Source organism: Streptomyces sp. NPDC025806, assembly GCF_055558275.1.
The window spans coordinates 1-53,724 of sequence record NZ_JBVHMU010000030.1 but is presented as its reverse complement, the minus strand read 5'-3'; the positions used below and the strand labels follow the sequence as shown (position 1 = coordinate 53,724).

52 protein-coding genes are annotated in these 53,724 nt (G+C 69.6%); 46 read left to right on the top strand and 6 right to left on the bottom strand.

What is annotated here, in order from left to right; genetic code table 11:
• Positions 1-604: 604 nt before the first annotated feature.
• The 5 genes from ACZ4E1_RS37750 to ACZ4E1_RS37730 all read left to right on the top strand — a co-directional run bounded on the left by ACZ4E1_RS37750 (position 605) and on the right by ACZ4E1_RS37730 (position 6,202).
• Positions 605-2,755 (top strand): hypothetical protein, encoded by a 2,151-nt coding sequence (locus ACZ4E1_RS37750; RefSeq protein WP_467548165.1) that lies wholly within the window; start codon positions 605-607, stop codon positions 2,753-2,755.
• A 43-nt stretch (positions 2,756-2,798) separates the two neighbouring features.
• Positions 2,799-3,674: a hypothetical protein gene (locus ACZ4E1_RS37745; protein ID WP_467548163.1), complete on the top strand. Its 876-nt coding sequence runs from the start codon at positions 2,799-2,801 to the stop codon at positions 3,672-3,674.
• A 268-nt stretch (positions 3,675-3,942) separates the two neighbouring features.
• Positions 3,943-4,290, top strand: coding sequence for a hypothetical protein (locus tag ACZ4E1_RS37740; protein ID WP_467548161.1), 348 nt, complete (start codon positions 3,943-3,945; stop codon positions 4,288-4,290).
• A gap of 56 nt (positions 4,291-4,346) precedes the next feature.
• A complete protein-coding gene (locus ACZ4E1_RS37735) occupies positions 4,347-4,934 on the top strand; it encodes a hypothetical protein (protein WP_467548159.1) in 588 nt (195 codons plus the stop codon).
• Between the two features lie 905 nt (positions 4,935-5,839).
• Positions 5,840-6,202, top strand: coding sequence for a hypothetical protein (locus ACZ4E1_RS37730; RefSeq protein ID WP_467548157.1), 363 nt, complete (start codon positions 5,840-5,842; stop codon positions 6,200-6,202).
• 419 nt (positions 6,203-6,621) lie between these two features.
• Here ACZ4E1_RS37730 and ACZ4E1_RS37725 read toward each other — a convergent pair whose 3' ends face one another.
• The 4 genes from ACZ4E1_RS37725 to ACZ4E1_RS37710 all read right to left on the bottom strand — a co-directional run bounded on the left by ACZ4E1_RS37725 (position 6,622) and on the right by ACZ4E1_RS37710 (position 9,722).
• Positions 6,622-6,792, bottom strand: coding sequence for a hypothetical protein (locus ACZ4E1_RS37725; RefSeq protein ID WP_467548155.1), 171 nt, complete (start codon positions 6,790-6,792; stop codon positions 6,622-6,624).
• 44 nt (positions 6,793-6,836) lie between these two features.
• Positions 6,837-7,508, bottom strand: coding sequence for a hypothetical protein (locus ACZ4E1_RS37720; protein WP_467548153.1), 672 nt, complete (start codon positions 7,506-7,508; stop codon positions 6,837-6,839).
• 21 nt (positions 7,509-7,529) lie between these two features.
• On the bottom strand, positions 7,530-8,564 hold the full coding sequence (locus tag ACZ4E1_RS37715) for a hypothetical protein (protein WP_467548151.1): 1,035 nt from the start codon (positions 8,562-8,564) through the stop codon (positions 7,530-7,532).
• A 378-nt stretch (positions 8,565-8,942) separates the two neighbouring features.
• Positions 8,943-9,722, bottom strand: a complete 780-nt coding sequence (locus ACZ4E1_RS37710; RefSeq protein ID WP_467548149.1) for a GntR family transcriptional regulator — start codon at positions 9,720-9,722, stop codon at positions 8,943-8,945.
• 590 nt (positions 9,723-10,312) lie between these two features.
• Here ACZ4E1_RS37710 and ACZ4E1_RS37705 point away from each other — a divergent pair.
• The 41 genes from ACZ4E1_RS37705 (at position 10,313) to ACZ4E1_RS37505 (ending at position 52,404) form a co-directional block, all read left to right on the top strand.
• Positions 10,313-10,744: a hypothetical protein gene (locus tag ACZ4E1_RS37705; protein ID WP_467548147.1), complete on the top strand. Its 432-nt coding sequence runs from the start codon at positions 10,313-10,315 to the stop codon at positions 10,742-10,744.
• A 42-nt stretch (positions 10,745-10,786) separates the two neighbouring features.
• Positions 10,787-10,957 carry a hypothetical protein gene (locus ACZ4E1_RS37700; protein ID WP_467548145.1) on the top strand — a complete coding sequence of 57 codons (171 nt, stop codon included), beginning with the start codon at positions 10,787-10,789 and terminating at the stop codon, positions 10,955-10,957.
• Positions 10,958-11,097: 140 nt separating this feature from the next.
• On the top strand, positions 11,098-11,544 hold the full coding sequence (locus ACZ4E1_RS37695; protein ID WP_467548143.1) for a hypothetical protein: 447 nt from the start codon (positions 11,098-11,100) through the stop codon (positions 11,542-11,544).
• Positions 11,544-11,735: a hypothetical protein gene (locus tag ACZ4E1_RS37690; RefSeq protein ID WP_467548141.1), complete on the top strand. Its 192-nt coding sequence runs from the start codon at positions 11,544-11,546 to the stop codon at positions 11,733-11,735. Before ACZ4E1_RS37695 ends, ACZ4E1_RS37690 begins: the two co-directional genes overlap by 1 nt.
• 242 nt (positions 11,736-11,977) lie before the next feature.
• On the top strand, positions 11,978-13,138 hold the full coding sequence (locus tag ACZ4E1_RS37685; protein ID WP_467548139.1) for a hypothetical protein: 1,161 nt from the start codon (positions 11,978-11,980) through the stop codon (positions 13,136-13,138).
• 238 nt (positions 13,139-13,376) lie between these two features.
• Entirely contained in the window at positions 13,377-13,565 is a 189-nt protein-coding gene (locus tag ACZ4E1_RS37680; RefSeq protein WP_467548137.1) for a hypothetical protein, read from the top strand.
• A gap of 118 nt (positions 13,566-13,683) precedes the next feature.
• Entirely contained in the window at positions 13,684-14,865 is a 1,182-nt protein-coding gene (locus ACZ4E1_RS37675; RefSeq protein WP_467548135.1) for a hypothetical protein, read from the top strand.
• Entirely contained in the window at positions 14,862-15,254 is a 393-nt protein-coding gene (locus tag ACZ4E1_RS37670; RefSeq protein ID WP_467548133.1) for a hypothetical protein, read from the top strand. The genes ACZ4E1_RS37675 and ACZ4E1_RS37670 overlap by 4 nt, the downstream gene beginning before the upstream one ends.
• 104 nt (positions 15,255-15,358) lie before the next feature.
• Positions 15,359-17,968, top strand: coding sequence for a hypothetical protein (locus ACZ4E1_RS37665; RefSeq protein WP_467548131.1), 2,610 nt, complete (start codon positions 15,359-15,361; stop codon positions 17,966-17,968).
• A gap of 31 nt (positions 17,969-17,999) precedes the next feature.
• On the top strand, positions 18,000-18,227 hold the full coding sequence (locus ACZ4E1_RS37660; RefSeq protein WP_467548129.1) for a hypothetical protein: 228 nt from the start codon (positions 18,000-18,002) through the stop codon (positions 18,225-18,227).
• Positions 18,228-18,315: 88 nt separating this feature from the next.
• Entirely contained in the window at positions 18,316-18,834 is a 519-nt protein-coding gene (locus ACZ4E1_RS37655; RefSeq protein WP_467548127.1) for a hypothetical protein, read from the top strand.
• Between the two features lie 120 nt (positions 18,835-18,954).
• The gene (locus ACZ4E1_RS37650; protein WP_467548125.1) at positions 18,955-19,422 is read left to right on the top strand and encodes a Pycsar system effector family protein; all 468 of its coding nucleotides are present in this window, start codon (positions 18,955-18,957) and stop codon (positions 19,420-19,422) included.
• Between the two features lie 98 nt (positions 19,423-19,520).
• A complete protein-coding gene (locus tag ACZ4E1_RS37645) occupies positions 19,521-20,075 on the top strand; it encodes a hypothetical protein (protein ID WP_467548123.1) in 555 nt (184 codons plus the stop codon).
• Between the two features lie 55 nt (positions 20,076-20,130).
• On the top strand, positions 20,131-20,490 hold the full coding sequence (locus ACZ4E1_RS37640) for a hypothetical protein (RefSeq protein ID WP_467548121.1): 360 nt from the start codon (positions 20,131-20,133) through the stop codon (positions 20,488-20,490).
• Between the two features lie 95 nt (positions 20,491-20,585).
• A complete protein-coding gene (locus tag ACZ4E1_RS37635; RefSeq protein ID WP_467548119.1) occupies positions 20,586-21,275 on the top strand; it encodes a hypothetical protein in 690 nt (229 codons plus the stop codon).
• 531 nt (positions 21,276-21,806) lie between these two features.
• Positions 21,807-22,952 (top strand): ParA family protein, encoded by a 1,146-nt coding sequence (locus ACZ4E1_RS37630; protein WP_467548117.1) that lies wholly within the window; start codon positions 21,807-21,809, stop codon positions 22,950-22,952.
• Between the two features lie 164 nt (positions 22,953-23,116).
• Positions 23,117-23,728 (top strand): hypothetical protein, encoded by a 612-nt coding sequence (locus ACZ4E1_RS37625; RefSeq protein ID WP_467548115.1) that lies wholly within the window; start codon positions 23,117-23,119, stop codon positions 23,726-23,728.
• Positions 23,729-23,970: 242 nt separating this feature from the next.
• Complete coding sequence (locus ACZ4E1_RS37620) at positions 23,971-25,380, top strand: ParB/RepB/Spo0J family partition protein (protein WP_467548113.1); 1,410 nt, start codon at positions 23,971-23,973, stop codon at positions 25,378-25,380.
• Positions 25,380-26,288: a ParA family protein gene (locus ACZ4E1_RS37615; protein ID WP_467548111.1), complete on the top strand. Its 909-nt coding sequence runs from the start codon at positions 25,380-25,382 to the stop codon at positions 26,286-26,288. The genes ACZ4E1_RS37620 and ACZ4E1_RS37615 overlap by 1 nt, the downstream gene beginning before the upstream one ends.
• 436 nt (positions 26,289-26,724) lie before the next feature.
• Complete coding sequence (locus ACZ4E1_RS37610; protein ID WP_467548109.1) at positions 26,725-28,875, top strand: P-loop NTPase family protein; 2,151 nt, start codon at positions 26,725-26,727, stop codon at positions 28,873-28,875.
• A gap of 168 nt (positions 28,876-29,043) precedes the next feature.
• On the top strand, positions 29,044-30,549 hold the full coding sequence (locus ACZ4E1_RS37605) for a DUF2637 domain-containing protein (protein WP_467548107.1): 1,506 nt from the start codon (positions 29,044-29,046) through the stop codon (positions 30,547-30,549).
• A gap of 572 nt (positions 30,550-31,121) precedes the next feature.
• A complete protein-coding gene (locus ACZ4E1_RS37600; RefSeq protein WP_467548105.1) occupies positions 31,122-32,225 on the top strand; it encodes a conjugal transfer protein in 1,104 nt (367 codons plus the stop codon).
• Positions 32,222-32,572 (top strand): hypothetical protein, encoded by a 351-nt coding sequence (locus tag ACZ4E1_RS37595; protein ID WP_467548103.1) that lies wholly within the window; start codon positions 32,222-32,224, stop codon positions 32,570-32,572. The genes ACZ4E1_RS37600 and ACZ4E1_RS37595 overlap by 4 nt, the downstream gene beginning before the upstream one ends.
• The gene (locus ACZ4E1_RS37590; protein ID WP_467548101.1) at positions 32,569-33,129 is read left to right on the top strand and encodes a hypothetical protein; all 561 of its coding nucleotides are present in this window, start codon (positions 32,569-32,571) and stop codon (positions 33,127-33,129) included. The genes ACZ4E1_RS37595 and ACZ4E1_RS37590 overlap by 4 nt, the downstream gene beginning before the upstream one ends.
• The gene (locus ACZ4E1_RS37585; RefSeq protein WP_467548099.1) at positions 33,129-35,774 is read left to right on the top strand and encodes an ATP-binding protein; all 2,646 of its coding nucleotides are present in this window, start codon (positions 33,129-33,131) and stop codon (positions 35,772-35,774) included. Before ACZ4E1_RS37590 ends, ACZ4E1_RS37585 begins: the two co-directional genes overlap by 1 nt.
• Before the next feature lie 260 nt (positions 35,775-36,034).
• Positions 36,035-36,454, top strand: a complete 420-nt coding sequence (locus ACZ4E1_RS37580) for a hypothetical protein (RefSeq protein WP_467548097.1) — start codon at positions 36,035-36,037, stop codon at positions 36,452-36,454.
• Positions 36,451-38,838 (top strand): hypothetical protein, encoded by a 2,388-nt coding sequence (locus ACZ4E1_RS37575; protein WP_467548095.1) that lies wholly within the window; start codon positions 36,451-36,453, stop codon positions 38,836-38,838. The genes ACZ4E1_RS37580 and ACZ4E1_RS37575 overlap by 4 nt, the downstream gene beginning before the upstream one ends.
• Positions 38,835-39,920 carry a C40 family peptidase gene (locus ACZ4E1_RS37570; protein WP_467548093.1) on the top strand — a complete coding sequence of 362 codons (1,086 nt, stop codon included), beginning with the start codon at positions 38,835-38,837 and terminating at the stop codon, positions 39,918-39,920. The genes ACZ4E1_RS37575 and ACZ4E1_RS37570 overlap by 4 nt, the downstream gene beginning before the upstream one ends.
• Positions 39,921-40,225: 305 nt before the next feature.
• Positions 40,226-40,543: a hypothetical protein gene (locus tag ACZ4E1_RS37565; protein WP_467548091.1), complete on the top strand. Its 318-nt coding sequence runs from the start codon at positions 40,226-40,228 to the stop codon at positions 40,541-40,543.
• A 561-nt stretch (positions 40,544-41,104) separates the two neighbouring features.
• Positions 41,105-41,500 carry a hypothetical protein gene (locus ACZ4E1_RS37560; protein ID WP_467548089.1) on the top strand — a complete coding sequence of 132 codons (396 nt, stop codon included), beginning with the start codon at positions 41,105-41,107 and terminating at the stop codon, positions 41,498-41,500.
• Positions 41,501-41,766: 266 nt separating this feature from the next.
• Positions 41,767-42,393, top strand: coding sequence for an ATP/GTP-binding protein (locus ACZ4E1_RS37555; protein WP_467548087.1), 627 nt, complete (start codon positions 41,767-41,769; stop codon positions 42,391-42,393).
• A 19-nt stretch (positions 42,394-42,412) separates the two neighbouring features.
• The gene (locus ACZ4E1_RS37550; protein ID WP_467548085.1) at positions 42,413-43,111 is read left to right on the top strand and encodes an SAF domain-containing protein; all 699 of its coding nucleotides are present in this window, start codon (positions 42,413-42,415) and stop codon (positions 43,109-43,111) included.
• 5 nt (positions 43,112-43,116) lie between these two features.
• Positions 43,117-44,022, top strand: coding sequence for a hypothetical protein (locus ACZ4E1_RS37545; protein ID WP_467548083.1), 906 nt, complete (start codon positions 43,117-43,119; stop codon positions 44,020-44,022).
• Between the two features lie 142 nt (positions 44,023-44,164).
• Complete coding sequence (locus tag ACZ4E1_RS37540; protein WP_467548082.1) at positions 44,165-45,583, top strand: CpaF family protein; 1,419 nt, start codon at positions 44,165-44,167, stop codon at positions 45,581-45,583.
• Positions 45,583-46,533 carry a type II secretion system F family protein gene (locus ACZ4E1_RS37535; protein WP_467548080.1) on the top strand — a complete coding sequence of 317 codons (951 nt, stop codon included), beginning with the start codon at positions 45,583-45,585 and terminating at the stop codon, positions 46,531-46,533. The genes ACZ4E1_RS37540 and ACZ4E1_RS37535 overlap by 1 nt, the downstream gene beginning before the upstream one ends.
• Entirely contained in the window at positions 46,530-47,435 is a 906-nt protein-coding gene (locus ACZ4E1_RS37530) for a hypothetical protein (RefSeq protein WP_467548078.1), read from the top strand. The genes ACZ4E1_RS37535 and ACZ4E1_RS37530 overlap by 4 nt, the downstream gene beginning before the upstream one ends.
• A 44-nt stretch (positions 47,436-47,479) precedes the next feature.
• Entirely contained in the window at positions 47,480-47,686 is a 207-nt protein-coding gene (locus ACZ4E1_RS37525; RefSeq protein WP_467548076.1) for a hypothetical protein, read from the top strand.
• A 2-nt stretch (positions 47,687-47,688) separates the two neighbouring features.
• Positions 47,689-48,081, top strand: coding sequence for a TadE/TadG family type IV pilus assembly protein (locus ACZ4E1_RS37520; protein ID WP_467548074.1), 393 nt, complete (start codon positions 47,689-47,691; stop codon positions 48,079-48,081).
• A complete protein-coding gene (locus ACZ4E1_RS37515; protein ID WP_467548072.1) occupies positions 48,078-48,578 on the top strand; it encodes a hypothetical protein in 501 nt (166 codons plus the stop codon). Before ACZ4E1_RS37520 ends, ACZ4E1_RS37515 begins: the two co-directional genes overlap by 4 nt.
• Positions 48,575-49,033: a TadE/TadG family type IV pilus assembly protein gene (locus tag ACZ4E1_RS37510; protein ID WP_467548070.1), complete on the top strand. Its 459-nt coding sequence runs from the start codon at positions 48,575-48,577 to the stop codon at positions 49,031-49,033. The genes ACZ4E1_RS37515 and ACZ4E1_RS37510 overlap by 4 nt, the downstream gene beginning before the upstream one ends.
• Before the next feature lie 2 nt (positions 49,034-49,035).
• Entirely contained in the window at positions 49,036-52,404 is a 3,369-nt protein-coding gene (locus ACZ4E1_RS37505; RefSeq protein WP_467548068.1) for a LysM peptidoglycan-binding domain-containing protein, read from the top strand.
• Position 52,405: 1 nt separating this feature from the next.
• Here ACZ4E1_RS37505 and ACZ4E1_RS37500 read toward each other — a convergent pair whose 3' ends face one another.
• Together ACZ4E1_RS37500 and ACZ4E1_RS37495 are read right to left on the bottom strand one after the other, a co-directional pair.
• Positions 52,406-53,224, bottom strand: coding sequence for a hypothetical protein (locus ACZ4E1_RS37500; protein WP_467548066.1), 819 nt, complete (start codon positions 53,222-53,224; stop codon positions 52,406-52,408).
• A 181-nt stretch (positions 53,225-53,405) separates the two neighbouring features.
• Positions 53,406-53,612 (bottom strand): DUF397 domain-containing protein, encoded by a 207-nt coding sequence (locus ACZ4E1_RS37495; protein WP_467548064.1) that lies wholly within the window; start codon positions 53,610-53,612, stop codon positions 53,406-53,408.
• Positions 53,613-53,724: the final 112 nt, after the last annotated feature.

Here is a 53,724-nt window from a genome sequence, read left to right as displayed (position 1 = left end):
GCGCGCGGTCTGCTCCGCAGACACGACGCGCCGCCGCTACGCGGCGGGGGCCCGCTCCGCGCGCCCCGTGAAGATCGCGGAGCGATCCTCACGGTCGGTCGCTCCGCGACCGATGCCGACCCCTCCGGGGTCGGGTCGACTCGGCCTGTGGAAGTCGGTGGTGACTGGAAGAGGAAAGCGTGGAAAATTCTGCGCCCCCGTGCGCACCCCTTCTGACCTGCGGAAACTATCAGCGTGTGAAGTGTGGAATTTGGTGCGCCCCTGCTCTGACCTGCGGAGATGGGCACGCGCGGAAAGCGTGGAAAATTCTGCGCCCCCTCTCCCGGGCCGCGCTGTCACGTCGAAAGCGTGGAGAATCCTGCGCCCCTTTTCCACAGGTTGAATTCGAACAGCTGTGGGGGCGCAGCGTTCTCCACGCTTTCGACGTGGGGCGGCTGAGTTGACGGGTCGTCAGGCGTGCGGCGTAGCGGCGTTGGTGACGGTTCGTGAGTTGGTGAGCCGGCTTGCGAGGCTACAGAAAAAACCTGTAGTCTTTGAGGTGTCGGGAGAACCTTCCCGCTGCGGCCGGCATCGCCGTGCGCCACGACTGAAAGGACCTCAGATCATGCGGACGTACACCCAGGGAGCCTTTGAGGTCATCGAGTCTGCGGACGGTCGCGCGCGCTTTACCCTGCTGTCGCTCGACCTTGAGGACGCTCCGAAGGGCGCGGCTAATGGGTACAAGAAGCGGCGCGCCGAGCTGGAATCCGCGATTGAGAAGCGGGACGCGCGAACCCCCAAGTGGCGTGCTGCGAAGCGGGTGTTGCCGACGATGCGGCTTCCCAAGAGCGCGGACGCACCCGGTTTCGAGGCGGACGGTTGCGGCATCGGCGACTGGGTGGAGTGGCAGGAGGGGGACACACGTGTCGTTGGGCAGGTGTGGTCCAGCGGGCCGCGCCCGGGAACCTTCTGGGTCACGACTGACCGCTCCGCCGAAACCGGGCGTGTGTTCTCCATGACCCGTCACCGGGTCTCCCGCCGGGGTGAGCCGCTGCGCTACGCGTACCACGTCGGAACGGCGACGGTGTCGAGTCTGGGGGCGGCGGGTGCCGACGTCGACATGTCGCAGCTTTCGGACACGCTCGGGGTCCGGCCCAAGTCTCCGGTGTCGTACGCCGATTACATCCCGCGCAAGGGCATGCAGCCGTACCGGCCGGTGTCGGTGCACGTCGGGAGCGTGGAGATCGGCGCATCGCGGACCTGGTTCCCCATGGTCATCGACGGCGTGTGCTTCGACGCGGAGGCCGCGGGCGACAACCGATGGACCGTCAAGCCGCTGGCCGGCGGCTGCGCCGCCTCGCACCCTGTGGACCGCGGCATGGTGACGTACACCGCGGTCGCCTCGCTCCGCGCGTTCGAGGAGCTCGCGGCGGGCACGGAGTACGGCGGCGTGCGCGGGTACACCGTGGCCCAGGTCGACGGGTACGGGCTGCGCTGCGCGGACTCTGGCGAGCACCGACTGCCGTGCAGCGAGCGGATGTTCCGCTACTCCAAGACCCAGGAGCGGGTCCTGTGCTCCATCCACCTTGCCCGGGTCCTGCGGAAGACGAGCGCTCTGGCCCAGGAGCGCGATGTCCAGGGTTCGACGGTGGAAGCGATCGGTAACGCTCAGACGGTGGTCGGCTCACGCAACAGCCTCGCCGCGCAGGCCCGGATTGCGGTCATCACGGGGGAGGTCGACGCCCTGGTGATCCAGGAGGCGGACGACGCCGGCCGGCAGGCAGACGATCAGGGTGCCGAGGGCGCCCGGACGGCGGAGCTTGCGGCGGAGCGCGCACAGGCCGCAGCCCAAGTCGCTGCGAACACCGGCGCGTTGGACGCAGACGAGGCATGGGCCGCGGTCGACATCGTCGAGCGCGCGGTAAAGGACATCGAGGACGTGCGCGCAGCGCTGCCGGTCACCAACAACGACTACCCGGAGCGCGTCGCGACGGCGCTCTCCCGTGCGCGGGAGGCTCTTGCAGGCGCCCGGCACGAGGCGGGCGAGCGGCAGAGCAACGTCGATGACGAACGGTGTGGCGTCGAGGGAGCGCAGGAGGCCGAGCGGGCCGCGCAGGATGCAGCGGCCGCGGTCGAAGCGGCGCGCTTCGCAGCAAGGGACCGCGGTCGCGCCGACAAGGCCGCGCTGGAGGCTGCCGCGGAGCAGGCGGTCGCCGTACGTGCCGTGGCGTACGCGCCGGATGTCGTCAGCGACCCCGGAGTGCAGGACGCGTGGGAGGGCGAAGGGGGCGCCGTGCCCGACGTCGAGACGCCGCAGGCTCGGGCAACACCCTGCCCGCGAGTCCCGCAGCCGGCCGACGTCGTCAGCGACCCTGTGGGACTGGAGACGTGGGAGGGGGAAGGCGGGTATGTCCTCGGTGTCACGGCGCCCAGCGGCTCGGAGCCCGAGTTCGTGCCCTGGTGGTCGACTCGTGCAGGCGTGGGAGCCTCCACGCGGGTTGTCGCGCCTGCTCGCGGCCGGACCGGGATTCCTCCGCGTCCGCCGGTGGCTCCCACGGTCGGGACGCCCGTCGCCGTTCCGGGGCGCGCTGCCCGAGTCTGGCCCCTGTTCCCGGTGCTCGCGTTCGTGCTCGCCGTGGTCCTGGTCATGACCGTGGGCGGGGTGAGCGGCGCTCTGCTGGGCGTATCGGTGTGGGTGTGGGGCTGCGCGTGGATGTCGAACGGCACCTGTCCGGAGCGGCGCGTACGCGGCCGGCTGCGGCGACCCACGCCCTGACACTACAGAAAAAATCGGCATTATCTCTCGGAAGGGGATCATGATGAACAGCACCAACACCCGCTACCGGTATGGCAAGACCGACGACAAGGGGCGCACCCCGGTCTACGTCGATGGCGCCACCGACCCGACCGGCCACGTCTGGAAGATGGGCCGCAGCGCACAGTCCTGGTGGGCGCAGGACGCGGGAGACTCCGGCGCCAGCAATCACGACCGGAAGTACCGCGCCGCGGAGCGGCTGGTGGCCATGGTCGACGTCCGTGCGTCCGCGGCCGCCGAGGTCGCGCGCAAGCGGGCCCGCAACCACCAGGCGCCTGCCGGTTGGCGGTTCGCTTCGTGGGACGAGATCGAGCGGGAGGGGTACCGGCAGGTGCGCCCGGTGCACCGCGCCCCGTTCGTCGACGGTGACCGTACCGAGCGCTACGCCGATGGATTCTCCGCCGAGCCTGTGACGCTCACGCGCATCTCCCGCCTGCATAACGGCTGCATCGTCATCAGCGGGCGAGAGTCGGGCGTGAGCGCGCCGTACGTGCTGCTGATGCTGCCCGCCCATGCCGTTCTCGGTGCGCTCGTACCCGAGCGAACGGCCCGCTTCGCCGGGCATGGCCCGTGCGACCGGTGCCGAAGCGAGGCGCCGCTGTACGTCACAGATGACGCGTCCGAGTGCGCGGCGTGCACTGCCGCTGCTCTCGCCTGCACCGTCGACGAACTGCCCGCGTCCCACGGGCCGGTGACGCCCGTGTTCTGGGCGATCGGCGACCGCGTACGGGCCGCCGCGCTACCCCGCGGCGACGGCCGCGCGGCGCGCGTCGTCGAGGTGGCAACGCACTTCGACGAACGGCGCCAGCGCGTCCATGCTCGCCCCGACGGGGAATGGGGTCGGCACTACGACGCCGAAGACCTGGTCGCCGCGCCCTGAGCTACGCCGTACGCGCCGGCGCCCCCGACGGAATCACCCGTCGGGAGCGCCGGCGCGTACGCACGAGGCTCTGACCAGCCACTTTCGGCATGCGGGGAGGAGTGGACCTAATCCCCCACTTCGCACAGTAGGGGCCAAAGAAGCAAATTGCAAGCATTTGTAGTGGTTTGATGGCGTGTCGAGTTGGTGTGCGCGCGTTGACATTACAGAAAAAATCTGTAGTGTCTGTGGGGCGGGGTCACCCACGGCCCCCGGCCCGGAGGACTTCATGACGAACGAGATCGCCCGCATCACGCGCATCGAGACCACCGTCGACCGCGCCGCTCAGGCCGACAACGAGGTGACCCTCCTTGCCCCGGCGGCGGCCGCCGCCCTCAACCTGCTGGCCGACGCCGTCAAGCGCGGCGGCGCCGACCACGACGTGGTCGTCCGCGCCCTGAAGGACGCGGACGTACACACCGCCTTCGCCGGCGTCCTCCAGGCCGCGAGCGACATCGTCATGGACCGCCAGGCGAACGAAGACCCGGACGGCTACGGCGACTTCGACGAGCGGCTGCACGCCGAGAACCTCTCGGCAGCCGCCGACAGCGTCCGCGACGCCTTCCGCTGGCTGTAGCACCCGCCCCAGCCCGCTGAAGGAACCCATCAGCCCCTGCTTCGAAGGAGTGGACCATGGCCCCCGCCATCGGCGACCGCATCATGCTCACCGACACCATCACCAGCCTCGGCAACACCCACCACGCGGGCGCTGAAGGTGTCATCAAGGAGATCCACGTCGGCGGCTACTACACGGCCCGCATGGCCGACGGCCGCGTCCAGTTCCCCGTCGATGGGGAATTCACCATCTTCACCCAGTCCCCCGTCACGATGACCTGCCCCCGGTGCAAGACTCCCGGCGCCGAACTCATCGGCCTGCCCATCCCCAACACCGACGACTCCGCCGACTGCGGCAGCTGCTCCTCCTGCGACCTCATCTGGGGCCTCGACCCCGGCGCCCACGGCTCCTGCACCCTCTGCGGCGGCTCCGGAGTTCGCTCCCTGGATGTCCACGACCGTCGCTTGTGCCCCTGCCACGAGAGCTACGACCCCGCCGAGTTCCAGATCATCCAGATCATCGGCAGCGACATCCACGACGGCGCCCCGCCCGCCTTCACCGGCGACCCGCACGAGGCGCTGCAGGCGTACGCCGCCTACTGGACCCCCGCCCCCACCCGCTGGCAGCGCATCACCCGCCGCCTGCGCTGCCTCCTCGGCGGCTGACTGCACCACCTCGGCCGGGGCGCGGGGGCCGCGGCGGGCCCGGGACTCCGGGGCCAGTCGGCGCACGTGCACATGCTGCGCGGCGCCGGCTTCCTGCACCCGGTGACCGACTCGTCCGGGACCGTACGGCTGTTGCCGACCGCTGGCCGCCGACGGGCACCGCGCCCTCACGCTCGCCCACCTCACACCCGAGGCCGTCCATGCTGACGACCGGACGGCGTACGAGCCCCGGCTCGCCGTCGCGCGCCGGGACCGCTCGGCGGCGCGCGGCGTGGTGGGCGCAGATGGAGGCCTGGGAGTGCGAGCGCCGGGACCGGCGGGCGGGGTTGGACCGCGAGCTCCATGAGCACGAGGAGGAGCGGCAGCAGCGCGCGGCCGCCCGGCAGGCCGCGGCCGCGCAGCGCGAGCGGGAACGCGCGGCGCGCGAGGAGGCAGCCTGGGCGGCGCACCGAGGATGTGAGCTGGCGGACCGTGCGCCGCGGCCGCGTCCGCCACGAGTTCATGCACGACGGCATCTGGTACGTCACCCACCGCGCCACCCGGTACGTCGTCAGCGACGAACTCGGCGCCCTGTGGGTCATCGCCCCCGACAACTCCCGAATCGGCACCGTCACGCCCGACGCCGATGGTGCCCCGGACAAGCAGCAGCTGCAGACACTCCTTGAGGCAGCACCCGCGGCGGCCGCGCACGAACCGCCCGAGCCTGCGCGAGCCGACCAGGATGGGCAGCACCCCGAACACCAGCCGGACGAGGCAGCCCACCCCGCCGGCTCCACCCGGCGCCCACGGCCTCGTCCGAGCGCCGCAGACCGCACGCGACGAGCCCACCCCCGTACGCCGCATACCATCAATGGCCGCGCCGGAACGCTCGGCGCCCACCGACCCCGCGAAGGAGCCCAACCGCCATGGCCAGCCCGCAGAAACAGGACCTCTGGGTACTCGAAAGCGTCTGGGACCGGGCCAAGGTACTTGCCAAGGACGTGGACAACATGCCGCTCGGCACCGTCCTTGACGCGCTCCTTCGCGACTACGCGGCCGGCCTCATCCCGCTCGACACCCCGGAAGACGGCGACCGGGGGCCCGGCCGCGGCCGGAAGAACATCGGGATCACCCGCACCCACTGGGACGCTGCCAGCGAGCGCGGCCGAGCCCAAGGCCTGTCCGCCTCGCGCGTCTGCGAGCTGCTCCTGGCCGACTACGCCGAGGGCCGCATCGAACTGACCGTCACCGTCCGCGTGCTTAAGAAGCCCCGGACCACAGCCTCCTGACCCAGGACAACGCGCTGGTGCCCTCCACCTCTTCCGGGCGCAGGGCACCAGCACGTTGCGGGTCGGTGGCTCCGGAGCAGATCACTAGATGTGACGTGCCGGCAGCCGTGGGCTGGTACGCGGCACGTACCTCGCGAAGGCGGAACGGGAGTGCGCGATCCTCTGCCGCGGACAGCGGCACCGCAGGCATCGGGGCACGGAGCACCGACAAGCCCGTCCGCCTCTCAAAAACGACACCCTCGCACGACGCCGCTCGCATCCGTGGTGAGTGGCGTGTGACGCGATGTGACATCTGCGAATACCACCCCCGTACCGAGCCCTTTGCCCAGGTCAGGCCATGTGGCGTCACATGGGAAAGCGGTGATGCCACAAGGCCTTGTGACATCACCGCATCGGGAGGGAGAACGTATCGGGTGCGCTCACCACGGGCGTCGCGGCTGCACGAGCAGCCGGAGGACCTCATCGCGATCTTCGTTGTCCGACTGGTCGAGAATGCGGGCCGCTTCGTCCTCCACGATCACGACATCCCGTAGCGGGACACGCCCGCAAGCCGGAACGAGCGACCGGCCCTCAGCGTGCGCTTCAGCCATCGGGATGCTCCTCCAAGAGGGCTCGGCGGGAGGCAGAAGCAGCATCAAGGGGTCAGCGAGCGACGCTGGATGTGGGCACGGGGCGAGCCGTCCAGGAACGTGTACGGCACGGGGCGCCGGCGCCGGGTGTCGATGCACTGCTCGCCGGCGGCGGCGGGGCACACCGGGCAGGCGACGGCGAACGCGGCGCATTCGCGCCGGCGGTGCGCGTCCAGGGCCTGCTCGGGAGTGCGGAGCAGGAGTTGGTCGGTGCAGAACCGGGAGTGCAGCTCGGCGGCGTCCTGGACCGCCTTGCGCTGTCGCTTGCGGCAGGTCCACGAGCAGGAGCGGCAGCTGGCGACGTAGAAGGCGCGGCCGGAGCAGCGCGGGTCGCCGGGGCCGGTCTGACGGTGCCGGCCCTTTCCGGTGCGGGGGCAGCGGGTGCCGTCCTCGTGCTCGGCGGTCAGGCGCCACCGGCTCTTCAGGGCAGAGAGCGCAATCTCCGCGGCCGTGGGTCCGGAGTTGGGGAGGTGCGGGGCGGCGCCCTGGTGGGCGCGGGCCGCAGGGGAGAGTGTCGGTGTTGGCTCCGGACCGGGGTCGCGGTCGGCGCAGGTGGCCCAGCGGGCGAGGTGCGCGCCTATCGTGCCCGGGCAGTCGGCGCCGGCGGGCGCGCCGCACGACGGACAGGCGACCGCGAGGGTGGCCGTGTCCGTGGGCACTTCAATCTCGTCATGCATTCGAACCTCTTCCCCTCGCCCCTACTGCACCATAGTCAGCTGGCGACGTCCGGAGGCTGTGGTGAGTCGCTGCTCTTCACGGCAGTTCGGGCACAGCCCGTCTGCAGCCCTTCCCATGATGCGAGCCTGGCACTTACCGCAGCGTGGCTTCTCGAATCCCGTTCCCGGTGCTGCGAACGCGGAACGTGTGAACCGGTCGGACTTCTTCGGCAGTCGCACGCGCGCGTAGCGGTAAGGCCACTTGAGTGCCTCGGTGCCGCGGTGGGGGCGTTCGCGCAGCTTGGCGATGAGGAGGTCCTCCGGCCAGCCCCGGTGGATCAACGCGACCATCAAGTTGACGATCCAGCCGGCTTCCTTGTGGGTCGGGTCGAACCACTGCGTTTCGGCACGCAGTCGCTCAGTGAGCCGGTCCGTCATCACGGTGCCGTCGGCCGGGTAGGGCATGTGGTAAAGGCCCTGCTTCGTCTTCTCTGGCGCCAGGATGAACCGGTCCGCGCGGCGCGAGACGAGGGGCTTCTTGGTCGTCTCGCTGTAGCCGGTGACCTCGGCCACCGCGTCGAACGCAACGAGCCCGGCCTCGACGAGGCTGTGTCCGACCCGCTGCACGGTGTGCCCGGACCGCAGATGCATGCGCACCGTCCACTCGCTCATCTCCAGGCGGCCCGCGAGTTCCTTCACGCTGATCTGACCGATCCAGTCACCGCGGGAGATCTTGGCGAGCTCGCACAGGATGCACCGGCAGGTACGGCAGGACTGCGGGAGTGGAACACTGCCCGCCCACTGCAGCGGAATGATCGGGTCCTCGTCGCTCATGCTCTCGGGCAGCTCGGCGTCCAGTGCCTGCCCGGTCGGCACGCTGTCCTTGAGGAGTCCGTACGAGGTGAGGTGCACGGTGTGGACCTGCACGGTGCGGCGGCTCAAACCTGAGCGCTCCATCACCATCGCCGTGGTCGCCACGACGGTCGGCATCTCAGCGGCCAGATCGGTCCGCGCGTCGAACACGGCACGGCAGGTCTTACAGTCGTTTGGCGGGCACTCGCGGTGCTGCTTTGCCACGGTATGGGCCTTTCTGGCCTGCTGCCTGGTGGAGCAAGAGCGACAGCCCCGCTACACTCGACAGCAGACCTCACAACGGCGGTCACGCTTAGCCCCGATCCGGCCCAGGACGGCAATCCTGGGAGTCCCCGGCTCGGGGCTTTCGCGTATCTCAAAGTCTGCGGTGCATAGCTTACGCGTCTTCAGTCACGCACTGTGCACGGTGAGTTCAACGGGGCGAGCCGTCCCTGCGGAACGGGTCTTGCTCCAGAATTCGCCCGGTCACTCACCACTGGCCTTTCCATCAGGGGATCTTGCGTATCAAGAGGCTGTAACTCCTGGCCGCCGAACTCTTGCCATGGTGGTGGTGAGCGCGCGGTGAGTTCCATTCGCTCGCGGTCACGATGTCCGGCCCTCGTAGATCAGAGTGTTCAGCGGGCCAGGAGCGACAGTGAGGCTCACCCGCAGGGGGGCGTTGTCCGCGCCAAAAGTGACCCGCGTGTGCCGGATCACGGGGGTGCCCACATCGGGCGGCAGCTTCAGGCGTTCGGCCTCCGCAGGGGTCATCGGAGGCCACACCCGCAATTCGTCTCGCCAATGCGACGTGGGATGCCCGGCTGCGGCCAGGATGCGGTCGGCCTCGGCCAGCTCGAGCTCCTCGGCCTGCATCAGCTCGGTATCCAGGGCGATGCGGGCCGGGAACCACGTGTCGGCGAACTGGTACACCTCGTCGCCCACGCGTCGGGACTCGCTGCGGTGCACCGCGTACGAGCCGACCTCGATGCCGAGCCGCAGGGCAACCTCGGCAGGAGCTGGTACCACCGACACGTCTGGAGGGTTCACCTCGGGCTGGCCGGCCTGTCCAGCCGGCGCCTTCCAGTCGTCGACTGGGATCGAGGTGCCCTCACGCCCCGGTTCGGGAGCAGCCTGCAGATGCCATTCCACGGCCTGCATCTTGCGGACGAAGGTGCCCTTGCCCTGCCGGCCTTCAACCTGCCCGGAAGCCTTGAGCAGCCCGATCGCGCGGAACACGGTCTTCTCCGAGACGCCGTGCTCGCCAGCCAACACCGCAGTGGAGGGCAGCTGCTGACCCGGGGCCAGCTCGCCGGAATGGATCTGCTCGAGCAGGGCGGCCGCGACCTCGCGGACCTTCGGCGGCTCCTTCGTCTTCGGTGGCATGGCACGCAGAGTAGCTCAACTTCGAGTCCGAAGTCATGCCCCCGCGGGTTCGAAATTTCAGGTCGGGGCAACTTCAGGACTGAAGTGCCGCCAGGTAAGTGCCTGGTCAGGGTGGGCTGAGGTGGCGTGCCTGATGCTGATGGTCCATACGTCTATGGCACTTCGTGTCTGAAGTGCTTGACGGTGGCGCCTCTAGCTGGCTAGTCTCCTCGATGTCGCTACTTCAGACACGAAGTGGTCGGACATCGGCTGCAGTGCAGACCTCACCGACTTCGGTGGATCTACGCAGAACCGGCGGATCTTTGAGAACTCAACAGCGAGTCAACTGACGGCAGCAGTGCCGGGCGTCGGCCCGGTACGCGTCACGCCCCGGCACTGGAGAACACCCCCCGTGGGGTGCCACCCGCGGCGGCTGCCCTGCTCGGCGCCAGGCAGAGACATGGCGCCCCGGATCCGGCCCCCGACAGGGCCGGGTGGCTGCTGGCGCCTCCGCCCCTTCGGGGCCAAGCCCAGCACCCCGCCCCGGCGGGGTCCCAGTCGCCATGCGAAACCGTGTGGCGGCCGCGACCCAACCGAACGGAGACAGCGCCATGACGTACATCCCGACCGCGCCGGACCTGGAGTACGAGATCGCGCAGACGATCCGACTCCGCCGCCGGGAGAGCGACGAACAGGAGGCCAAGGGGCGCAGCTTCTACGGCGGCACGGACCGCGACGAGGCAGGCAGCTTCACTACCGTCGGCCAGTCCCGCGTCACCGTCCACGCGCTCGTCCAGTCCAACCAGCAGCGGGTCCCGGCCCCCGTATACGGGTGGGAGATCCGGCTGAAGGCCGGCGCCGAGGCGAAGTGCCACGGCCACGGCTGCATCAGCCCCACCTTCGAGAAGTGGCACAACGGGCACTTCCTGATCGGCGACGACGCCGACGCCACGGCGAAGGCCGCGATGCCGCCGGTGCAGGCGGTCCGCGCATGGGCCCAGAACCACGCCGAGAAGTGCCGCGCCGAGCCGTATCGCGGCTGACACCGACCCACCAGCAATCTCAACACCTGAGGGGAACACCAGATGTCGAGCACGTCGAACTGGCCGGACAAGACCGTCCCGAACTTCACCGACGCCGAGCTCGCGGAGGCGATCGAGCAGCACGAGTACAGCGCGGACCCGGTCACCCGGGAGATCGCGCAGGGCTGCGTGCGGGAGTGGGAGCACCGGCGCGGGATCACCAGCAGCACCTGACGTACCAGCAGCCGGGGTCGTCTCCGGCTCGCTCACGCGGACCGGCGACGGCCGTGGCTGCTCGTCCGAGTAGCTGAACGGCGACGGCCCCGGGGGCGCAACCCCGGGGCCGTCCAGTCAGAGGAACTGTGGAGGCTCCCTTGACTACGACGATCATGGCACGCCCCGGCGTTCGCGCAGTACGCGCCGCCGACCCCGAGTACCCGTGCGGCTGCGGGGGCTGGCACTCCGGCCCGTGCCCCACGCAGCAGATGCACCGCCTGGTGGCGGGCATGGTGTGGCACGCGGACGCCCGTGTCCCCGCCGGCCGCAGGGCGAAGCGGACGCTTCAGCAGATGATGCCCGGCTACGAGCGGCAGCCCGTGCTCGTCCTGCACCGGCCCACGATGGCTGGTGACCGGTGCGCGGTGTGCGAGCGCTGGAACTGCGACCCGGCCAACTGCCCGCCCGCTTCGAACTCGACCTCGGCGCCCGCGCCGGTCGCCTCGGGCGGCTGGCAGTGCGACACCTGCGGCGGAACGTTCGGCGCGGTCCCCGGCCCCGCGCCCCGCGCCTGGACGTGCAGCGCCTGCCGCGCGCTCAGCTGATGCACCACGTCATACACGCGGCCCGTGCAGCCCAGCACCGCGCTGCACGGGCCGCGCGCAACAGCGGCGCCGCCCATCCGCATACTCGGCTGCTCCTCGCGATCGCTTCTCTCGCGGCGACCGCCGCCTGGGAGGTCGGCCACCGCGTCACCGACCTCCACACCACAGCCGACCACCAGCACCGTTCATGATCCTCTTGCGCCCTGTCCCCCACGTCGCCTGTCCGGCGGAGCCCGGCCTGCGCCGACGAGGACCCGCCCTGTTCTTCCCCGACGGCGAAACGGCCCGGACCTGCTGGACAAGGCCATGTGTTGGTGCCCGCTGGCCGGCTTCCCCTCCCCAGAGATCCGCCCCTTCCCTGCTGGGCCCGGCACCCCACCCCCCGTACCGGGCCCAACCCCCTACGCACGCACAGCACGAGAGGTACCCGCTGATGGCAACTCCCCCGGAAGTCCAGCACCCGACCCCCGACAAACCCCGCCGCACGCTCACCAAGGGACAGACGAAGATCCTCATCGGCGCTGCTGTGCCGATGGTCGGCATCGGCGGCATCGGTGCCTGGGGCACCGCGACCAACATGATGGCGAACTTCCCCGACACGGGAACGGCCTTCGGTGTCGTCGCCGCCGGCGAAGGCGTGACCTTCGTCCTGTCACTCGTCTATGTCGGTCTGATCCTGCTGGGCCAGGCCTCGCCCACTGCCGTACGCGTCGGCCTGTGGGTCCTGCCCGCGGTGGCCGCAGCCGTCGGAGCGGTCGTCGCCAAGAACACGACCGACTCAGTCGTCTACGCCGTCACGCCGATGGCGATGTGCATGTCCGCCGAGGGCCTGGGTCTGCTCGCCCGCCGGATCGTGGTCTACGCGACCGGCGAGGACAAGGAGGCCGAGCGTCGCAACGCCGCGACGATGCAGAAGCTGCAGTACCAGTGGCACGTCTCGCAGAACCACCCCGACGAGAAGCAGCGCAAGAAGGCCGAACTCAAGGCATGGGACCTTCTGGAGAAGGTCGGCGCGGGCGACGTGACGCTCGGCACGGGCCTCGTGACGGTTCAGCGTGAGCGTATGACGCAGGGCGCCGACGCCGCGCTCGCGATGATGGTCGGCGCGCCCACCGTGACGACCCCGGCTGCCGGCACGGTCACCACGCCCGCGCTCGCGGAGCCCGTCACACTCGCCCTGCCCGCCGGCGGCGACGGGCAGGGCGCCGATGAAGAGTCCGTCACACCCGTCACGGTCCCCGAAAACGACGAGACCGGCACCGGCACGCAGGTCAGCGACGGTGACGACGCGACGGACGACAACGCCGAACTCGCGCGTCACGCCCAGCGGCTCTACGCCAGGGTCGCCGAGATCGCCGTCAAGACCGGCGTCGAGTCCCCCCTCCCCGGCCAGCAGCTGACCGATGAGCAGATCGCGGTCGTGCTGCGAGCCCTGCGCAGCCTCGAGCACCCGCCGCCGTCGTACCGGCAGGCCGGAATCGAGTTCCGGCAGGCCGGGTTCAAGGGCGCCGAGGACAAGACGCGCCCCATCTGGAGGCGCCTGCAGACCGAAGCCGAAGCAGAAGCCGAGCAGGACGACCAGGCCGCCATCTGAGGAGTCCGGCACCACCAGTGGAGCCCAGCCCCGCCGACCGAAGCGGGGCTGGGCCCTGCTGCGACTGCCGGAACAAAAGCAGTCGAACCACCCGTGCAGACCCGATGAGTGAACGGGCGAGCAGACCGGCGAGCAGCCCCAGGCTGCAGACCCGCGCGCCGACCCCGCAGAGCAGACCCGGCGAGCACGGAACACAGTCCCGAAACGCTGTCGACGACGAGAGGTTGGAGCCCTTTTCGTGGGCGGATCCAAGCACTGGACGAACGAGATCAAAAGGGCCGATGCGCGGTCCCCGAAGGAGGGCGCGACCAAGCGCCTGGACCGACTGCGCAGCGAGCTGCGAAAGCTCGATCCGGCCGTCGCGAACCGGGCCTGGAACGAGGTCCGCATCTCCCTGCAGCAGATCACCGACCGCTACTCACGGTGATCGTTCACCCGTGAATTCACCCCGCCGGCAAGTGAACTTGACACGCCCCTACACGCGTACGTACGCGCACGAGGGCCAACGTTCACTCCCGGCGGTCACCACCCGTGAAGGGACAACCATGGACGTTCTGTTAGCCGCGATCATGCTGGCGTGGGCCGCGGGCGCTCAGAGCGAGCAGGCCAAGCTCAACGTGGGGCCCGCCGAACGTGCCGCCCTGCGCGAGCAGGCGCGCCACGAGAGGGCCGTGCAGAAGATCGCCGAGAAGCACGGGTTGGCGCCCGGGGAGGTGAACCTCCCCGGGACGTTCAAGGGCGGCTACCGCTCCCCCGCCGCCCGCATCAGCGACCTGTTCCGCAACCGCAGGAAAGTCGCGGAGGACGACGCCGGCCGACGGGCGGTCGAGGACTACCGCGAACGCGAGGTGAAGGCCGGCCGACCGGACCCGGCACCGCTCGTCACCCCGGACCCCCATCACGTCGTCGTGGCGAGGCCGCCCGCGACCATCCCGCCGCCTCCGGCCTACCCGCCGACCGTCGGCGCCCCTTCGAAGCCCTCTACGGGCCCTGAGAGCCCCTCCAAGGCAAAGGATGGAACCAGTGACCCAACAGCCCCGGAAAAGCCCGCAGACGGTGCTGCAGGAGCTGTCCCAGCGCCCCGAAGCGACGCGGCAACGGCCAAGCCGGCCGCTGCCGGGGCGCCCGACACTGCGACGGCTCCCGTGACGGCCGGCAAGCCCGTCACGCCCGCACCCGCCTCCGTCACGCCCGCTGCGACGACGGATGCGACGGCCGGTGCGACGGCGGGCGCCCCCGGTGCGACGGGGGCGGCCGGTGGTGCGACGACTCCCCCTCCCGAAGGGACGGGCCGAGCGGCGGCGGAAGTGACCTATGCGTCGGTCGTCGAGGAGAGCGACGAACTGAACCTCATGTGTGACGACGACCTCGCCGTCTACGTGAAGGTCCAGGACGTCTGCGGGCGGGAGGCGTCCAAGGGCGACGAGATCGTCGGACTGATCCGGGAGGCCGGATTCGGCGAGAGGATCGTCGCGTGGATGGTCACGTGCAAGGAGAAGTACGGCACGCTCCACGCGCAGCTTGAGGAACTGCGCGGCCTGACGATGGCGCAGAGCGAATCAGTCTGGACCGCCAAGAACCACCTGCTGTCCGGGCAGGGCGTCTACGCCGGCATCGCCAAGGACATGGAGTCCGTCGCCAGCCGCGAGTCGTACATCTCCGACCGGGTCGACGCCGAGGACCTGGCCGCGCACACCGAGACCTTCGAGATCAGGAGCGCGTCGTGAGCCTCAAGGAAACCGCGAAGGCCACCATCACCTACGTCGGCCTCCTGGCGAAGTGCGCCGCCTACGGCGTCCGAGCGCGCAGGATCTCGCACCAGGTAGGAAAGCTCCGCGCCCGCCACGATGAGCGCGCCGACTCGGCCCGATACCTCTCGGACGCCATGACGGTGCTCGACGTAGACCAGCCGACCACCCAGGCCTACATGGAGGTCGCGCGCCTCTCCTACGCGTGCGGCGGCACGGTCGCCTCGATCCTGTCGACTGCGGATGAACTGTCCGCCGCCGCCCAGGGCATGGAGGCCGACACCCGTGCCATGCACGGACGGATGGCCGACGCCAACCGCACGAACCCCGTGCAGATGGCCCAGCCGGTCTTCATCGAACGCAACTGAGGCGAGCGACCGGCCGTCGCCGGTCGCAGGCACAGCACACGCGAAAGGGCGGGGCCATGCGACGGCCCCGCCCTTTCCTTCACCCGGATACTGGAGAAAGCCGGATGTCGACCACGACCGTATCGAAGAAGGAAACCCCCGAGACCGAGGACGCTGCAGAGCCCACGTTCCTGCAGGCCATGATGGCGCAGATCAACAACCCCGGCCTTTACCTCGGCTCCGGTCTCGGCGCCGCGTCCGGTCTGCTGTCCGGCGAGCCGCTCCTGCTCACCGCCGCCGGTGCGTCCACGGCCGCACTCGGCTGGTCCGCTCTCGGCCTCAAGCCCGGCCCCTGGCGCTTCCTGCCCGGACAGGGCGAGCCCTGGGAGTGGATGTGCCGCGCCAGCCGCCGCGGCTACCGCCGCACTGTCCGGCGCATGCGCCGCCGCCTGGAGCAGGACCATGACTTCGCCCCCGTCGTCGGCACCGACCAACTCCTCGTCCCGACCGCCGCGATCGGCCACGGCTGGTACGAGCACGAGAACCGGGGCGAGCTCGTCCGCGGTGCGACCGCCGGCGCCCGCCGCGCCCGCTGCAACCTGCTGCGCGCCGCGTGGACCAAGGTGCTGCCCGACTGGAAGAACGGCTGGTGGCGCGTGTACAGCCCGGCCGAGATGGCCCTGCGTGCAGGTCCGCTCGCCGCCATCCCCGCAACCGGGTTCACCGACATGCCCTGGTGGGCCCACACCGCCGTGGTCTCCCTCGGCGCGAGCTGGGGCGCCTGGGTGTGGGACCGCCCCGACCCCGCCGCACCCGGCGACGAGCAGACGCACGGCATCGACTGGTACCTGGCCCGCTGGCAGGAGTGGATCGCCGCCGAACGCGGCGAACTGCCCTTCTCCAAGCTCCTGGACGTCCAGATCGACGGCGACACCCTCACCGCGATCGTCGTCTCGACGACGGCCAAGAGCGCCCTCGCCGTCGGCCAGGACGCGGTCTCTATCGCCTTCGAGGTCCCACCGCGCAACGTGAACCTCTACCGGCCCGACGACCTGCCCGCCAACCGCGCCAAGCTCACCGTGCGGCTGCGCGTCCTGACCGAGGCCGAGCTGGACATGGACAACCTCCCCGCGGTCTGGAAGGAGTTCAGCCCCTGGTCCGGCTCCGAGCTCTACGACGTGGAGCAGAACGAGAACGGCCGCACGTTCAAGCTGCTGATGCCGCGCCGCGGCTCCTCCGTCGCCGACGTCCAGCCCCGCGCCATCGCCCAAGCCCTCGACCTGCCCGGCGAGGACGCCGTCGCCCGGCTGCACCTGCGGATGCTCGACGCCCGCCGCATCGAGGTCAACGAGATGACCCGCAACCCCCTGCAGGAAGGAGTCCCCCTCGACCTCGACGCCCTGGTCATGGACGATCACGGCTACGTGATCATCGGCCGGGACGTGTTCGGCGAGCCCACCAAGTGGCGCCTGCTGAAGTTCGACCCCACCCGCCGCGGCCTGTCCGGAGCCGCCTCCGCCTCGGCCGTGCACTCCTTCGGCTCCGGCATCACCGGCGCCGGAAAGACCAGCCTCGAGGAGGACCTGCAGCTCTCCCAGCGCATCAACGGGTTCGTATCCTGGCTCGCCGACGGCAAGGGCGGCGCCGGCTACGCGCCCTGGTTCAACGAACTCGACTGGCTCGTCAAGTCGAGCTTCGGCGCGATGATCATGGCCCAGAACTCCAACAACGTCAGCGACTACCGCTTCAGCGAGCAGCAGAAGATGCAGTGGCTCGACGCCGAAGGGTTCATCGAGAACGGCCGCAGCTTCTTCGTCCCCGGCGAGCCGTTCCGCCCCGTCTCGATCACGTACGACGAGTTCAACGAGATGGTCCTCAAGAACCCGCAGGCAGCGCACGTCAAGCCACTGCTGCGCGGCGTGTCATCCACCGGCCGCCTGTCCCGCGCCGCAGGCATGTCGGCCCGGATCTGGGTCCAGATCCCCAACCTCGACTCGATCGGCCAGGACAGCAACGCCAACGCCATCAGGGACATGCTCCAGTCCGGCAACATCGCCCTGTTCCGCACCGCGCGCAGCGACGTCGACATCATGAGCCTCGGCTCGCGCACCCCCGAGTTCCGCCTGGAGCCGATCCCCGAACGGTTCCCCGACGGCTCGGACACCGCCGGCACCTTCTACGCCGCCGACGGATCCGCGCAGTACACGCAGTCCCGCGCGATGTTCCACACCAACCCGGCCCGCCTCTCGCGTGCCTACGACCGACACGGTCTCACCCAGGCCGAGGCCGACGCGGCCGCCGCCGCCAGCCCGGCCGGCGTCGCCTACCTCGCCCGCGAGGACTACCGGCACATGGACGCAGGCGAAGAGGAGGAGTTCCTGCGGGACCTGATCAAGAAGGAAGAAGCCTCGCGCAGCAAGAACCGCACGGTCATCGACACCGCCGCCCCGGCACCGGCCGCAGCGGTCAGCCTCGCCGCCGAGGAGCCCGACCAGGACGAAGGCGAGGACGACGAACTCGACAACCTCGTCCCCCCGTCCCGCTCACAGCTCGTCTGGCATGCAGTCGAGTCCGGCGCCCGCCGCAACGGCGAGATCGCCAAGAAGACCGAACTGAAGCCGACCAACGTCGCCGGCGCCACCAAGTCCCTCGCCCGCCGCGGCAAGTTGGCGCAGATCGACCGCGACTGGCACACCGTCGCACCGCTCGACGAGCCCGAGCCTGCCAACGCCTGACCAGCCACAACACCCCCTGGGAGAAACCGTCATGACCGTCACCACCACCGCCGTTTTCCTGATCATCGCCGCCGGGCTCGGCACCTGGATGTGGAGGGATGCCTCCTTCACCAAGAAGGAGTTCATCGCCGTGAGCCTGTTCTGGGTCGCGTTCGCCGCGACCCCGTGGGGCTCCGACCTCATGAGCATGTTGCAGGGTCTGCTCGGTACCGGCGCCGAGACCGCCTCGCAGACCGTGAACACCGTCTCTGGACGCTGAGCAGCTCCCCCACACCCACAGCACGACCCGAGGGCCGCCCCGCACGGGCGGCCCTCTCCGCTGACACCACCACACGGGGAGCACCGCAATGGACACAGAGCAGACCGAGGCGAAGCGCCTCATCGACACAGTCCTCGGGGACGAGGACGTCCCCGTCGAGCAGCCCGGCGTACGCCCTGACATCGCCGAACTACTCGCCCAGTACCGACCGACCTCGTACCGCGACGACTCCCCGGCAACGCCGACTGGGGCGCAGCCCGTTCCGCAGCACGACCCGTCGATCTGGGGGCACGCCCCGAAATGGGCCCTGGGGATCGCACTTGCCGCACCCACTGCCGGAGCCGGAGCTGTCGGCGTCGGCTACGGCGCAAGCCTCGTCTTCGACAGTGTCACCACCGAGGGAGTTGTCATGGTCGGCGTGATCGTGGGTGGGTCCGTCTCGTTCGTTGGCGCCCTGGCCGTCCTCGTCAAGCGCCTCGGGAAGGCCCTGCGGGAGGCACCGCAGCCCGTCGAGAACCACTTCCACGGCGAGGTCTACGTACGGCAGACCTCCACGCAGATCACAGCCAGCGGCCTCGCCCGGCAGCGAAACGAGATCGGACCATGAGCAGCCGCCGACCGCCCCGCCCGCTGACGGTCTGGCGGCTGCCTGATCCACCCGCCTCCGCCGTACGCGGGCCGGGTGGTGACGGGGAGCCGGACAGCCCGGCCGGATGGAGAGCAGACCATGACCCTCAGCACCGAGTCCTTTCCGACGGACAAGAACCTGGACGCGGCCGGCGCCGCCGTCACCACAGAGATCGGTCGCACGGACAACAAGGCGTCGCTGTTACTGGCCTTCGACGGCGCGGTCCTCGCCGGCCTCGCCAGCCTCGCCGACAAGAACCTGCCGCTGTCCGCCCAGCTCGTCGGCGTCGCCGCCGGCCTCGTGCTCGCGGCCGCCGCAGTGCTGCTGCTCCTGGTCGTGCGGCCACACCTCGGCCACATCCCGACGCCCGGCAGCTTCCCGCACTGGGCGTGCCTGGACGCGGACGCCATCCGGTCCTCCATGGACACCGACACCCGCAGCGCCCAGATCAAGATCCAGTCGACCCTCGCCGTCGCCAAATTCCGGCGCCTGGCCCGCGCGGTCGACACGATCCTCGCCGCGCTCGCGCTGCTCCTGGCGGCCGCCGTCCTCGCGGTCACCGGATGAGCACCTGGCCGTACGCGCACGCCCTGGCCCTCATCACCGTGACGCCCACCGGCACCACCCGGAACACCCACCGCACCGACACCGACAAGGAGTAGGCCGTGGCCCTCACCCACTTCTTCTCCCGCCGTCCCGAGCCCGTCGAAGCGCCAGCCCCCGAGCCGTGGCCCGAGAGCGGCGAGACCTGGAAGCCCGAAGGCGTCTCCGTCGTCGAGCGGTACTACAACCTCGCCAACGCCGTCGTCCTCGTCCACCACAGCGCCGGGTCCCACCTGGTGTCCTGCCTCGGCTGCCACTACAAGGCGACCCAGCGCAAGGCGCACAACAGCAGCATGCTCAGCCTGGAGCAGGCGGCCGAACTCGCCAACGCGCACGCAGCCGGCTGCCGGGCGCTACCCCGCGATCTCCCCGCCCGCCCCGACGACCAGGACGCCCGCGAGCTGCTGCACACCCTCGTACGCGGCATGCGCAGGAGGGGCGAGCGCATGCACCTGTACCTGTTCCACCTCGACACCCAGCGCCTGGTCCTCCAGCGCACCAACGACTGGATCGTGGATGAGCTGAAGCGCCTCGCCGAAGACGAACCCGAGGTCCTGAAGGTCTCGGTCAACGAGTGGGGCACGGACTTCTGCCTGCAGCATCTCCCCGAGAGGTGACTGGCCGACTGGCCCTCCCCCCGGGGGTCACCATGTCCCTCGCCCGCGCTCCCTGATGGAAGCCGCCGCCGCCCGCTTCGGCTGTCGCCGCGCCTACGGCAGCACCGCGCAGGTCGACGCGCTGCTCACCGAGCAGACCGAGACCACGTACTCCGAGGCCGCCGACCACGCGGCGCTCGCCACCGCCAAGAACGACGACGTCCTCGCCATGCAGCCCGGCGTCCTGGACGTCCGCGGCCGCATCCTCGCCGACGTCTTCTACCTCGAGGGCGTCCTTGCCGGCGCGCGCAACCGCGGCCTGCCGAGCGAGGCCATCGAGCGCCTGGAGGTTGTTGTCGACCACGGCCACGAGCTGACCGTGCTGCTCGCCGACACCGTCCGCTCCACCGCCGCCCACGCGAGCAGCGGCAACTGAGACGCCCGGGGCGGCCGCAGGCGTTCGGCCCGGCCGCCCCGGAGCCACCCCTTCCCCCACCAGAGCCCATCCGACAGAAGAAGGAGCCCAACATCATGAACCGAGCTATTCGCCGCACCACCCTCACCATCGCCGCCGCCGCGACCGAAGGCCTGGACATGGTCACCGTCGTGATCGGCGGCGCCATCGGCGCCTGGGCGGGCTACACCTACTCGCCCGACACCTGGTCCGGCGACTGGCGCCTCGCGTTCGCCGGCGGCGTCGCGATCGTGGCCGCTGTCGCCGTCAACTCCCTGGCCGAGCCGTTCCTGACCCCGCTGCGCCGCCTGCTCACCAAGGCCCACAGCACCCACCGTCCGCGGGCCGGCAGCCACACCGCCCCCAGCGCCCCGACCACCCTGGACGAGGGCCTCGCCCAGGTCGCCGCCGCCACCGAGGACGACGCCGCCGCCCGCGCCGCCTCGGCCGCCTGGCGCATCGACAAGAGCAACAACCTCCTGCAGGACGAGGCCCGCTGGCGCGGCTACGAGGACGGCGAAGCGTCCTACTACCTCGCCCCCAGCGTCTGGCTCCACTACCGCAGCACGAAGAACACCTACGGCAACACCGAGCCGCACTTCACGCTCCTGACCGCCGACCGCGACCAGCCGCTTCCGATCACCACCATGCACGAGATCCTGCACCAGCTCGCGGCCCGCGCGGACGGCATCCCCGCATCCAGCACGGCTCCCGCCCACGACCGTGCCCAGGACGCCGACTTCGCCAGCATCCACGCCCCTGCCTGACGGGCCGTCCGTTCCGCCCGGCCCTCACAAGCCGGGGCGGTGCGGTCACCAATCAGCCCCGCCCCCGAGCCGGAAGGCCCAGCCACCACGCCGACGTTTCCACTGAAAACGCTGGCACCCGTGCTCGCGCGTGCGGTCACGTACATCCATCCCGGAGCTTTGGCGTCGTGACCGATCCTCAAGATCGGTCAAACACCAGGTCAGACACCCCATGACCGATTCTGTCCGAGGCGGATATCCGGGCCGTGGTGACCGATTCCGATGGCCCGCCAGTGGCCGACCCTTGCCCCCCTCCCGCCGTGACCGGTGATGATGAGCGAACGTCGGAACGTCCCAAGGCGCACTCACCACGGAGCACTCACCACAGGCTTCCCTCCCACTCACCATGCCCTGAGGCCGATCAACAATCTGGCTCTCCCTCTGCCAGGCCTCGGCGGTGGGCATCTCAAGGAGCCGGTGTGCATGCCTTATAGGGCGCTAGCCGTTGTGCACGACGACGTCCTATATGTCGTACTATGAGGATCGCGCGAGGTGACGGAGAGCGGCGCCGATGGGTGCACGCACCAGGTGCTGCACGAGTGCAGGGCCAGCAGAGTGAAAGGCGCCGAACATGAGCGCGGCGATGATGACGAGCTATTCAGCACCCGTACTTTCACTAATCACATAAAACTCCCTTTTCGGTGGGATGTGGTGAAAGTGCCTCAGCAGCGCGTGCAGCTCGAAGTCGTCGACCTCGGTCCGGTGAAAGCCGCGCTGCGCCGCAGGATGCAGCTCATGGCCGAGCACATGATGCGGCGCAAGGTCTTCGTGCTCATCAACGGAAAGGGCGGCGTCGGCAAGTCGAGCTTGGCCGCCGCCCTCGCGGTCGCCCTGTCCAAGCTCGGGCTGCGCGTGCTCCTCATGGAGATGGACGAGCAGGGGAACAACTGCGAGGACCTGGGCATCACCGGGACCGAGCTAGACGACGACGGCTGCGCTCAGGTCGCCGCCATCCTCGACGGAAAGCCTCTCGTGCCGACCGGCGAAGCGCGGCCGAACCTGGCTGTCATCCCCGGTGGAAGCGCCCTCGAAGAGATCGTCGAAGAGCTGTACTGCCAACGCCGCGCGGCCCGTCACAGCACCGACGCGGAAGAGCAGCTGGCCTGGATGGGCATGTACGCTGCCGCGCTCGACCCACTCCGCGACATCTTCGACGTCATCATCCTCGACGTCGCCCCCGGATCCGAGCCGCTCCAACTGCAGGCGCTCGTCGCCGGTGACCTGACGTTCATCCCGTCCAAGTCCGATCCCTCCAGCCGCAAGGGGTTGCGTACCGTTGCCCGGCGCTTCGGCACTGCCCGGCGCCTTAACCCCCTGCTCCGCCTCCTGGGCGTGGTCGTCTTCGCCACCAACTCCAGCGCCACGAAGGTCCAGGCCGCGATCAAGCGGCATCTCAGCGAGGACCTCAACGGCGCCGCCAGGGTCTTCGCGCAGACCATCCGTCATGTCGAGTCGGCGGCAGTGGCCTGCCGGACCCGCGGCAAGGTTCCCCAGGAGATGGCGACCGATCCCGACCTCGACAACGCGCAGCGAGCGTCTATGCGCGCCCTCGCCGGCGACTACCAGTCCGTCGCCATGGAGGCGCTCCAGGCGAAGCAGGAACTTGACAATCTCGACCTTCAGGAGCGTGCCACGTGAGCCGGCGTACGACAAAGACTGAATCCGAAGCGCCGAAGGAGAAGCGCGGAGGGCTCCCGGACGACTCTGATCTCAACGCCTTCGCCCTGCCCGACTCGGCGGTCGCGGCCTTCACAGCGCCACAGGAAAGACTCTCTGCTGCCGCGGTTCCTTCGGCACCATCGATGCCGACCGGTCAGGACCCCGACGGCCACGCTGCCGTCACCCTTCCGGCCCAGGACGGCACTGCACCGGTACACCGTGCAACAGCCCCGCAGGTTCAGGCGAGCATCGAGGCGGCCCCCGCGCACGAGCCCGTCGATTCGCTCCCGAACGGGGAGAGCAGCCGCCTCACCCAGGCCGCGGTCGCCATGGTCACCGACGACGTGCGGCAGCGCTTCGCCCGCTACCAGCGGATGCTTCTCCAGGAGTCGGGCAGCGAGCCGACGAACGCCGTGGTGATCCGCCGGGCATTCCTTCGCGTACGGCGCGACGGCCGCTTCACGGAACTGCGTGAGCAGGAACAGCGGCGTCGGCAGCCCGCGACCCCGGACGACGAGGTGGAGGGGGATGACCTCTTCGGGGACGTGCTCGGCCGCAAGGTGGAGCGGGGCCGCTCGGCCGACCGGTTCCAGCTGACGTTCCGGCCGTCGCGTCGCGAGCTCGCCGTCTACACCGCGTGGAAGACCACGTACGGGTTCAGGGACCGGAGTCAACTGCTCAACGCGTGCCTCGACTACTTCCTGCCTCCGCTACCCGAGGCGCCGGCCCGGAGCCGGCGGGGGAGCGGAAGGTAGGTCTCCGCCCCCGACGCTGGGCGGGCGGTGTGGGACATCGTGATCTGCGGTGGTCGACGGACACGGAGTCTCGGAGCGGGGCTCGTCTGCGGTCTACTGCTTGATACGCGCGGACTGATGGGATCCGAGGAGGGAAACGCGGTGCCCGTCCTCGTAGGGCGGGCAGCACCCACCCGGCACAGCGTTTCCAGTGGAAACGCTAGTCTCGGGGCGTACATGCCGACGTCGCCCTGGAGCAGTCAATGAGCCAAGCCCTTCCGCGGCCTGGACGGAACAGCACAAAGCCCGTCCCGACGAAGCCCGATGCTCGAACCGTCCTCTACACGGACAACACCCGCAACGGCGACGTCTTCGACCTTGCTCTCAGCAGCTTGTGCCCAAACCCCTTCAACCGTCGGGAGATGAAGGGGATCCCCGAGCTCGCCGAGACGATCAGGCAGGTCGGGCTCCTCCAGAACATCGCGCACATTCGGGCCGCGGTCTGGCTCAAGCACTTCCCAGAGACCCGAGATGCCATCACGGCCGAGAACGTAATCCTCTTCGGCGAGCACCGCTGGCGCGCGTTCCAAATGCTGGAGAAGGAGACCATCCCCAGCGTTCTGCGGGACGACAAGGTCGAAGAGGCCAAGCTCGTCACCCTGATCGAGAACCTTCGCCGAGCACAGCTCAGCGTCTTGGAAGAGGCCGAACACTACAAGGAGTTGCAGGAGAGCGGCCTCTCCTACGAGCAGATCGCGGCCAAGGTCGGCGAAACGGCGAAGGGCGCCTTGTCCAAGGGGACGGTGTGGAAGCGCGTCCAGCTGCTGAAGCTGGTGCCGGAAGTCCGCAGCGAACTCCATTCGGGGAAGCTGGCCGTGAGCGCCGCAGAGAAGCTCCTCACCCTTGCCGTCGAGGAGCAAAGCGAGGGGCTCAAGCTCATCCTGGGCGGCATGCACGCGGCCACAGCGCGTGCCACGCTTCTCGCCCGCAGGTCGAACACCGACCAGCCCGAAGCCGACAGCCCGCCACCCACCACGGATGAGGCCAGTACTAGGACGGATGTCGTTTCCAGTGGAAACGACTCCGAGCTGGCTCGTGCCGACTCGTCCAATGACAACACCACCAGCCCCGAGACGGCGGCAGCACCGAAGGCCCCCGTTTCCACTGGAAACGGATCTGCCACTCCTCCCCGTCCACGGCGGAATTCAGCACCGCCCGCGGCCGATGAGTTCGAGCAGGACCGTGCGCGTGCCGCGGCAAGCCGGGACGCTGCATGCCAGGCGCTCGTCGCCACACTGGACCCGGATGCACCCGAGTCCCACGAGATGCTCCTGCGCGCCCTGACCACAGCGTCCTTCCTCCCGCCTCAACAAGGCCCCGCCCAGCAACTGGCGTTGACCTGGCTCAAGCGAGTCGGCCGACAGCACCTGGACGAGGAGCGGGCGAGCACCTACTTCAACAGCGTCCTGGCGTCGGACAACGAAGAGCTACGGCGCCTCGCAGCCTTCGCGTGCGCGCTGGCGGCGAGCGAACTGCGAACCTCCTCGCGACGCCAGTCCTGGGGAGCCGGCGAGATCAGCCACGTGACGTTCCTCCAGGAGTACGCCGAGTACACGCCGGAGACAGCGTGGGAGAAGAAGGAGCTCGGGCTCCTTGCGGCAGGAGCCAACTGATGAGTACACCCTCCTCAACCATCGACCCCCGCTTCCGCCCCCAAGGGCGAAACTGGCCGCTCCTGTTCGCCTTCATCATCGCCTGCGGCGGCTCCACCAAGACCACCTCGTCCACGTCGCTGGCAGTCACCGCCGCGCTGCGTGGCTATCGCTCTACGTACGTGGACCTGGACGCCAACATGTCCGGCACCCGCGTCCTGGGATACACCGAAGAGGATCTGGAAGGCCGCAAGACGGTCATCGACCTCATCAGCGGCAAGGCCACCTTCGACGAGGTCGTCCTTCCAGCCCGCTACTGGATCGGAACCGACGACAACGGCAAGAACCTGTACCAGGAGATTCCCAATCTCCGTCTCCTTCCCGGCGACCCGGCGTTGGCGGGCACGGACACGCTGATCGCGTTGGACCCTGACCGCAACGACTGGTTCATGGAGGTGCTGCACTCGTACGCCGGAGACGACGAGGTGTGGTGGATCGACTTCCCGGCCTCCTACGGGAAGATGGTCTACTCCGTGGTCCGCATGCTCGATCAGGACGACAAGGTCGTTCCTTCCGTCCGCGCCGATCCCAAGGACGTCAACCTTCTGCCGGCGCTCCTGAAGGAACTTCAGAACGTCCGGGACAAGAACCGCAACAAGCGGGCGGTGCCGGGGCGGCCAGAACTCAGTCATCTGCTGCTCACTGGCACGCCGACGCCGTCCTATGACGAGGCGCCGGCTCGTCGCGCGGTCGCGGTCGCCCAGGCGAAATACGCCGACTACCTCATGCCGTTCGTTCGGTACTCCCGGGATGCCAAGAAGCTGTACGAGGACACCTGTCCACTGCCGATCTTGTTCCCCAAGTCCCACCCGGCGGAGGACTACCGGAAGGTCGCTACATATTTGGGATTCGTCGAGCGAACTGACTGATGTAGCCGTTTCCATTGGAAACGCTTCTATGGGCCCCGGGGCCAGACATCGTCTGGCCCCGGGGCTGTCCTGTCTCAGCGAACCGACCACAGACGTCTGGAGAACGCTGCAAGCCGCCTTGGACCTCCCTTCGCTCCCACCGAGATCGGAACGGCACAACCGACCACGGAGGTCACCCGGGCTGCGATCCGTACTCACCGAATCACTGGTGTCTGACCGTGACCAGAGACCGCTACTGGTGGTGAGCTGCGTGGTGAGAGGGGTTGGCAGGCTTTCAGCAGCCTCGCGGCCGGGCTGAACACGGCCTTCATCAACGAGGCCGCGGCCGACGCGTCGGCCGCACGACGCGGAGCTCGCCGTACCAGCGGGCGAGGCGGCCCGCTGGTCGAGCCCCTCCCGGCACCAGGCGATACCCGCTCCCACGAAAGGGGGCCCGGTGCGGAGCCCACATCCACCGTCCTCACCACATCAAGTCCTGGCTCAGGACAGCACCGTCGCTGACAGAATCACGTCGTGGCTGATCTCGGTCCTGCCACACACTGCGATCGGCATCCAACTCCTGTGCCTCGTACTCCTGGCGGCGTTCCTCGGGGTATACGGCATCGGCGTCCGCCAAGCCGCGGCGGCGAAGGACGGCAAGAGCAAGAAGCCGCGCACCGGATGGGACGGCGTCCTGGACGCGACAGGTGAAGGCCTCACAGTGGTGGTCCGGGCCGCAGTCGGCGGAGTCGGGAGGTACGTCACCGGCAAGCCGCTGCGTGGCCCTGCCGCAGATGATGACCTCGCAGGGAGCGAGCCGGCCACGGCAGCGACGAAGGGGCTGCCAAGCGGCTGCCTTGGGTACCTGCCGGTGCTCTGGACGCGAGGGTCCGACGTGACGCGTGCGGTCGTGCGCATCGGAATCGTCCTGGCCGCGATCGTCGCGTGGCGTGGTCCTTCACCACAGCTCGTTGCGCTCACCGGCGTCGGATTGGCTGCGGTCGGGGTGTGGTTCATGGTGGAGCGGTGGCGAGGGGTGGGCGGAGCCTCGGACGCGCAGACATATGGGCCGAACCTGTGGGCCGGGCTGGTACAGGTGCTGCGACTCTCGGAGGAGGAGCAGAGTCGCGGACAGGAGTTCTGGCTGCGACTCCCTGACGATGTGACGGAAGCGCGGGCCCGGACCGTCGTCCGACTCCCACTGGGGTGGCTCGGCTCGGACCGTGAACGCCAGGCGCTCGCGCATCTCGTCAATACGCGGCTGCCGGGGGAGTGGGAGGCCGCCTACGACCAGAAGGGCCCGAAGCCGGCCGTGACGTTCACGCTGAAGCCGCCGCTCGAGCCGGAGCCCGAACTGCCGACGCTGGTGAAGTGGATTCCCTCGCCCGACCCTGCGCGCTGCCATCTGGGACGAGTCCACCAGGGAGAGCGCTACGTCGACACGGACACCGAGACGCCGCACTGGGGCATCTCCGGCGGCACCGGCGACGGGAAGACGACCGTCTTGACCATCCCGGTCGTGCATGGCCGTCAGCACGGTGCGCTCATTGACTGCATCACCATGAAGGCCGCGGCGTTCGCGCACATCGAGGGGGGCGACGGGATTCGCGTCCACAAGACCGGCCGCCAGGCCGTCTCCGCGCTCGCCGAGTTCTACGTGTCGATGAAGGCCGCCGAGGCACTGAAGGGCACCCCTGAAGGCGACACGCTCCCCGAACGAATGCTGGTCATCGACGAGTTCGCGAGCTTCGTGAAGTCGGCCAAGATCTGGTGGAAGCATGGCCTCAAGGGGAAGGGCATGCCTCCGTTCGAGGCCTGGTTCCACATGATCCTCATGCAGGGACGTAGCGGCCGCCACAAGATCGTTATCGGGGCTCACACCTTCAGCCGGGACATCTTCACCGACACCGAGACCCGCGACCTGGTCGGCACCAAGGGGATCGTCGGGCCCGCCTCGACACCGAAGTGGTCGGTGACCTACGGAGTGGACGTCCCGCGCCTGCCCTACCAGTACGAGGTGAAGGGCCGGGGAGTGATCGGCGTGACGGGCTCCCACGCCATCGAAGAGATCCAGTACGCCTACATCTCCCCGGAGGAGGCGGACACCTATCTCAGCCAGTGCACCCCGGCCCCGTCGTGGCACGGCGCTGGGCAGATGGCTCCGTGGATCACGAAGGAAGCTCTGGAGGAGGCTCGCCAGGAGCTGGCCATCGACGAGTTCCTGCCGGGGGGAGCCTTCATGCGAGGCGTGCAGCTGGCGACGAACCGTCCGGTCCTGCTCGCCAAGCAGAACGGCCCGAAGGGAGCCTTTGCCGGCGCTGCGCCGGCGCCGGGCAGCGATGTGGAGGAGCAGCACACGGAGCAGGTTGATGTGTGCGAGGAGTCCCGACTCCCCGTCTTCAGCCTCAAGGAGGCCTGCGATACAGGGCTTCTGCCGGTGTCCTACGACGCGGCCCGGCAGCGGCTGACGCGCGCCCGCAAGGCAGGGATCGAACTACCTGAGGGAGTCAGCGTCGAGGGCACCGTGCACTACACGGCCAAGGAGCTGGCTCAGTGGTGGACGCTGGTGACTTCGGTCCGTTCACTCCACGGTGTGCCCAGCGCGTGATGCCCGACGGGGTTGTGCGCGCCAGCAGCATGGCGGCGGTGCGCACGAACCGGACAACCCGGGTGGCCTGCGGAGCAGGTGAGGCCCGATCGGGGCCGTGTCGCCCCAGGCCGCTCCTGTACGTGACACTGTGTTCTCTTGCCAACTACTGATGACGGAGGGGCGGCCGTGACTGCGGCGAACAGACCCAAGGCACTGATCCTGACAAGGACGCACCGCGTTCTGATCGGGGTGGTGATCACCGGGGCCGTCCTCATCGCGGGCATCGGGTTCGCGGGGTCGTATGCGGCCGTCCGCGAACTCGCCGTCGAGAAGGGGTTCGGGAACTTTGCTTACGTCTTCCCGATCGGCATCGACGCGGGCATCTGTGTGCTGCTCGCGCTGGACCTGCTGCTGACCTGGATCCGGATCCCGTTCCCGCTGCTGCGGCAGACGGCCTGGCTGCTGACCGCGGCCACGATCGCGTTCAACGGTGCGGCCGCCTGGCCCGACCCGCTTGGCGTCGGCATGCACGCTGTCATTCCGATCCTGTTCGTGGTGGCCGTCGAGGCCGCGCGCCACGCCATCGGACGGATCGCGGACATCACCGCCGACAGGCACATGGAGGGCGTGCGCGTCACTCGGTGGCTGCTCTCCCCATTGCCCACGTTCCTGCTGTGGCGGCGTATGAAGCTCTGGGAAATCCGCTCGTACGAGACGGTGATCAAGCTGGAGCAGGAGCGGCTCGTCTACCAGGCCCGGCTGCACTCCCGGTTCGGCCGCGGATGGAGGCGCAAGGCACCGGTCGAATCGCTGATGCCGCTGCGGCTGGCCCGCTACGGCGTGCCCCTGGAGGAGACTGCGCCGGCCGGACTGGAAGCCGCCGGTATTGAGCCGCCCCCTCTGCCGTCCCGCGCGCCGCAGACTGCGGCCGAGCTCGAGGCACGCCCCGTCCCTGCTCTGGTCCCGGCGCAGGTCGCCGATGAGTCGGTCGAAGTAGCCGCCGACGACTCGAGCCAGTGGTTTGCTCCCCAGCACGCGGAGGTGGAGTACCACGGCGGATATGACCCGCAGAGCCTCGACGACGAGCTCCGGGGCGAGGAACTGCTGCAGGCGACCGCAGGGGAGCCGGAGGAGTTTCACGGACCGTGGACGACGGAGGAGCTGACCGAGCCCGTCGCGGTCGCCGGTCCGGCAGAGCGTCAGGAGATGACCGAGCCGGTCACCGGTCACGTGCAGTCGGCGCCCAGCACGTCGGGCGGTGACCGGTCATCGGTCACCGAGTCGGCACCCGTGAGTGAACCGCTCTTCGCCGCCCCAGCCCCCATCCCGGCGCAGGCCCATGCAGACCACGACGGCGTACCCGCGACAGGGACTGTGGGGATGCCTCCGGTGGCGGCGGAGCAGCCCGCAGGCTGGGAGGCGGGCGTCACGGTTGCGGACACCGGCGAGGCGACGGCACGAGCGCCGCAGCTGCAGGGGCAGGAGGACGAGCACCGTCAGCAGTTGATGACCATCATCGGCTGGATGGAGGAGCTCGAGTCCCGGGACAAGAAGCTGTCCGGCGCGGAAGTCAGCCGGCGCATGGACGTATCGACGAGCACCGGTCAGCGTCGGTTCAGGGAGGCGAAGGCGCTTCGGGAGGAGCTGCAGAAGACAGCCGGACGCTCTCATCTTCGGTCAGTCAGAAGCTGACCGACACAAGGCACATGGGCCCGATGACCGCTCCGGTCATCGGGCCTTCGTCGTTTCCATAGGCCCCTGGCCGGCCGGACTCATGGGCGTGACCGATCCTGCGATGGGCCGTGCGTGACCGGTTCCTAGGGCGTGACCGGTGACCGATTTCCTGGAATCGGTCACCGGTCACGACCGATCTCTGCGGACCGGTCACGGCTCCGTGCGACCGATTTCGGCGCGGATCCCACTTGCTGCGTGACCGGTCCCGAAGCGACGCGCGCGTCGTTCCGCAGCTCGTGCATCCGACGCACGGGCGGTCCGGGATATGTCGCTCGGCGTGCTCCCGGGCTCTGCGCCCGTACGCGCTCAAGAGGGTCCGTACTGCGGTGGTGAGTGGCGTCGAACGGCGACTCACCACAGCTCAGGGCACTCACCACGGCACTCACCACTGGACTCACCACGGCGTCAGGCTCCGCTCACCACGCAGGAGTTATGGGCTCGTGACGGCCCCGGGGCACTGGTGGACAGCGGCGTGGTGAGAGGGGCGGCGAAATCTAGGGCTACCAGCACCACCCCTCAAGGAGCCGTCGATGCCCCTCCGTTCTCGACAGCGTGACCGATCCGGATCGGTCACCGACAAGCCCGCCGCGCCGCCCCCGGTGCGCACACTGCCCGTACGGCGGGCCGCTCTCGTCCGCGCCGCGGTGTGGGTCGCGGTCGCCGCCGGACCGCTCGCCCTGATCTCCAGCTGCACCCGCTCCGAGCTCGCGGCCACGGCCCAGCAATCGGTCACCCCGGTCAGGAAATCGGTCACGGCGGAATCGGTCACGCCCGGCGGCTACGCCGAGCTCGTCCTCAGTCTGTGGCTCGCCGCGGGCACCCCGGACAGCCCGGCCGCTCGCGAACTGGCCGCGATCGCCCCCACGGTGCCGGCCCCCCAATGGGACGCGAAGCAGGCTCCCGCCGTCGACCGGCTCGCCGCGGTACGCACCGTGCGCCAGCGCGCCAGCGTCTGGTCGGTCACGGTCGCCGCGCAGTTCGCCGCGCCCACCCGGTCCGTGACCGATGACGGCAAGACGGTCACCGGTCGCGGGGGAGTGGTGCGCTACTTCGCCGTGCCCGTTCTGGCGAAGGACGCCGGCCAGACGCCGGGCGCGGGGAAGGCGTTCACCGTCGCCGCCGCGCCGATGGAGGTCGCCGCGCCCGCCGTCCAGGCCGCCCCCGACTCGCCGTATGAGCGCACCGTGGCCGACGACTCGCCGCTGGCGACCACCACGCAGGAGTTCCTGACCGCCTACCTCGGCGCCGCCGAGGGCGCCGACCGCTACCTCGCCCCCGGCGTCCAGCTGCCCGCCCTCGCCGCGCCGTCGCCCTACGCCTCGCTCCAGGTCGACCAGCTGCGCAGCGTGCAGGACACCGACGGTCGCCCCGCCTCCGGCCCGAGCACCGTCCAGGTACAGGCCGCGATCACTGCGACGGACACCAGCGGCGCTCAGTGGCCGCTGTCGTACGCGCTCACCCTGCACGCCCGCGACGGCCGTTGGGAGGTCACCGCCCTCGACTCCGGCCTGAGCACCACCGAGCCCGGCGCGAGCGGCACGGCCAACTCCGCGTCCGCGCCCGACACGACCCTCACGACTGGCCACGCCGTGCAGGCCCTGGCCGCCACGACCCCCAAGGAGCTCGCCCGATGAACACCCTGACTACCGTCCAATCGGTCGTCCTGGCCGGCGAGTTCAAGCAGGTCGGCGATCACCTGCTCAGCATCGGCAACAGCTGGGCCGACGGGGCACTCAAGCTGTCCCTCGCGATCATCGTGGTCACCACCATCGTCAAGAAGTTCTCCGTGAAGGCCGGCATCGGCGCCCTGATCGGGCTGGTCATCTGCAACGGCATCTACTCCGGCCGCGCCGACCTGTCGGACTTCTTCACCAACGAGATCACCAACATCAAGGGCGCCGGACAGGTCCATGCACCGCTCGTGCCCGGCCCGCGCACCGACGCGACCGCGACCCCGGCTGGCGAGGCGGGCACGGCATGAGCACCGCGACCAGCGCCCCCGCGCGCGTCGGCCGGACGTACACCAAGGCCCGCCGCTACCCCTCCGTCATCGGCAAGATCGGCGACTGGGTGCTGTGGCTGGGCCCGTACACCTACGCCCAGCTGATCATCGCGGTCGGGGGCGTCTTCCTTCTGATCAAGACGTTCGCCCTGTGGTCTTGGATGGGCCCGGTCCCGCCGGTCGCGCTCGGCTTCGCCATCTGGCTGGCCCGCGCCTCTCGTATCGGCGGCCGCTCCCCGCTGTATGTGGCTGCGGGCTGGCTGCAGTTCACCCTGCAGCCGAGCACCGGCCGGATCGGCGGACGCACCGCGCGTGCTCCGCGCACCAGTGAGTTGGGGGGCTCCTTCCTCATCTCCACCAGTTCCATCGACACGACGAACGCGCCGTCGGTGCCGTATTGCCGGACTGGGCGGCGCCGCGGCGCACCCACGGGGGGTCGGCGGCGAACTGCCCCCGCAGTCGTCCGGCCCACCGGTCCGCGCCCGGCCCCCACCCCCTTGCAGCAGATGCTGCGCGAGCGCCAGGAGGCGTCCTGATGAAGTTGGCCATCCGTCACATCGTCGACAACCTGGTGTGGTCCACCTCGGGTGACGTATGGGCGATCTGGGCCCTGCCCGCAGAGGGGTCGCGCTACATGAGCGACCGCACCCGCGACGACCTGCACGCCCGGATCACCGAACTCGTCCGCTCCCTGCCGGGCGCCGCCCGCCTGTACGGGCTGTGCGCCCGCCAGGACCCCGGCGAGGTCATCGCCCGCACTGTGCAGGGGGTCGACTACAAGCGCCGCCCGTACTGGGCCGAGGTCGCGGACGCACAGCTGCGGCTGCTCGCGGGAGAGGACCTGCGCTCCCCGGTGGAGATGCACCGGCGCACCCTGTGGCTGGCCGTCCCGCTCGACAAGAGCGGCATGCTGGCCGAGGTGAGCGCCGCGTTCACTGTCGCGTGGGCGGAGTTGGCCCGCACTCTGGGGCTGCCCCCGGCCCCCGTGCCCGCGCGCGAGGTCGCAGACCTGCAGCAGCGCGCCCGCCAGTTGGCCGCCGAGCTCGGCGGCGGACTGCACCTGCGCCCCGCGCTTCCGGCCGAGATCGTGTGGATGCACCAGCACGCCCTCGCCCGCGGCCTGGACGAGCCGCTGCTCGCCGAGGCAGAGCGCTCGGATGGCCGGGCCAGCCACCTCGTCGGTGGCGTCCTGCGCGCTCCCTCGCACGCTGACCTCGGTCACGTCTGCCTCCTCGAGGGCGGCACCGACGACGCCACATCCGCGACGCCGTCCGCGGCTTCCTCGGTGCGCGGCTGGGGGAAGAAGGCCCCCAGCGGCAAGAAGCTCGAGATGGGGCGCCGCTGGCTCCAGGTCGACACCGAGGCCGGCACCTCGTATCAGGCTCACCTCGCTCTCGCCGAGCAGCCGCGGAAGTTCCTGTCCAAGGGGGCCGACTTCTTCGCCGGCCTGGAGCACATGCCGTTCCCCGTCGACTGGGTCGTGGACCTGAAGGTGGTGGAGGCCGAGAAGGTCGTCGACGACGTCAAGCGGAAGAAGCGTGACCTCGTCGACCAGGCCGAGCAATACGCCGCCCAGGCCGCCACCGGCCTTCCCGACGATCTGCACGACGCGGCCGAAGACCTCGGCGATCTCGGCACCCGCGCCTCGCGCACCAGCGTCGAGGTCGAAGTCCAGGCCGTCACCGTGATGTCGGTGTGGGCCGACACTGCCGCCGGGTGCGATCGCCGGGCCGGGGCCCTCAAGGCGAAACTGCGCGGTCACTCCTACCGGCTGGAGCGGCCCGTCGGCGAGCAGGCCGAACTGTTCGCGCTCGGCCTGCCCGCTACCCCCGCGCCGCCCAAGATCCGCCAGTACGCCCAGCATCAGCTCGGCGAGGACTGGGCGATGCACGGCGCGATCAGCGGGCACACCTTCGGCGACCCGACCGGCGCCATGATCGGCTTCTCCCAGGACCATGGCACCGTCTCCCCGGTCCTCCTCGACATCGCCAACGCCCCGAACCTCAACGCCAGTGCGTCGTTCGGGATCGCGGGCGACCTCGGCGGCGGCAAGAGTGTCCTCCTCAAGGAGATCTCCTCCGCGATCGTCGACCGCGGCGGCCGTGTGATCGCGATCGACCGCACCAAGCGTCGCGAATGGGCACGCTTCGCTCGCAGCGCCGCCGCCGGCCGCTGCCAGATTGTGGACGCGGCCAAGGCCGAACTCTCCCTCGACCCACTGCGCGTGTTCGCCGACCCGGCTGTCGGCGCCCGCTACGCCCTCAGCTACCTCACCGTGCAGCTCAACATCGGCCCGATGACCGAGTACGGCGCCCTGCTCAAGAAGGCGGTCGCCCAGGCCGCGGCCGCCGAACAGCCGTGCATGGCCGAGGTGCTCACCGCCCTGGACGAGATCGCGGGCGGCGAGGGCGTTCGGGCCCAGAACGCGGAACGGCTCGTCGAGTGGCTGCGCGTCGCCGCCGACGAGCCGCTCGCGGCCGCCGTCTTCGATCCGGCGCTGCCCCCGCTCGACCTGACCTCCGGTACCGCGGCGGACGACTTCGTCGTCATCACCACCGCCGGACTCACGCTGCCGCCACGCGAAGCCGCCACCCAGCCCGAACTGCTCGCCAACCAGCCGATCGAGGCGCTGATCGGCCGCGCGATGCTCTATCTGATCGCCGCGATCGCCCGCGAAGTCGCCTTCACCGACCCCCGCTTCACGCTCCTGCCGCTCGACGAGGCGTACTGGCTGACCTCCTCCGCCGAGGGCCAGGCCCTTGTCGACGAAGTCGTCTACGACGGCCGCAAGCACGGCGCCGGCGTCGGACTCGGCTGCCACGACGTCCGCGAACTCGGCACGAGCACGACCGCCGGCTTGCTCGCCTACCGGTTTGTTAGCCGGACCACCGACCCGGAACTCGCCGCCCGCGCCCTGGAATGGCTCGGCCTGCCCGGCACCGACGAGGAGCTCCTGGCGACCGTCATGGGCCTGTCCCCGTTCGGCAAGCAGGAGCGGGCCGGCGAGATCCTCGCCCGCGACCCCCGCCTGGCGATCGGCCGCTTCAAGGTGCTGGTGCCCGCCGTCGAACGGCTCCTCGACCAGATCTTCACCAACCCCGAAGGCCCCGAACCAACGCCCGGGCCGGACCGCGATGCCCCTCCCGCCGTCGAACAGGGCCTGACCACCGCCGCGCTCTGAGCCCCGGGCTATACGCCACTGCATACACACGATCGCCCACTCACCACGACCACTGGCTTCCAGAGTTATGGCCTTGTCACCGCCCTCAGCCGCAGATGGCGAGCGGCGTGGTGAGTGGACGGGCGAACAGTGAGATCACACCCCGTTCCCGCTGATCAGGCCTCAGGAGACCCCGTATGCCCGCCCTTGTTTCCCACTCTGTCCCGACCGGCGGGCCCCGTCACCTCTCCCCGGCCCGCCCATACTTCCCGGAGGCTGCGATGCGCGAGACCGACACCTTCCGCCCCCACCGCATCCGCCGCGCGGCCGCCACCGCAGCCCTGCTGATCGCGCTGGCCGGCGCCCTGACCGTCGTCCTCGCCACGCCCGGCCTGCCGGACGCCTGGTGGCCGCAGACCGGCAATGCCTTCGCCACCGACTCGACGACACCCAGGCCCGAGCACACCGCGCGCACCCTGCCCGCCACCTCGACCACGAGCGCCGCAGACACGAGCGGCACCGAGGGCTCCGGCAGCGACCCGTGCGACCTCATCGTCGGCCCGGCCCACGCGTACTGCGAGCGCGGCGGTACCACCCCCCACTCCGCCGCCGCCCACCCGGCCCGGATCGGCCTTTTGCTGGCCGCGCCGGCCCTCGCCGGAGTCGTCGCTCTGCTGCGCCGGAACAGGAGGACCCGATGATGTTGACGCGCCTGTACGCCAGCCAGCGCACCGCCCGCCTGACCACCCTCGCCGTCCTGGTCCTGCTCATCCTCACCGCCACCGCCGCCCCCTCGTTCGCCGCGGACGGAGAGGAGGACGGCGGACTGCTCGGCCCGTTCCACGTGCAGGGACCCGAAGGCGTCACCATCGACCGCTACGAACTCACCGGCCACGCCGGGGACGGCGGCATGACCGACCCCATCTCCGCCGCCATGAACGACGGCCTGGAATTCCTCATGACCGGCACCTTCGCGCTCGCCCGGAACCTCGTCGGCTTCTCCGCCTGGCTCGTGGACTGGGCCTACCGATTCCCGGTCATCGACAAGCTCGCCGGCCCGGCCCAGGACCTGTCCAACGCCTACCGCGACAGCGTCGTCGGCCCGCTCGGCATCGCCCCGCTCTTCCTCACCTGGACCTTCGTGTTCGGCCTCATCCTGATCATGCGGGGACGCGTGGCACGGGGCATCGGGGAAATCTTCCTCACCCTGCTCATCGCCGCACTCGCCGCCACCTCCCTGGTCCGGCCCGACATGCTGCTCGGCCACGACGGACCCGTTCAGCAGACCCAGCGCGCCGCCCTCGAGGCCGCCACCCTCACCACCGACGGCGGCGACACCCACAAGGCCAACGACCCGTGCGACCTGATCACCGGACCCGCCCAGGCCGCCTGCCGCGCCCAGCCCACCACCCCCAGCACGTCCGGCGACAGCGCCGCGCGCAAGCAGCGTGATGCCCAGTGCGACGCCGTGGCAGGCCCCGCACACGACACCTGCGTCAGCGGACGCCGCGCCCCGGTCGCCGCCGACGTATCCGGGCCGATCACCCGCACCCTGACCCAGGTCCTCGTCGTGCAGCCGTACATGCTCCTCGAATACGGGCGGATCATCGACAAGGACGACCCCCTCTACAAGGTCCACAAGAAGCTCATCGACCCCCCGAAGATCAAGAACGACCCGTGCGACAAGATCGCAGGGCCCGGGAAGGCGTACTGCCAGCGAGGCGATGATGCCGACGGAGCTGTCGAAAAGTTCAAGAAGGCCGGGGACGACGGCAAATCGGTCGCCGCCTACATGGAGAAGGCCACCTGGGACCGCGTGATCGGCGCCCTCCTGGTCCTGGTCGCCGCCGCCATCATCGCGCTCGTCGTCATCTCCCTGGCGATGGCCCTGATCCTCGCGCAGGTCGGCTACGTCATCTGCGCCGTCGTCGCCGTCGTCGTGTTCGCCTGGGCGATGCTGCCCGGCCCCAACCGCGGGGTGCTGTGGAAATGGGTCGGCTACAACGCCGCAGCCTGCCTCGTACTGTTCATCATCTCCGTGTTCATCCCGTTCTTCGGGCTGACCGCCCGCGTCCTGCTCGCCGAAGGCGACGGCCCGCTCGTCGAGCGGCTGTTCCTCCTCGACGGCCTCGCCCTCATGGCCCTAGCCGGCCACCGCATCCTGCTGCGCCGCGGCAAGAGCGTCGCCGACCTCATCCCGCAACGGATGCGCTACGCGAAGATCGGCGGATCCCACACCATGGGCGACAACGCCGCCTCCACCGCGGCCGCGTTCTCCTCCCTCGGCCACCAGGGCGCCCTGCGCGGCGGCTCACTGTCCCTGGGAGCCTCGCCCAGCCACTCCGCCCTGCTCGGTAGGCATGCGCAACTCACCTCCCAGATGCGCGCGTTGGGTGACCCGGACGGCTTGCTCGGCCACCCCGCCGCGATGCTCGCCGAGGCGCGGGCCGGATCCGCCCGCGGCCTGGCCCCGATCGCGCTCGGCCTGCGCACCGCCCACACCGCGCTGATCGGCCCCAAGCGCACGCCGCGGCCCGTCACGCCTCACGGGCCGGACGGCCGGCCCCTGCCCACCGTCATCGACGGACGCACCGGACAGATCATCAGCGACAGCAGCGACCAGAACTACCTGCCCATCGGCGCCCGGCTCGAGGAACAGCTGAAGCGAACCCGCGGCGGCCGCGTCATGGTCGGCGCCGGCAAGCTGGCCTACTACTCCACCATCGGCCTGCCCGCCACCTGGACCCGGGCCCGCCGCGCCACCAGCACCCTCAGCAGCGATCTCAGCCAGGAGTTCGGGCGCCAGCGCGCCCACTACAGCCGCGTCGGCGACCAGTTCAACGCGGACACCCGCGCCGGCCTGGAAGACCTGACCACCCCCATCCGCCGGGGCTACCAGTCGGTGGCAGACCCGATCAACAATGCCAGCCGTCTGCGGAACTGGCGCGAGACCTGGCACGACGAGAACGGTGACCCCGTCTACTTCGGCGGCCTCACCGACAACGGGCATGTCCGCGACGAGGTCTGGACCCAGCGCTTCCCGTGGGAACCGGACCCGACCGACTCCCGCTGGGACTACCCGTGAGGAAACTCGGATGCGCCTTCACCGCGCTACTGATGGTCCTCGTCGCCATCCCCCTCGCCTTCGCCCTGTCCACACAACGCTCAGACGCCTCCGCCACTCAGCCCGCAACCGTCGGCAAGGTGGCCGGCATCCCCGAGCGCATGCTGCTCGCCTACCAGAACGCAGCCGCCCAGCTTCCTGCCGAGCAGCCCAAATGCAAAGGACTGACCTGGGCCGTCCTCGCGGGAATCGCCAAGATCGAGTCGAACCACGCAGGCGGCCGCAAGATCGCCGACAACGGCGACATCACCCCGCACATCCTCGGCCCGCTCCTCGACGGGAGCGGCGTCGGGGGCAACACGACTGTCTTTCCTGACGGCAACAACCGCGCGGAAGGACCCTTTCAGTTCATGCCACTGACCTGGAAAGGCAGCGGCCGGGACGGCAACGGCGACGGGAAGAAGGACCCGCACAACGCCGACGACGCCGCCCTCGGCGCCGCGGTCTACCTGTGCGGCAACGGCCGCGACCTCACCAAGCGCTCCCAGCTCCACTCAGCGATCTACCAGTACAACCACTCGTGGGCGTACGTCGACGACGTGGAGTCCAACATCGACCGCTACAGCCAGCTCGGCGACGGCACCATCCGCATCGGACAAGGCGCCACCGGCAAGGCCCGCATCGCCATCAACGCCGCCCTCGCAGAGATCGGCACTCCCTACTCCTGGGGCGGCGGATCAGCCAGCGGTCCGACGAAGGGCACCTGCTGCTCACCCAGCGGCAAATCGGGCGCCCACATCACCGGATACGACTGCTCCGGCCTCACCGGCTACGCCTTCGCCCAGGCCGGCATCACACTGCCCCGTACAGCGGCCGCCCAGTCCACGCACGGTACGAGAATCCCCGCCGACCGGGGCGTCGGCGCTCTCTCGCCCGGCGACCTGATCTTCTTCGCGCTCGCCCCCGGCAACGACAGCACCATCTATCACGTCGGCATCTACCTCGGAGACGGGAAAATGGTCAACGCCGCCCGCCCAGGCACCAAAGTGAGAACCGAACCAGTTTGGGACCACGGATTCGCCGGGGGAGCCCGGCTGACATGACGGCCCGCACCCCGCACGGCAGGGGACAATCCGCCGCGCTGCCGCTCGTCGCCGCCCTCGCATGCACCGTCATCGGGGCACTACTGCTATGGCCCGGACCGCACATGGCGCGCTCGGCACCTTCCTCCGCCCCGACGCCAAAGCCCGTCTCCACGGGATCCGCCACGTCGAGCGTCCCGTCCCAGGCAGCATTGCCCGCAGAGCCGGAGAGGCATGCGCGCACCTCTCCGGCTTCGAGCGACCTGCCTCCTACTGACGTACCCGTCGCTGGGGACGGCCCGGGCGGAGATCACGCTGTACAGCGGATGCTCGACCGCGCCTTCCCCAAGGACATGCCAGCCGCAAAGGAGAAAGAGCTCGTCGCCCTCGCCTCCCGCATCTGGACGGCTGAGGTGACAGGCCGGGGGAGGGACGCCTGGCCCGACTACTTCACCGGGCCGCCGCCACATGCCGTGTACCGCGAGGTCCGCATCCAGGCCGGCATCGCGCGCGCAACTACGGACGGGCGCGTCCGGGTGCATCTCGTGTGGGCCGGCACCGACCCTGCTGGCAACGCCGAGGACGGCCGTGCCGCGCGGATTCTCCTCAAGCGCCACAACACCCGTTGGCAGCCTGTCCGTTGAGTGTCGTGTGTAAGGGAACACGTCGACAACCTAAAGAAGCAGCCCCTCCGTCTGTGATTTCGGCCGCGAATGGAATGTCATCTCTTCGAGTGAGCCCGCCGACTGAAACCGCCTCTGGAACGGGAGCGTCCGCATCAATGAAGCCCCCATCTGTCCAGTTGACCGGAATTGATGGCATAGCGTCCCGGCGAGCTGGCAGACCGGGCTGGGATGTTGACCGATTCTTGCGTAGCGTACGCATGTGCACGGCAACCTCATCGGCCACGCTCGCCGCAACCGCACCACTGCGCAGAGCGAGGCACTGCAGGTCACTGGCACGACACCGACGACCAACGGGGAGGCGCTCGGATGCGCACGGGACGAACGCACCGAAGGACACTTCGCAGCCGAAACCGGCTAGTCGGCATGGTAGTTGTTGCGAGCTGCGTATTCGGCGCAACGGCCTGCAGTTCGGGTTCGAAGTCGGACGAGTCTAAGCCGCGGAGTACACCGGCGAAGACCGAAAGGGCAGTCCAACCTTCAAAGTCTGCTGACCCGCAGGCGGCCGAGAAGGCAGCGGTTATGGATGTCTACGACGCCATGACCCGAGAACAGGCCAAGGCCTACCAGAAGGCCGAGGAGAAGGGCACGGACCTCCAGAAGTACGCCACGCTCGATGCGCTAGGGAAGATCCGAATCGATCTGGTGCACATGAAGGAGTCAGGCACAGTAGTCCGAGGCGCCGTGCAACATGACGCAAAGGTCACGTCGCTCGACTTGAAGGCGAAGACTCCGAAGGCGACCCTCAGCGACTGCGTCGACCTGTCGAAGTACGAGACGTACGACCTGAAGGCGAAGAAGGTCATCCCTCTGCCCAGCGAGCAACCGCTGCGCTACGTAGCGACCGCCAAGGCCGAGCGTTGGGACGGCCGGTGGATGGTGACCGACATCGACCCGCAAGGTGGGCCGACATGCTGAGGCGCGGAGCCGCTGTCCTTACAGCCCTATTCCTGGGTGGGCTAGCTGCCCCTGCCGCGCACGCAGACGGCGCAGAAGGTGAAGTGGGCGGATCTCACTGCAGGGGCGCGACGTTGTACGTGAAGGTATGCGCTAAGGACACCTCGCGTGCGCCCGGGCGCAGAGGAAGCGTGGCGAGCGACAGTAAAAGCTCCTCCGCTGGGTCCTCCAAGTCTGACTGCACGTACACCAAGATGGTTCCTCAGCCGCCTGCCGAGAACCTTGCGATGCAGGACGGCAAGAAGAAGGGCGGCAAGGGAGCCGCGTACCAGGTGATGTGCCCCGCGACTGGTCGGATCGGCGTGGTGTGGATCCCTGATGGAGCGAACCCCGCTGGTCCGGCCATCGATCCAGAGGTGGTCGCTCGCCGTGCTGTCGACTCCATGAAGCTCGTCGGCCCGAAGATCGCCAGTCCGCGTCCGGGCGGCGAGTACACCGTGGGCGTGCCGATGTGGCTGTGGGTCGATCAGGGGCCGACGACGTTCGGGCCGAACACGGCGAGCGCGACGGCCGGCGGCGTGACCGTGACGGCCACGGCGAAGGTCACGTCGATCAAGTGGGACATGGGCGATGGCGCCAGGGCCGAGTCCTGTGACGGCCCCGGGACCGACTACAACGCTTATGTCGAAAAGCACCCGTCGGCGGCGAAGGACCTGCAGGAGTCCCCGGACTGCGGCCACTTCTTCCGCGCGTCCTCCAGCGACGAGCCTGACGGCAAGTTCCGCGGGACGGCGACGGCGACGTGGAAGGTCGACTGGCAGGTGACCGGTGGCGGTGGAGAGACGGGGCAGCTGACGGAGATCCGGGAGAGCGACTTCACGGTGAACGTCGGCGAGATGAAGGTCCTCGACTAAAGATGTGGAAGGCAAACCAGTGGCACTGAAGGGCTCAGCGCAGATTCCCGCCCCGCCGGCACCGCCCGGGGGCGACGCCATCGTGCGTCCACAGGTGGGGATCTCCGATCCGTTGCCACCGCGCCGACGCAGCCGATCCGCCATGGCCGCGGGCCTCGGCTGCGTGTTGACCGCAGCGTTGGGCATCGGCTGGCTGTTCAACACCGCGACCGACCGCACGGACGTCCTCGCGCTCGCCCGCGATGTACCAGTTGGGCAGGCGATCACGAACGAGGACCTGAAGGTGGTGGCTCTACCGCCTGACGCAGGCCTGAAGCTCTACGCCGCCGCAGGCCGCAAGGACGTCGTGGGGCGCCGTGCCGCCGTGCACCTGGTGCCCGGATCGCTGCTGTCACAAGGCCAGCTGTCGAACGGCAACGACCTTCGCCAGGGTGAGGAACTCGTGGCGGTCGAGGTGAAGCCGGGTGCCGCCCCGATCAGCGCGATGGAGAGTGGCGACACCGTACGCATTGTGACGCCGGGCGAGGACACCGCCGGGGGCGGGACGTCTGATAAGCCGGCGGGCCTCGATACGACGGGGCGGATCTGGAAGATCGGCAAGCCGGACACGTCAGGGAACACGGTCGTGCAGATCGCGGTCGGCCAGGACGTCAGCGGCACCGTCGCAGCTCAGGCCACTAGCGGCGACATCGCGCTCGCGCTCTCGAAGAAGGGCTGAGTGCGGTGGGAGTGATCGTATTGACGTCCGCGCACAGCGCAGGGACGACCGTCTCGTCGCTTGCGCTGTCGCAGGCCAGTCCGCATGTGTCGCTGTTGGTGGAGGCAGATGCGTCGCAGGGCAGCATCCGACACGGCTATGCCCAGGGCCGGTGGGGTCACGAGGTAGGCCTGTGGCACCTGGCCGAGGCGGGTCTGTATGACCAGCTGGCCGATGTGTTCGAGGCGCACATGCGGCCGCTGGACCAGCAGGGCAACCGGTGGGTCATGCCCGGTCTGACCGACCCTATGCAGGCGGCCGCGCTCGAAGGGACGTGGGAGCCGCTGGCGGGCCTGCTGGAGTCGATGCACCACAAGGCCCACTACGACGTGTTCGTGGACGCCGGCCGCGTTGTGGTGGAGCCCGGCCGTATTCACCCCACGCTGTACCCGGCTCCGTTGCTGCATCGGGCCGACCTGGTGCTGCTGGTCGTACGCAACACCGTGACCTCGGTAGCGCAGTCCGTGCCGGTGGCGCGTGCGCTGCGTGAGGAACTGGACCGCTCGGGCACCGGGGCGGACGCCCTGTGCACGGTGATGATCGCGGAGGAGGGCAGGGGGCGCGGGATGACGTCGAGCGCGATCGCCCAACACCTGCAGTCGCCCGTGGTGGCCATACTGCCCTTCGACCCAGTCACCGCCCGGTTGTTCACCTACGGGCCGGACCGGTCGGTCAAGGCCGGCAAGCTGGAACTGCTCCAGCAGGCACGCAAGGCATGTGAGGCGATCCAAGCCGAGGTGAACACCCGTCGTACGCGCCTGCAGATGCAGCCCGCGCCGGTGACGTCTCCGGTCGTGGCGAGCATGCTGCAGCGGGTTGCCGCCAACCGTCTGCAAGCCCCCGTGACGCAGCAGGGGGCCGGGCATGCCTGACCACACTCAGCCCCCGGTGAACGGGGCCGGAGCCGTGCCGCGCCTGTCCGACCTGCTGCGGCAGTCACCGGCAGCGCAGGCGCCCGGCGGCGCTGGTGGGCCGAGCCTTCCGGCCGGCCGCTCTGTACCGCGGGCAGTCACCGTGCAAAGCGGATCCTCGCCGTCCGGCGTCGATCAGCCCGCAGCTGTGGGGGGCGCGCTGCCGACCGACGCGGCGACCCTCGCGGGGCTGCGCGACAAGATCGCCGACGCCATCGCCGACGCGGACGAGCAAGAGCCGATGCCGTCGGAGGAAGCGCGCCGTGAGCGTGCCCGCGACGTGGTGGCCCGGCATGTGTCGCGGTGGGCGATGCAGGAAGCGGCCAGGCGCACACCGCTGACCCCGTCGGAGATCGAGCGGGTCAGTCAGGACGTCTTCGACCTGATCTTCTCGGCCGGTCCGCTGCAGCGCTGGCTGGACGACGAGGACGTGGAGAACATCCGTGTCGACACGGAGCGGGTTCTCGTGCGCTACCGGTCCAAGCCGACGCAGGAGTTCGCCCCGATCGCCGATAGCGCCGCCGCGCTGGAAGAGCTCATCAATCAGCTCGCGAAGAACTCCGGGCACAAGGAGCGGCGCCTGTCGCCAAGCACGCCCATGGTGTCCTTCCGGCTGCGGGACGGCTCTCGCGCCGAGGCCGGCTCGCTGGCCGCGCGGCCGTACCTGATTGTGAGGCGGCACGGTACCCGCCGCTCCACGATGGAGCAGTTCGTCGAGTGGGGCACGGTCAGCCCGGCGCTGGCTGCGCTGTTGTACGCGTTCGTTCTCGCGGGCAAGAACCTGCTCATTGTGGGGAACGTGGACGCGGGTAAGACCTCGCTGCTGCGGATTCTGGCGAAGATGGTGCCGGCGGACGAGTGGCTGACGGTGCTGGAGTCCGACAAGGAGCTCTACCTCGACGAGGACTACGTCCACGGCGTCACCCCGCACGCCCTGTCCCTCGAGGCCCGCTCTTCCAATGGGGAGACCGACGACAGTGGCCGGGAGATTGGCCGCATCACGGTCGCGGACATGTTCGCGCACTCCATGCGCACCTCCGGTGACCGTGTCATTGTCGGCGAGGTCCGCGGTGATGAGGCGGCCGCGATGCTGGACGCGATGAGTGCGGGCGGCCGCGGCTCGATGTGCACCATGCACGCGGACGAGCCGTCCCTCATCGTTCCCCGTCTGGTGAGCCTGTGCCCCGGCCGGAACCGTGAGGACATCCACGAGGTCATCTCCACGGCCGTCCACTTCATCGTGTTCGTCCGCAAGATCGACCAGCGGCAGATCGGCGGCAAGGTCCACCGGTTCATCTCCCACATCGTGGAGATCCGCCCGGGTGAGGACGGCAAGCCATCGTGGAACTACGTGTTCCAGCCCACGGACACCGATCCGCGCGCCACCTTCCACCGCCCGCCGGTCTGCATCGGTGACCTGGAGAACGTGGGCTTCAACACCGACTGGTTCCAGCCCCAACACGTCGGCTGGCCCCGGCCGTTGGACCTGATCCGCCGCTCCGCTCCGGGGAGGGCCGCCTGATGGCCACCGCCCAGTGGACCCTGCTCGCTGCCATGCTGGGCGCGCTGCTCGCCGTCGGCCTGCTGCTGACGGTGCGCGGCGCGCGCGGTGTGGTCGTGCGGCCCGAGCAGCCGCCGTCGCGTACCGCGCAGGCCATCGAACGGATGCGAACCTCGCTGCCCGAGAAGTGGGCCGCCCGCTACCGGTGGATCGTCATGGCGGCCGCAGCCGCGACGATCACCGGATGGATCGTGTTCCTGCGCCCCGTCCACGGACTGCTGGCCGGCGCGATCGTGCTCGGCCTGCCCTGGATCTGGAACCCGGCGGGCAGCGGCGAGCGGCAGATGCAGCGCCTGGAGGCACTCGCCGAGTGGCTGCAGCAACTCGCCGGCATGCACAAGGCATCGGCGACGCTGGAGAGCGCGATCGACACCTCCGCCTCCCGCGCCCCCGAGGTGATCCGCGACCAGGTCCGCACGCTCGCGGCCCGCCTGCGCATGGGCATGGATCCCGCCTACGCATACCGCCAGTTCGCCGACACCTTCGCAGACGGCGCAGTCGACAACCTCGTGCTTGCCTTCCTCACCCACACACAGACTCCCGGCCGCGGTTTCAGCCACGCCCTGCAGACCATGTCGACCTTCCTGCTGGACGAAGCCACGACAGCGCGGGAGATCGACGCAAAGCGCAACACCTCCCGGGTCGCCACCCGGTGGACCTCGCTCGGCGCGCTCGCCCTGGCCACCTGGGTACTGACCAACCCGTCGTGGAGCGGCGTCTACCGCACCGTGGCCGGCCAGATGACCCTGATCATCTTCGCCGGCCTGTTCACGGTCGCCCTGTGGTGGCTGCGCCGGATGGCCAGCGACCGGCCCGACCCGCGGCTGTTGAACGCTCTGCCCGGCCGCACCCAGAGCTCCGACGCCGTGAGCGGCGTGGCCGCCGACCAGCCCGCGAGGGGGATGCTGTGATCTCACCTGTTGCCATGGGCCTGGGCGGCCTGCTCGGTGGGGGAGTGTTCCTCCTGGTCCGGGCCGCCATGCCCTCCCGCCCGGACCCGGACGCCGTCCTGGGCCGACTCGATGCCACCGGCCCATACACGCCTCGGCCTCTCACCCGCACCGGGACGAAGGACAGCAGCCGGCAGCTGGTGGAGCGCACGGGGACTCTCGTCCTGGCCCGCTACGGGCACCGGGTCACGGTGCCCCGCCAGGACCTCGCCCTCTTGGACAAGACGCCTGCGCAGTTCGTCGGCGACCGGGTCCTGGGCACCATCGCCGCGTTCTTCATGCTGCCGGCCCTCAGCGTGCTGCTCCTGCTCGCCGGCGTTCGGCTGCCTGTCGTTCCGCCGCTGCTGGTGTCCCTGTTCCTGGCGGCCGTGATCTGGCTCAACGCCGCCCACGACCTGCGCACCAAGGCCCAGGCACGGCGCCGGGAATTCCGCTACGCCGTGGCCTCACTCCTGGAACGCGCCCGGCTGGAGCGCGGCGGCAACATCGGCGTGGAGGACGCACTGATCCGCACCGTCCAGGTCGGCGACCACTGGGTACTCACCCGGCTGCGCGCCACGCTTAACCGGGCCGACCTGGCGGGCGTGAACCTGGCCGTCGCCCTCAACGAACTCGGCGATGAGCTGGGCATCCCGGAACTGTCCGCACCCGCCGGCACGTTTTCGCTCGGCACTGCGGGTGGGCAGATCCGTGACGTGCTCGACACCCAGGCCAAGGCGATGCGTACGAAGTGGCGCACCGACAAACTCGCCGCCGCGTCCGGAGCCATCGAGAAACTCCCGCTGCCCAGCACTCTCATTTTCGCCGTGATTCTCGCCATGATCGGCTACCCCGCACTGCACGCCTTCAGCATCCAGGGCTGACCACCCGGCACCCCCACACCCCTTACAGATCAGAGGAGTTCGACATGAAGCTCATCGCCCGACTCAACCGGCGCCTGACCGGTGCCTGGCACTCGAGGCGGTACCTCGTGCACGGCGACGCAGGGATGGGCACGCTCGAGGCGCTCGGGCTCGCTGGCATCGTCCTTCTGGGCGTCGGCCTGTTCGCCGCCGCCTACAACGGCGTCCTCGGCGACCTCATCGACAACTTCAAGTCGGCCGTGGGTAACTGACCATGCACCGGCTCAGACACCTGCTGAAGCGGCAGGGCCTGCAGGGAGACTCCGGCAGTGCCACGCTGGAGTTCGCCGCGCTCGCCCCCATGCTGTTTCTCCTGCTGTGTCTGGGCCTGCAGCTGGGCATCTGGTTCCTCGGCGCCAACGCCGCGCAGACCGCGGCCCGCAAGGGAGCCGAGACCGGATCGTCGTACCAGTCCAGCCCCGGCGCAGGCGCCGACCGCGCCGAGGACTGGCTGGCGCGCGTGGGCATCATGCGCAACGTCCGCGTCTCCACGACCGGGTCCACCGGCGACCGGGTACGCGTCACGGTCGACACGCAGGTCATGAGCATCGTCCCGTTCTGGGACATCCACATCCGCCGCAGCGCTGAGGACGTCGTCGAGAAATGACCAACCTTCCTCGCGCGGCCAACCGAACGCTCCTGGACCGGGTGCGCCGCGCCGTCGCAGGCCGTGTCCCCTCGGGGGACCGCGGGTCGGCCACGCTGGAGGCCCTCGCGTGCCTCGTTGTGGTGCTGCCCCTGCTCGGCCTGTTCGTCGCCTACGGACTGGCAGGTATGGGCGACAACACCGCCTCGAACGCTGCCGCGGCCGCCGCCCGCGCCGCCACCCGCGCCGACTCGCCCGAGGCTGCCCGCGCAGCCGCGCAAGAGGCCGCCAGCTCCTCACTGGACGCATCGGGCAGAACGTGCTCGGCCAGCAGTGTCAAGGTCGACACCACCCACTTTCCCACCGCAGTGGGACAGCAGGGCGCGGTGACGGTAGCGGTCAGCTGCACCGTCGACGTCTCGCAGCTCTCGGTCCCCGGGCTCCCCGGTGCCAAGACGCTCAAGTCGTCCCGGACCAGCTACGTCGACCGGTTCACCGAGAAGGAGGGCACCCGATGAGGCACCGCCGGCCGCGCCGCGGGCACGACCTCGTGCACCGCGCCCGCACCGACGACCGCGGCTCTGTCACGATCTACTTCCTCGGCTTCAGCGTCGTCCTGCTGGCGATGCTCGCCGCTCTCGTCGACTGCAGCGGCATGATCAACGCCTCCGCCGACACCGAAGACCTCGCCGCCGAAGCCGCCCGCGCCGCCGGCCAGCAGATCCGCCCCGGCCAGGCGATCAACGGACGCGGGACCGCCGCCGACCCCGAACAAGCCGCCCGTGCCGCCCGCCAGTTCCTGCACCAGGCCGGAGCCACCGGCACCGTCGAGGTGTCTGACAACGGCCAGAAGATCAACGTGACGGTGAAGGACACCTACCACCCCCTCCTGCTCGGCGCATTCGGCTACGGCGACGTCGACGTCACCGGCCGAGCCACCGGCACCCTCGTGCGCTCCACCCCCGAAGGATGAACATGCCGCCTCTTCGCTCCCACTCGCCGCTGCCTGTGCGGCTGCTGCGGGCCACCGGCAGCCTCATCGCCCTCACCCTCCTGATCGCGGGCATCCCCACGCTGCTCCTGGTGGTCGGCACCCTGCCCGACCAGATGCCCACCGGCAGTCAGATCGGCAACGCGCTCACCTCCTCAGACGACTCCTTCACCCACCTGTTCACCGCCCTGACACTGGTGGCCTGGGCAGCGTGGGCGTGGTTCACCGTCTCGGTCCTCATCGAGGCCTTCTACCTGCTGCGCCACCGCGCCCCGCGCCGCGTGCGCGGCTTCGCCGCCCCCCAGCGCCTGGCAGCCTTCCTCCTGGGCGGCCTGCTGGTCCTTCCTGCCGGAACCGCCGTGGCCGCCTCCGCACCCGCGAGCGCCGCGTCCACTGGGCATGTTCCGCAGCAGATCAGCGCCCCGCAGCACGTCGAAGCCGCGCCCGCCGCACAACAAGGCGCCGGCCGGCAGGTGTACGTCGTCGGCGGGGACGCCGAGACCGTGTGGGGCATCGCGAGCCAGGTCCTGGGCGACGGCCAGCGCTCCACCGAACTGCGCGCCCTCAACCCGGACCTGCCCACCAGCACCATCCTGCCGATCGGGACGCGCCTGGTCCTGCCCGTCGACGCCTCCTACGCGAGCACCTCGACGCCACGCGGAGCCACGGCGACGGTGGCGGCCGCGGAGACCACCAGGACAGCATCGGCCGGGACCAACGACGGCCAGAAGGGCGACCCTGAGACCTACACGGTCCGTCCCGCCGACACCGTCAACAGCATCGCCCAGGAAGAGCTCGGCGACTCCGCCCGCGGAGGCGAGATCTTCGAGCTGAACAAGGGATCCGACCAGCCCTACGGTCACAAGTTCACCGACCCCGACCTGATCTATCCGGGGCAGAAGCTGATCCTGCCCGCGCAAAACCCAGACGCCGCACCCTCGGCCACACCTGAGAAGGAACGTCCGGGCGAAGACGACCGCGCGCATACACCCGACACCTCGAAGCAGCCCCCCGCCGCCGGAGGCCAGGAAGGCCAGGACTCCGGCGCCCCGGCAGGCGGCCCCAGTTCCGCCAAGCCGACACCCTCCCAGGAGAAGAGCGAGCCGAGCGCTGCGCCCTCCACGAGGGCGCCCGAGAAGCCTGAGCCGTCATCGAAGCCGGAGTCGACCGCACCCACACGACAGGCTCCGTCCGAGCCTTCGGCGAAGCCTCAGACCCCGGCACCCGCGCAGACCACCCCTGAGGCCTCCGCAGCCGAACCACAGAGCTCGTCCAGCCCGGTGGCATCAACAGCGGGCCAGATCACTGGGGTCGGTTTGTTGCTGGCCGGCGGCCTGCTCGCCACCCTGGGCCTGAAGCGGCTGCTGCAGCGTCGCCGTCGCAAGCCGGGGGAGACGATCGCCATGCCCGCCGAGCCGGCCCCCATCGAGCAGTCCCTGGAGGCGAACAGCGAGCCGGGCAGCGTCCAACTCCTCGACCAGGCCCTGCGCACCCTGAGCCACCACGCTCAGACACAGGGCGTGCCGCTTCCCGCCGTACGCGGCGCGCGCGTCACCGCCCGCACCGTGGAACTCCTCCTCGCACCCCGCAGCGACGACTCCACCGAAGCGCTGCCGCCCTTCACCCAGCACACACCGACGCGGTGGGTCCTCGACGGCCAGCAGCAGCTCCTCGGCGAAGACGAGGCCCTGGAGATCCCGGCGCCCTACCCCGGGCTGACCACGCTCGGCGAGGACACAGACGGCAGTCACGTCCTCCTCAACCTCACCACGGCCCGAGTCCTGCTCCTGGACGGCGACGACGACGCCGTACGAGCCACCGCGCGCGTCATCGCCCTGGAAGCCGCCACCAGCGCATGGTGCGACCGCGCCGAGATCCTCACTATCGGCCTGGGCAACGAACTCCCGGTCCTCCTGCCCCAGGGCCGGATGCGCGCCGTTCCCCACCTGCGCGCGGCCCAAAGTGATCTGGGCTCCATGCTGCTGGAACACCACCAGATGCCGGATGACGCCCTCGAGCCACTTCCCTGGATGCTGATCTGCGCCATCAGCGCAGACGCGGATGCGGCCCGGATACTCGAACAGGCGCTCATCACCGCCGGTGACTTCCCCGTCGCGGCCGTCCTTCCCGCCCGGCAAGCCCGCACTGTCTTCCCCGACGCCCCCGTGCTGCCCGTCGGCACCAGCGCACCTGCCCGCTTCGACCTCCTGGACAGCGAACTCGTCGCCACCGCCATGAGCGACCAGGACTACCGCGAGCTCGTCACCGCCCTGCGCGGCGCGGAAGAACCGGCACGGCCCGCCGAAGGCCCCTGGCAGCAGGTCCCCCCGGTCACCATCACCCAGACCCCTCTGGTCACCGGCACCGGCACCGACTCCGTCGCGGAGGCCAGCCCAACAACCATCCCGCTCGCCTTCACCGCCGCCAACACCACCACGACCACGCAGACGACCCCCCCTCTGCGCGTGATGCCCCGCCCCGAGGCGGCCGCCGAGCCCACCGACGACGCTGAGGAGCGCGGCGCACAGCCGACAGAGAACGCGGCCCCGCACCCGTCCGAATCGACCCCTCCTCCCGCTGAACAGGCGCCGGCCGACAACGCGGACGAGCAGGCCACAGCACACGACTTGAACGCCCCGACGATCAGCGTGCTCGGCCCCATCACCGTGACCGGAGTCGAGGCCTCGGGGCACGGCTACCGCATCGCCCTGCTCGCCTCCGTGCTCTACTTCCGGCCCGGGATCTCCGCCGACGCGCTGTGCGACGCCATGGACCCGCGCAGTCCATGGTCCTCCCGTACGCTGCAGTCACGCATTTCCGAACTGCGTAACCGTCTCGGCAGAGACCCCGAAGGCAAGCCGTACCTGCCGCCGAGCAAAGCGGGTACCTACCGGCTCGCTGCAGGCGTGCGCTGCGACTGGACCCGCTTCGAGCAGCTGGCCGAGCGTGGCTTGAGGCCCGGCTCGACCGCCAGCCTCCCCGACTTGCAGGCCGCCCTGGACATGGTCCGCGGCCAGCCCTTCGGTGGCGCAGACCTGACCTGGGCAGCTGCCCGCACCCAGGAGATGCTGACCCGCATCACCGACGTCGCACACTCCCTGGCGACCTGGTACCGCACCGCCCCGCACCCGGACTTCGACGCTGCCCGAGCCGCCGTCAAGAAGGGCCTAGACATAGACGACAGCGCTGAAGTCCTGTACCAGGACTGGATGTTGATCGAGGACGCCGTCGGCAATCGGAACGGTGTCACGGCCGCGTACGACACGCTCGCCGAGGTGAACCGACGCCTCAAGATCGGAACCGAGGCGGAGACGGAGATCCTTTACGACAAACTCATGCGCCGGAGCGCCTGATCTATGCGGCGTAGGTGAGGATGACCGTGCGCGGCACCCCGGCATCTCGGAGGGCCCGCGCCCGATGGTTGCCGTTGGTGAAGGTGTCATCGACCCCAGGCCGACAGAAGATCGCTTTTGTCGGGTCGATGAGTGTTCTGAGTGCGGCCAGAGGCTCCTCGCCCGTGCCCATCGCAGCAGCCTGCTCCAGCACATACGAGCACGTGTTCTCCATGGGCACGCGGTGGGAGCGGGCTTGTTCAACGAGATGGACCGCGAGCTCGCATACCGACATCCAGTCCTGCGCGTGGTACCAACAGCAGGAGTGGCGTCCGAAGTGGCGGGCCAAGCTCTCTGGCGCAGATCGTTGCGGCATGCAGAATTCGGTCCGGAACGGTCGGTCATCAGGCAGTGCGGCGACTTCGATGACTTGGAACTCCAGGGAAGGAGCCGTTTCCTCGGCGACCGGCGTGCACGTGCCGCGATTCCCATCTGGGCGCATCCCGATGAGGCGTACGAGATCGGATTCGGGAACCGAAACCCAGCCGGGATCGGCAAGGCGGAAGCGGCCCTGGACCTCGAACGTGACGTATTCGAAGGCGGGCTTTGAACCGTCTCCCAGAAGGTTCTGGATCCACAATGGTGGTTCCGGCTCCTGTGGACAGCAGCGCTCCCAAACGCGGGCGGCGTATGTCTCGGCCCGGTTCGTCAAACTCGCGCCCTCGCCGCGCACTTGGGTTGCCAGGGCGACTGGTCGTAGCCCGCTTTCGGTGAACAGTTGTAGCCGGAACGTGTGCTGGTAGCCGTTGTCGACGGCGCCGACGAATTGGTGGTCGTCCACCGTGCGAGTCCGGAGTCCGGAGTACGCCAACATGGCCGGTCGCATCAGGCTCTCCTCCCGCTTGCAGCGTACGGACCGTCGTAATCAAAAAGGCCCTACCCAGCACGGTAGTTCACTGCGATCTACGCGTGGTCGAGATGGTGAGGGGGCCGCCGGGCGGCCCCCTCACCATCTGCTGCAGCTACAGCTTTCCGGCGCTCACGTTGGTGATGAACGCGGACCAGGCGGATGAGGGAACCGAGGTCATGCCGAGGGATGTGTCCTTGGAGTCCCGCACGGCGACCCAGCCGGAAGCGGTGTGCGCGACCTCGACGCAGTCTCCCTGCGACCCGCTATAGGACGACTTGCGCCACGTGAGTGTCGACGGGGCCGGAGTGGGCGTGCTCATGCTTGTTCCTTCAGCTTAGGGCTGTCCCGTAAATGATCTTCAGGAAGCGGGGTCTGGTTCAGGCTCGTCGGGCGCTCTGCCTGTCAGTTGCGCTGCCTCACGCCCGTGCAGG

What these genes read in the sequence shown, in the direction of transcription:
- ACZ4E1_RS37520 (WP_467548074.1), top strand. Translation starts at nt 47,689, where the DNA reads ATGCACCGGCTCAGACACCTGCTGAAGCGGCAGGGCCTGCAGGGAGAC.
- ACZ4E1_RS37555 (WP_467548087.1), top strand. Translation starts at nt 41,767, where the DNA reads ATGCAGGACGGCAAGAAGAAGGGCGGCAAGGGAGCCGCGTACCAGGTG.
- ACZ4E1_RS37675 (WP_467548135.1), top strand. Translation starts at nt 13,684, where the DNA reads ATGGACGTTCTGTTAGCCGCGATCATGCTGGCGTGGGCCGCGGGCGCT.
- ACZ4E1_RS37745 (WP_467548163.1), top strand. Translation starts at nt 2,799, where the DNA reads ATGAACAGCACCAACACCCGCTACCGGTATGGCAAGACCGACGACAAG.
- ACZ4E1_RS37585 (WP_467548099.1), top strand. Translation starts at nt 33,129, where the DNA reads ATGAAGTTGGCCATCCGTCACATCGTCGACAACCTGGTGTGGTCCACC.
- ACZ4E1_RS37560 (WP_467548089.1), top strand. Translation starts at nt 41,105, where the DNA reads ATGGATGTCTACGACGCCATGACCCGAGAACAGGCCAAGGCCTACCAG.
- ACZ4E1_RS37700 (WP_467548145.1), top strand. Translation starts at nt 10,787, where the DNA reads ATGTCGAGCACGTCGAACTGGCCGGACAAGACCGTCCCGAACTTCACC.
- ACZ4E1_RS37640 (WP_467548121.1), top strand. Translation starts at nt 20,131, where the DNA reads ATGGAAGCCGCCGCCGCCCGCTTCGGCTGTCGCCGCGCCTACGGCAGC.
- ACZ4E1_RS37690 (WP_467548141.1), top strand. Translation starts at nt 11,544, where the DNA reads ATGCACCACGTCATACACGCGGCCCGTGCAGCCCAGCACCGCGCTGCA.
- ACZ4E1_RS37750 (WP_467548165.1), top strand. Translation starts at nt 605, where the DNA reads ATGCGGACGTACACCCAGGGAGCCTTTGAGGTCATCGAGTCTGCGGAC.
- ACZ4E1_RS37535 (WP_467548080.1), top strand. Translation starts at nt 45,583, where the DNA reads ATGGCCACCGCCCAGTGGACCCTGCTCGCTGCCATGCTGGGCGCGCTG.
- ACZ4E1_RS37655 (WP_467548127.1), top strand. Translation starts at nt 18,316, where the DNA reads ATGGACACAGAGCAGACCGAGGCGAAGCGCCTCATCGACACAGTCCTC.
- ACZ4E1_RS37575 (WP_467548095.1), top strand. Translation starts at nt 36,451, where the DNA reads ATGATGTTGACGCGCCTGTACGCCAGCCAGCGCACCGCCCGCCTGACC.
- ACZ4E1_RS37595 (WP_467548103.1), top strand. Translation starts at nt 32,222, where the DNA reads ATGAACACCCTGACTACCGTCCAATCGGTCGTCCTGGCCGGCGAGTTC.
- ACZ4E1_RS37665 (WP_467548131.1), top strand. Translation starts at nt 15,359, where the DNA reads ATGTCGACCACGACCGTATCGAAGAAGGAAACCCCCGAGACCGAGGAC.
- ACZ4E1_RS37725 (WP_467548155.1), bottom strand. Translation starts at nt 6,792, where the DNA reads ATGGCTGAAGCGCACGCTGAGGGCCGGTCGCTCGTTCCGGCTTGCGGG.
- ACZ4E1_RS37565 (WP_467548091.1), top strand. Translation starts at nt 40,226, where the DNA reads ATGCTCGACCGCGCCTTCCCCAAGGACATGCCAGCCGCAAAGGAGAAA.
- ACZ4E1_RS37590 (WP_467548101.1), top strand. Translation starts at nt 32,569, where the DNA reads ATGAGCACCGCGACCAGCGCCCCCGCGCGCGTCGGCCGGACGTACACC.
- ACZ4E1_RS37735 (WP_467548159.1), top strand. Translation starts at nt 4,347, where the DNA reads ATGGCCCCCGCCATCGGCGACCGCATCATGCTCACCGACACCATCACC.
- ACZ4E1_RS37660 (WP_467548129.1), top strand. Translation starts at nt 18,000, where the DNA reads ATGACCGTCACCACCACCGCCGTTTTCCTGATCATCGCCGCCGGGCTC.
- ACZ4E1_RS37685 (WP_467548139.1), top strand. Translation starts at nt 11,978, where the DNA reads ATGGCAACTCCCCCGGAAGTCCAGCACCCGACCCCCGACAAACCCCGC.
- ACZ4E1_RS37720 (WP_467548153.1), bottom strand. Translation starts at nt 7,508, where the DNA reads ATGCATGACGAGATTGAAGTGCCCACGGACACGGCCACCCTCGCGGTC.
- ACZ4E1_RS37505 (WP_467548068.1), top strand. Translation starts at nt 49,036, where the DNA reads ATGCCGCCTCTTCGCTCCCACTCGCCGCTGCCTGTGCGGCTGCTGCGG.
- ACZ4E1_RS37580 (WP_467548097.1), top strand. Translation starts at nt 36,035, where the DNA reads ATGCGCGAGACCGACACCTTCCGCCCCCACCGCATCCGCCGCGCGGCC.
- ACZ4E1_RS37620 (WP_467548113.1), top strand. Translation starts at nt 23,971, where the DNA reads ATGAGCCAAGCCCTTCCGCGGCCTGGACGGAACAGCACAAAGCCCGTC.
- ACZ4E1_RS37515 (WP_467548072.1), top strand. Translation starts at nt 48,078, where the DNA reads ATGACCAACCTTCCTCGCGCGGCCAACCGAACGCTCCTGGACCGGGTG.
- ACZ4E1_RS37650 (WP_467548125.1), top strand. Translation starts at nt 18,955, where the DNA reads ATGACCCTCAGCACCGAGTCCTTTCCGACGGACAAGAACCTGGACGCG.
- ACZ4E1_RS37600 (WP_467548105.1), top strand. Translation starts at nt 31,122, where the DNA reads ATGCCCCTCCGTTCTCGACAGCGTGACCGATCCGGATCGGTCACCGAC.
- ACZ4E1_RS37525 (WP_467548076.1), top strand. Translation starts at nt 47,480, where the DNA reads ATGAAGCTCATCGCCCGACTCAACCGGCGCCTGACCGGTGCCTGGCAC.
- ACZ4E1_RS37510 (WP_467548070.1), top strand. Translation starts at nt 48,575, where the DNA reads ATGAGGCACCGCCGGCCGCGCCGCGGGCACGACCTCGTGCACCGCGCC.
- ACZ4E1_RS37705 (WP_467548147.1), top strand. Translation starts at nt 10,313, where the DNA reads ATGACGTACATCCCGACCGCGCCGGACCTGGAGTACGAGATCGCGCAG.
- ACZ4E1_RS37615 (WP_467548111.1), top strand. Translation starts at nt 25,380, where the DNA reads ATGAGTACACCCTCCTCAACCATCGACCCCCGCTTCCGCCCCCAAGGG.
- ACZ4E1_RS37710 (WP_467548149.1), bottom strand. Translation starts at nt 9,722, where the DNA reads ATGCCACCGAAGACGAAGGAGCCGCCGAAGGTCCGCGAGGTCGCGGCC.
- ACZ4E1_RS37635 (WP_467548119.1), top strand. Translation starts at nt 20,586, where the DNA reads ATGAACCGAGCTATTCGCCGCACCACCCTCACCATCGCCGCCGCCGCG.
- ACZ4E1_RS37625 (WP_467548115.1), top strand. Translation starts at nt 23,117, where the DNA reads ATGCCGACCGGTCAGGACCCCGACGGCCACGCTGCCGTCACCCTTCCG.
- ACZ4E1_RS37495 (WP_467548064.1), bottom strand. Translation starts at nt 53,612, where the DNA reads ATGAGCACGCCCACTCCGGCCCCGTCGACACTCACGTGGCGCAAGTCG.
- ACZ4E1_RS37730 (WP_467548157.1), top strand. Translation starts at nt 5,840, where the DNA reads ATGGCCAGCCCGCAGAAACAGGACCTCTGGGTACTCGAAAGCGTCTGG.
- ACZ4E1_RS37740 (WP_467548161.1), top strand. Translation starts at nt 3,943, where the DNA reads ATGACGAACGAGATCGCCCGCATCACGCGCATCGAGACCACCGTCGAC.